This is a genomic window from Sinomonas sp. ASV486 (assembly GCF_030908215.1).
Classification (GTDB): Bacteria; Actinomycetota; Actinomycetes; order Actinomycetales; family Micrococcaceae; genus Sinomonas; species Sinomonas puerhi.
This window is the reverse complement of sequence record NZ_JAVFJK010000002.1, coordinates 392,744-436,047: the sequence shown is the minus strand read 5'-3', so window position 1 is coordinate 436,047 and position 43,304 is coordinate 392,744. Positions and strand designations below refer to the sequence as shown.

The following is a 43,304-nucleotide window of genomic DNA, read 5'->3' as shown; positions in this document are numbered from 1 at the left end:
GAAACGGAACCATGCTACGCGTCCACCATACGGTCCCCAGACAACAAACCCCAGGGAAACCACAGCACAACACCCACAACCGAACAACGACTCACGGAACACCGTGACCACACACTTCCCCACCCCCGCCACGGAAAAGGCCGGGGGCGCGCGGAGCAAGGGTTACGGCGGCCACAGCGTGGGGGAAACGCCCGGACCCATCCCGAACCCGGAAGCTAAGACCCACAGCGCCGATGGTACTGCACCCGCCAGGGTGTGGGAGAGTAGGACACCGCCGGACAACCATTCACAGTGAGGCCCCGACAACAACGTCGGGGCCACACTGCATTTAAGCGGCAAAGAGATTTAAGCGGCAAAGAGCTTGTGAACAGCGGCAAAGAGAAGCCCCGAAGCGCGCAATTGGGGGGGTACGCGCTCCGGGGCGGTTCGGGGCCCCCGGAATCCGGATCGTGCCGGGGGGTTCAATGATCTGTCAACAAAATCGTCAGCCCCAGTGGACTTAGCCAGAAGGCTACAGGCCCGTGAGCCCCTTTGCCCAGCATCGGGCCAGACTTTTCGAGTGTTGCGGACGGGCGTTGCGGAGACGGACAGCCCGCGTTCCCCGGTGGCCACCGCGCTCCCTTGTCGCCGCGACGGCGTCGGTGCTCGAATGGGACGCATGAATTCACCCCGCTACCTTCTCGCCGTCGGCACCAAGAAGGGACTGTGGCTCGCCACGAGCGAAGACCGCAGGACCTGGACGGTGGGAGCGCCTCAGTTCCTCATGCAGGAGATTCCCTCGATCGCGATTGATACGCGAGGCGGCAGGACTCGCCTGCTGGTAGGCGTCCGTTCAGAGCACTTCGGTCCCACGGTGGTCCACTCCGATGATCTCGGTACCACGTGGACCGAGCCCGCGCAGGGCTCGGTTGTCTTCCCCGAGGCCGCGGACGCCGCCGTCGAACGTATCTGGCAGATCCGGCCGGATACCGAGGAGCGGCCCGGCGTCGTATGGGTCGGCGCAGAGCCGATCTCCGTGTGGAAGTCCACCGACGGCGGCGGGTCGTTCGAGCTGAACCGCGCCCTGTGGGAGCACCCGGACAAAGATCGATGGGGCGCGGGTGCCGGCGGCGCCGCCGTGCATACGATCGTTCCCGATCCCCGGGACGAGAACCTCGTCCATCTCGCCATGAGCGCCGGAGGGGTCTACCGCAGCACCGACGCGGGCGCGAGCTGGACGGCCCGCAACCGCGGGATCTCGGCCTATTTCCTCCCTGACCCGGAGCCCGAGGTGGGCCAGTGCGTGCACAAGATCGCCGCTGATGTCGACGGCCGCCTCTACGCCCAGAACCACCGGGGCGTCTACCGCAGTGACGACAGCGGGGACACCTGGGTGTCGATCGCGGACGGGCTGCCGGCAGACTTCGGCTTCGTCATGCTGACCCACCCGCGACGGAGCGGCACGGCGTGGGTCGTCCCCCTGGTCTCGGACTGGGAGCGCATCGCGCCGGAGGGCCGGCTCGCTGTCCATCGGACCGACGACGCCGGCGCCACCTGGCGCCGCCTCGACGCCGGGTTGGCCGAGCATGACTGGAACGCGGTGCTGCGGGACGCCGCCGACGTGGACACCGAAGACCCCGTTGGCGTCTACTTCGGCACACGCGGCGGCTCGGTGTACGCGAGTGCCGACGAGGGCGGGACCTTCCAGGAGGTGCTCGGCCATCTGCCGGACGTCCTCTGCGTGCGGGCGGCGGTCATCGCGCACGACGCCGCTCCGGAGGGTTAAGCGTGACCGTCACCGTCGTCGTGCCATCCGTCCTTGCGGAAGCGAGTGGCGGGAAGACAGAGTTCGAGCTCCCCGACGATGCGGTGACGTGCGCGCGCGACGCGCTCGACGCCGTCGCCCGTCAGTTCCCCGTGCTGGGACGCCGGCTGAGGGACGAGCGCGGTGCGCTCCGTCGTCACGTCAATCTGTACGTGGGCGGAGAGGACGTGCGGCGGGGGGATGGGCTCGAGACGCGGGTGGCCCCCGGCGCGGAGGTCCTGGTCATCCAGTCGATCGCGGGCGGATAGCCCGGAGGCCCCCATATGTGAGGGCTCGGGACCTTTGACCTCGGCCCCTGCCGCCTCTTGAGTGAGACTGATAGTGTCACATTTTCGCGCAGGCGCTCGTCGTCGACCGCACCACCCAGGCCGCCTGAGCCGGGATTCCCGGACGCAACGTTGATGCAACGTTGCCCGGATTGGGTCTGAGCATCGGCGCGTACACTTGTGAGCCACGGCACACATGAAGGGGTGGATGAGCGTGCGCGCAGACCAGCCGCACTCCGCGGGCGCGGGAGGCGTGGACCCTGGGGAGCCCGGGGGCGGAGCCGCGCGCGCCGTGGTCGCCGACTCCTGGCGGCGCTCCCTTGCCGTCCACGAACGCCGGGAGGATGCCGTGGTGACGAGCATCCTCGACGACGATGCGCTCTCCTCGTACCGCACCGAGCACCCGCTCGCGTCCGTCATGCCGGTCATCAGCGAGCTGCTGATCGAGCCGGCCCGTGATTCGGGCATCCTCGTCGCCGTGGGGGACGCGAGCTCCCGACTCCTGTGGATCGGCGGTGACCCGGGCGTGCGGCGCCGTGCAGAAGGCATGGCCTTCCTCGAAGGGGCAGACTGGTCCGAGGCGAGCGTGGGCACGTCGGCCCCCGGCACGGCGCTCGCGACGGGCAGCGCCGTTCAGATTCGCGGGCCCGAACACTTCAGCCCCCTCGTCGAGGCGTTCTCCTGTACCGCGATGCCCATCCGCGACCCGCGCTCGGACCAGGCCATCGGCGTCGTCGACATCACGGGCGGCGAGCAGGCTGTGGGAGTGCATGCCCTGCCGTGGCTCAAGGCGGCCGTGGCCGCGGTCGAGGAGCGGCTCCGCGGTCTGGCCACCGTGCGGCCGCCGACCCTCGAACGGGCCTCCGCGCAGACGATCGGCGCCGTCCTGACCGTCACCGGCCGGGATCAGGGCGTGCTGCGCTGGGCTGGCCGCGAGCTGAGCCTGAGCGCGCGCCATTCCGAGATCCTCGTGCTCTTGGCCGGCCACCCGCGGGGACTCACCGCCGAGGAGCTCACCGAGCGCCTGTATGCCCAGCCTGTCCCGCCCGTGACCCTGAGGGCCGAGCTCGTGCGCCTCCGGAAGGTCCTCGAGGCTTCCGGTACCGGCGTCACGCTGCTCTCGCGGCCGTACCGGGTGGACGGGCTCGAGGTCGATTCGATGACCGCTCTCGCGCTCCTCGAACGCGGTTCCCATCGGCAGGCCCTCGGCGCCTACGGCGGGCAGCTGCTGCCGCGCTCCGAGGCACCCGCGATCACGGAGCTGCGCGACGAGCTTTCGGCGACGCTGAGGGAAGCGGTGGTGGGCAGCGCCGCCGTCGACGTCGTGCTCCACTACCTCCGCCTGCCGGAGGCAGCGGACGACGCCGAGGCGTGGCGTACCGCTCTTCGCCTCCTGCCGCCGCGCTCGCCCAAGCGGGCCGCGGTCGTGGCGCATCTGGAGCGCCTCGCGGGCTAGAAGGACCTTCAAAAGTGTCGGTGGACCGGCGTAGGCTCGCGAGGGTCAGCAAGGATCACGACGTCCGGATCACCAACCATCCGCCTCACCACCATCCGCATCACCACGTAAGGGAGCGATCATGCCTGCCACTCTCAATCCGTACCTGAGCTTCAAGGACAACGCCCGCGATGCGATGACGTTCTACCAGTCTGTCCTCGGCGGCAACCTCACCATCTCGACGTTCGACGAGCTGCATGCGGCCCAGGATCCGTCAGAGGGGCAGCTCGTGATGCATTCGCAGCTCGAGACGCCGAGCGGCTTCACGCTCATGGGCTCTGATACTCCGTCGCGCATGGAGTACCAGCCCGGCAGCAATTTCTCGATCTCGCTCAGCGGGGGACCGGACACCGAGGAAGAGCTCCGCGGCTACTGGGACGGGCTCTCGGACGGCGCAGTCATCTCGATGCCGCTCGAGAAGGCCATCTGGGGCGCAACCTTCGGCATGCTCACCGACAAGTTCGGCATCGCGTGGCTCGTGAACATCGCGGGGGAGCCCATGCCCGGAGCCCCGGAGGCCTGACCGCGACGAGCGAGACCGTCGCCAGGGTTCACCGCGTGGATGCACCGCGTCGCTGACACGGGAAGCATCCCGGCGGTGAGGAGTCGCGGCGCCGCGCGCCCGATCTGGGGCTCCTTGGCGAGCGACGATCCCGACAAGCCGGTCGAGGGAGTACCCCAAGGTCACCCGAGGTCCGGGCCGAGGGTCAGACGCTGGCGCGAATTGGCGAGGTGGGTGCGCACGGCGGCCGCGGCTCCGGCGGGATCGCCGCGCTCGATCGCGGCGTAGATCGACTCATGCTCGTAGGTGACCCGATCGAAATGCGCGTCGCGTTCGGGTCCCTCGGCCGCGCGCAGGCGTGTCTGCGGCATCGCGATGATCGTCGGGCCCAGCGAAGTGAGCAGCTCCGCGTAGTAGCGGTTGCTCGCGGCGGCCGCGATGGCCGTGTGGAATCGGAAGTCGGCGTCGACTGCGCCGCTCGGCTTGGCCCGGCTCGCACGGAACACGTCGAGGGCGCGGGCGATCTCGTCGAGCTGTGCGGGGGTGCGCCGCTGGGCGGCGAGACTCGCGGCCTCGACCTCGACCGCGATGCGGAAGTCGAGCAGCTCGAGCCGCTCGGGCACGGTGCGGACCGAGCCGGCCTCGATCGAGAAGGCCTCTTCGCTCGGTCGGGTGAGGACGAAGGTTCCCCGCCCGCGGTACGTCTCGACGAGCCCCGCCGCCTGGAGGCGGGAGAGCGCCTCCCGCACCACCGTCCGGCTCACGGCGAACTGCTCCATGAGCTCGCCCTCGGACGGGAGCTTGTCTCCCGGGGCGAACCCGCCGTCCACGATCCGGCCGGTCAGGCGATCGACGACGCCGTCCGTGAGGCTTGCACCGAAGGGGCGCCGTGGGGAGTCGGGGGACATGGGTGGTCTCCTGAGGGGATGGGTGGACGGCGGTTCGCGCCCGGTGCGCTGTTCCGAGGCTACTTGACGCCGAACTCGACGGTGTCTGTGGTCCAGGCGCGGGCCTGATCGCTGAGCGTGAAGCCGAGGCCGGGCCGGGAGGGGACAATCATGCGGCCAGCGCGTGTTTCGAGGCGCTCGTTGAACAGCGGATTGAGCCACTCGAAGTGCTCGACCCATGGCTCCCTTGGGTAGGCGGCGGCGAGATGCAGGTGGATCTCCATCGCGAAGTGCGGTGCGAGCTGGAGTCCGGCCTGGTCTGCCAGGGCTGCGAGGCGGAGGAACGGTGTGATGCCACCGATCCGGGGAGCATCCGGCTGGATGATGTCCACTGAGTGATGCTCGATGAGGGCGAGGTGCTCGGCGACGCTCGAGAGCATCTCACCGGTGGCGATCGGCGTGTCCAACGAGGCTGCGAGCTGGGCGTGGCCGGCGGCGTCATAGGCATCCAGCGGCTCCTCGATCCAGGTGAGGTCGAATTCCTCGAACGCGCGCCCCATGCGGATGGCCGCCGCCCTGTCCCACTGCTGGTTGGCGTCGACCATGAGCGGAACGCCCGGGCCGAGGTGCTCGCGCACGGCGGTCACTCGGGCCAGGTCAACCCGGTGGTCCGGATGGCCTACCTTGATCTTGATCCCGCCGATCCCCTCGGCGAGGGACCGGGTGGCTCGCTCCTTGACCTCCTCGATCGGCGCCTGGAGGAAGCCCCCTGACGTGTTGTACGTCCGCACGGAGTCGCGGTAGCCGCCGAGGAGCTTGGCAAGGGGGAGGCCTGCACGCTTCGCCTTGAGGTCATACAGGGCGATGTCGAGAGCAGCGATCGCCTGAGTCGCGACGCCGCTGCGGCCCACCGAGGCGCCGGCCCACAGGAGCTTCTCGTAGATGCGTCCGATGTCGTTGGGATCTTCACCGACGAGGTTCTCGGCGATCTCCCTGGCATGGGCATACTGGGCGGTCCCGCCTGCACGCTTCGAGTAGCTGAAACCGATGCCACTGTGCCCCTGCTCCGTGATCATCTCAGCGAACAGGAACACGATCTCGGTCATGGGCTTCTGCCTGCCGGTGAGCACCTTGGCGTCGCTGATCGGGGTGGCCAGCGGGAGCGTCAGTGAGGACAGCCTGACGTGCCGGATCGCATCAAGGGTCGCCTCCCCTCCCGAGAGGGCAGCGAGGGGGTTGGCGAATCCGGGGGAGTCTGCGGCGGTAAGGGTCATGGTTTGCGCTCCTTCGCGACGGTGGGATGTCCTGAGGTCCACATCGTACAAGCCCTAAACTTGTCATACAAGAATTCTTCCTCATACTCTTTCGGTATCGGCAGATGCTCAAATCGACTTGGACTCCCGCCTTGCGGGCTCCCTAGTCTGTCGGGACGAGACCGCGCTGTTCATCGGAGAACGGCATGAGCAAAGGAAGCACCCGTGCCAGAGACCACCGTCGAAACCCAGGGAGGGCCCGCGGCGCCGCGGACCCGCCGGGTGAAGTCCCATACCCGATTCCTTGTCCTCGGGCTCATTTTCATCATCACCGTGATCAATTACGCCGACCGCAGCAACATGTCCATTGCCGGGGCGGATATGACCAAATCCCTGGGAATTACCCCGGTTCAACTCGGATTCATCTTCTCTGCTTTCAGCTGGGCATATGTGGTCGGCCAGCTGCCGGGCGGCTATCTGCTCGACCGGTTCGGGGCGAAGCGGATGTACGGCTGGAGCCTCGTGCTCTGGTCTGCGGCAACGCTCGTGGTCGGGTTCGTGGGCCTCGTGTCGACGCCGGTGCTCGTCACGGTGGGTGTCCTGTTCGCGCTGCGGCTGGTCCTCGGCATCGTCGAGGCGCCGGCGTTCCCCGCCAACGCGCGGATCACGACGATGTGGTTCCCCACCCGCGAACGCGGGCAGGCGACGGCGGTGTTCAACTCAGCCCAGTACCTCGCGACCGCGATGTTCGCACCCATCATGGGCTGGATGACGTTCCAGTTCGGCTGGCGCTGGGGCTTCTTCGCGCTCGGCATCGCGGGCGTGGTCCTGGGGCTCGTCTGGTTCCGCTGGATGGAGGTGCCCTCCAAGCACCGACGGGTCTCGCCCTCGGAGATCGAGGCCATCCGCGAGGGTGGCGGGCTCGTTGACCTCGACGAGAAGAAGAGCCTCGCAGCGAGCCGGTCGACGCTCACACGCCATCAGTTCGGGCAGCTCTTCACGAGCCGCATGTTCTGGGGACTCTATGTGGCCCAGTATGCCGTCAACGCCCTGACGTACTTCTTCACCACCTGGTTCCCGATCTATCTGGTGAGCGCCCGGCACCTCAATATCCTCCAAGCCGGCTTCATCGCAGCGATTCCCGCGCTCGCGGGCTTCCTCGGGGGCATGCTCGGCGGGTTCGTCTCCGATCTCATGCTCCGCCGAGGCGTCTCGCTCACGGCCGCGCGCAAGATCCCGTCGGTGGTCGGCATGCTCCTCGCGATGCTCATCTGCGTCTGTCCGTTCACCGACAGCACGCCACTCATCGTTGCGCTCATGACGCTCGCCTTCTTCGGAAAGGGCGTCGCCGCGCTCGGCTGGGCGTTCGCGACCGACATGGCGCCGAAGGAAGCCAACAGTGTTTCGGGCTCAATCATGAATGCGATCGGCAACATCGCGGGCATCGTGACCCCGATCGTCATCGGCTTCGCGATCTCTGCGACCGGCTCGTTCGACATCGCGCTCTGGTTCGTCGGGGCCCACGGTGCCGTGGCCCTCGTGGGCTACGCGATCATGGGCCGCGTGAAGCGGCTCGAGTTCTCCGCCCGTCCAGCGTGATGCGCCGTGCCCGGCTTGCGGACCAGAGCCGATGGACCTCGCCAGCCTGATCCGGCCGGATGCACACTGGGTGCATGCCTGAGAACGCCTCTGCTGACAGTTGGAGCCACGCTCTGGACGATCTGGTCGCCCTGATCGACCACCCCCTCCCGGTTCCGTCCCCTTGGATTGAGGACGGCTCACGTGAGGAGGTCGACGACGCCCGTGCGGTCGCCGTCGCCTGGGGGTGGCTCATGCGCACCAAACGGTCCGCCCAGGCGGTCCTCGGCCTCGATCGGCTCGGGTTCGGCGTCGAGGCGGCCCCGCTGGCCTGCTCGGTCATGGAGCATGCAGTCCGTCTGCTGTGGGCCGCGCGGCATGCGAGGCGGGAGGCCGTTGCGGTGCTGCTGTCCGCGGACGCGGAACAGGCAGCCGGGGGAGGCAGCCCGGCCGGAGCGCCGTGGGCCCTGATCGAGAGCGAGCTACGGAAGCTCGGCGAACTGCACGACGACGACGCTCTGGTAGGCCCGGGCGAGCGCGCGGGCGGTGACCTCAACCGCCTGCGCTGGGTCGCGCTCGGGCTCCCCGACGGCGAGGCCGGACTGTACGGCCTCTGGGAGAAGGCGCTCAGGGAATCCCACCCCACGCTCGAGAGCGCGGCGCCGTATCTCGAGCAGTCTGCAGACCGCCATGGCTGGCTCCTGCGCCTGCTGCCCCAGACGCGGGAGTCCGTGTTCGACGCGCAGATAGCGGCCCTGCTCCTGGCCGCCTTCGAGGCGTACGTGCGCCTTGCCGGACTCGAGGAGCGGTTCGGCCCCCGGATCGACGCCTTGGGCGCACGCATGATGTCCCTTCGCGCGTAACGCCGCTCCACGCCGCGAGCGTGGTCCGGGACAGCGAGACGCAGGCCACATAGACTCGGGCTCAGGCGGCCAGAAGTGTGCCGCGGAGCGGAGGCATGCGCGTGAGGGTGGGCATCCCGAGGGAGCGGCTCGTGGGGGAGAAGCGCGTGGCCGCGACCCCTGAGTCGGTCCGGCAGCTTGCGGGGCTCGGCCTCGACGTCGCCATCGAGTCCGGGGCCGGCGCCTCGGCCGGGCATGCCGACGCCGAGTACGCCGAGGCGGGTGCCGAGGTCGTCGCAGCCCTGGACCTGACGGGCATCGATCTCCTCGCCCACGTGAGGCCCCTCCATCCCGTGACGGCTGCGGGGCTGCCATCGGGCGCCATGACCGTTGGCCTCGCCTCGCCGTCGACCGAGCTGCCCACCGTTCGCGCCCTGACGGACGCACGGATCACGGCCTTTGCGCTCGAGCTCGTGCCCCGCATCTCACGCGCGCAGTCGATGGACGCCCTCACGTCCCAGGCGCTCGTGACGGGGTACCGGTGCGTGCTCGAGGCGGCGATCCGCTTCCCCCGCTTCTTCCCCCTGTACATGACGGCCGCAGGCACGATCCCCCCGGCCAAGGTGCTCGTGCTCGGGGCCGGGGTGGCGGGCCTGCAGGCCATCGGCACCGCCAAGCGCCTCGGCGCGCGGGTCTCGGCCAACGACATCCGCCCGGCATCCGCGGACGAGGTCGCCTCGATGGGCGGCACGTTCATCCGGCTCGACCTCGAGGGCGCCGAGGCCTCCGGCGGCTATGCGAGGGAGCTCACCGCGGACAGGGGGGCGCTCCAGCGCGAGCTGCTTGCCCCGCACGTCGCGGACGCGGACGTGCTCATCACCACGGCTGCCGTGCCGGGTCGCCGGGCGCCGCTCCTCGTCACGCGGGGGATGGTCGCGGGGATGAAGTCCGGCTCGGTGGTCGTGGACATGGCGGCGGAATCGGGCGGCAACGTCGAGGGCTCGCTCCCCGGCGAGGACGTCGCGGTGGCGACGGCCGACGGCGCCGGCGAGGTCACCGTCGTCGGGCTCAAGGACGCCGCGTCGGCGATGGCCGCGGACGCGTCGCGCCTGTACGCGAAGAACGTCGCGAATTTCATTGCGCTGCTCGTTCCGCGGGCAGACGGAGAGGTGCTCCCGGACTTCGACGACGAGGTGGTTGCCGGGGCGTGCCTCACGCACGACGGCGAGGTGTGGCACGCGCCGACGGCTGAAGCGCTCGCGGCGCTCGCCACCGCACGGGCTGTGCCCCGGGAGAGCGAAGACACCGAGGACACCGAGGAAGGAGTGGGCTGATGGGCGGCGTGGAGGTGCTCACGATCCTCGTGTTTGCGGTGTTCGTGGGCTTCGAAGTGGTCTCGAAGGTGTCCAGCATCCTGCACACGCCGCTCATGTCCGGCGCGAACGCGATCCACGGGATCATCCTCGTGGGCGCGATCGTGGTGGCGGGCCAGGCGGAGGACGGATGGGTGCTCGCGGTGGCGCTGCTCGCCGTCGTGCTCGCGACCGCGAACCTCGTGGGCGGGTTCGTCGTGACGGATCGCATGCTCGAGATGTTCAGGGGACGCAGGCCTGCCGCGAGCGGAACAGCAGCCCGCGGCGAGGGCGGGGAGGGCACCAAGTGACCGCCTCGGCCGTCATCGACCCGACTTGGACGGCACTGCTCTATCTCGTCGCCGCCGTGTGCTTCATCCTCGCGCTCAAGGGACTGTCCTCGCCCAAGCACGCCCGCCGCGGGAATGCGGTCGGGGCCCTCGGCGCCGTCGTCGCGCTCGTGACCGTGTTCCTCTCGAGCCGACTCGAGAACATCCCCTGGATCCTCGGGGCGATCGCGGTGGGTGCGGCGATCGCGGCGCCCGTGGCGCGGCGGGTCAAGATGACGCAGATGCCGCAGCTCGTCGCGCTGTTCAACGGCGTGGGCGGCGGTGCGGCCGCGCTCGTGGCGCTGCTCGAGCTGCCGCACGCGGGCGGTCCGGACGGCGGCTGGATGCGGCTCGCGATCGTCTTCACCCTGCTGATCGGCGCCGTCTCGTTCGCAGGCTCGGCGGTGACCTTCGCGAAGCTCCAGGAGCTCATGACCACGCGGCCGGTCACGTTCCTCGGCCTGCCGGTGCTCATGGGGGCCGTGCTCCTGGCCGCACTCATCGCGGCGGGGGCGGTGGTGGCCCTGCCCCTCTCGGGCACGTCGGCCACGCTCGCCGTCGTGCTCCTTGCACTCGGCCTCGTGGCCGGCGTCCTGCTCGTGCTGCCCGTGGGCGGCGCGGACGTGCCGATCGTCATCTCGCTGCTCAACGCATTCACCGGCATCGCCGTTGCGGCGAGTGGGCTGGTGCTCGGCAATGTCCTGCTCGTGGTCGCGGGCACGCTCGTGGGCGCGTCCGGCACGATCCTCACCCGGCTCATGGCCGCGGCGATGGGCCGCAGCGTCACCCACATCATGTTCGGCGCCTTCCAGGGAGGCTCGACGGCGGGCTCCACCTCGGTCTCGGACCGTCCCGTGCGCTCGTCGAACGCCGAGGATGTGGCCGTGCTCCTCGGATACGCGCAGAAGGTCATCATCGTGCCCGGGTACGGGCTCGCCGTCGCCCAGGGCCAGCACACCGCCGCCGAGCTGGCGCAGGCGCTCGAGGCGCGCGGGATCGACGTCGAGTTCGCGATCCACCCCGTGGCCGGACGCATGCCGGGGCATATGAACGTTCTCCTCGCGGAAGCGAACGTCCCGTACGAGTCGCTCAAGGAGATGAGCGAGATCAACGGCGAGTTCAGGCAGACCGACGTCGCGCTCGTGGTGGGCGCGAACGATGTCGTGAATCCCGCCGCGAAGTCCACGCCCGGCTCGCCGATCTACGGCATGCCGATCCTCGAGGTCGGGGATGCGCGGCAGGTCGTGTTCCTCAAACGGTCCATGCGGCCGGGGTTCGCGGGCATCGAGAACGAGCTCCTCTACGAGCCGCAGACCACGCTGCTGTTCGGCGATGCGAAGGATTCGCTCGCCAAGGTCCTCACCGCGGTCAAGGCCCTCTGAGTCCGAAACGCCGCATCAGGGCACGCCGTCGCGACGATGACGGCGGCGTGCCCTGATGCGGCGTCTGTCTCAGGCGCGGCGCCGCGGAACGAGCGGGACGCAAGTGGCGCAGGCCTCGGCGTTCTCCGGGTCCGCGAGGGCGTCCCGTTCGAGCCTGAGGCGCCCGGAGAGTGCCGTGGCCATGAGGGCGACGGCGGCGATGCCCACCACGGGCTGGACGACGAACCGGATGGTGTCGAGGGACAGGCCCGCGAGCATCTGCACGATCGTGCTCTGCTGCCCGTGGGTCGTGGCGAGCAGGAGGCCCATCATGCCGAACAGCGGACCCCGGAGATCGCACATGGTCGCCTCCGCCCCGATCGGGGCGCTGACGAAGCTGCCGATGAGCAGCCCCATCGCCGCGGAGCCGGCGAGGACGAGCAGACCCGTCCAGAGCGCACCCGGGAGGGCCGCGCCGTCGAATGCTCCGTTGGCAAGGACGAGAGCGGCCGCCGTGAGGACGGCCACCGTCGCCGCGATACCCCGGCGGGTACGCGTCCATGTCCGCAGGACGGACCAGCGGCCGCCGAGGGGCGCCGCTGTCTGGTCCGAGAGCGTCAGGATGGGCTCGGGGGCGAAGACGGACGACGCCGCCTCCGCACCCCGAGCGCCCTGCACGCCGCTTGGCGAACGCGTCTCAGCCACCGTCAGCGGAAGGAGAGCAGCTTGTTGATGACGCTCGCGCTCGAGCCCGAACCCGCGTCGTGGCCGGGGCAGCGGCGGTCCTCGGGGACGTTCGCGAAGACCTGGTCAACGTGCTGGCCGCAGCCAGTCCAGGTCACCTTGCCGCACGTCGAGCACGTGATGGGGCTGCACATAGGATTCTCCTTGCCGTGGAAGTTCTGGATACCCCTAGGGGTATTTCCACTGTAAGGCATCGCCAATCCCCGGGGCAAGCCCGCGCACGACGGCGGGGGCGCACCCGCCGTCGTGCGCCCGGATCAGATGGCCTTGCCCGGGTTCAGGATGCCCGCGGGGTCGAGGGCACCCTTGATCGCCCGCTGGAGCGTGCGGGAGGTCTCTCCGAGCTCCTCGCCCACCCATTCACGCTTGAGCACGCCCACACCGTGCTCGCCCGTGAGGGTCCCGCCGAGCCTGCGGGCCAGGTGGAACATGTCGCCGAGGGCGGCCTTGGCCGGGCCCGAGGTGATGGACTCCGCCGGGTCGACCACGATCATCGGGTGCAGGTTGCCGTCCGCCGCGTGCGCGACGCTGAAGATCCTCGTCCCGGTCCGGGCTGCAATCTCCTCGAGCCCCGCGAAAGCCTCGGCGAGACGGTTCCGCGGCACGGCGATGTCCCCGATGGAGACGCGCCCGAGCTTCTCGAGCGAGGGGATAGCGTCGCGCCGCGCCTTGACGAGCGCTTCGGCCTCCGCCGCATCGGCGGCCCGGTGGAGGGACGACGCATAGGGGCCGATGGCCTCGGCGATCGCGTCGAGTTCGAGGTGGGCCCCGTAGCCGTCTGTCTGGGCGAGGAGGAAGGCTCCGCCGAGTGCGCGGTGCCCAGTGCCCTCGGCCCGGTCCACGGCGTCCAGCGTCGGGCCGTCCATGAGCTCGAGGATCGAGGGCTGGATCCTCGCCGCCGTGATCGCCGACGCTGCCCTGCCCGCCGCCTCGACGTCGGGGAAGTAGGCCGCGAGGGTCTCGGTGCGCACCGGACGCGGCCGCAGCCGCAGCGTCGCCTCGACCACCACGCCGAGGGTCCCTTCGGAGCCGATGAAGAGCGCGTTGAGGTCGTAGCCAGTGACGCCCTTGATGGTGGAGCGGCCGGTGCGGAGGATGCGTCCGTCGGCGAGGACTACCCGCAGGCCGAGCACCGACTCGCGCGTCACGCCGTACTTGGCGCACCACATGCCGCCCGCGTTCGTCGCGATGTTGCCGCCGATCGAGCAGATCGCCGTGCTCGCCGGGTCCGGCGCGTAGAAGAGGCCGAACTCGGCCGCCGCCGCGTTGACCTCGGCGTTGAGGACGCCCGGCTCGACCACCGCGACCATCTCCACGGGATCGATGCTCAGGATGCGGTTCATGCGCGAGACGTCCAGCACGACCTCGCCGGCTTCGGCGCTCGCGCCGCCCGCGAGCCCCGTGCCTGCGCCCCTGGGCACCACCGGCAGCTGGTGCGCGTGGGCCAGCTCGAGGGCCTGGACCACGTCGTCGACGGACTCGGCGTGGACGACGGCGTCCGGCAGGGTGGGCGGCTCGTAGCCGGAACGGTCGGTGGCCGCGGCAGCCCGCGCGGCGGGGTCGAAGCTGGCTCGGGGGTGCGCGGCGAACGCGCGGGTGTCAGTGCGCATGGCTTCTTCGGTGGCCTCGATGTTGAGCGTCATGGATGCCTTCTCGGGTGTTGTGGTGATCGTAGGGGACGACGGCGCGGCCGGTCACGGAACCATCCAGGACAGGACGCCGGTCTGGAGGAGCACGAGGGCAGTGAGGACCACGAGGAGGCCGAGGCTCCAGCCGAGGAGGCGCCGGAACAGCGTGCTCTCGGACCCGTCGAGGCCCACGGCCGCCGCGGCGACGGCGAGGTTCTGGAGCGAGAGCATCTTCCCCAGCACGCCCGCCGAGGAGTTGGTCGCGGCCATGAGGACCGGGGAGAGCCCGGTGTGCGCCGCGGCGGTGACCTGGAGCTGTCCGAACAGGGAATTGGACGAGGTGTCCGAGCCGGTCAGGGCCACGCCGATCCAGCCGAGCAGGGGGGAGAGGAGCGCGAAGATGCCGCCAGCGGAGGCGAGGGCGATGCCGAGCGTTCCGGTCTGCCCGGACAGGTTCATGACGAACGAGAGTGCCAGGACGGCGCTGACCGTGAGGATGGTCCAGCGCAGCACCTTGAGGGTGTCTCCGTAGATCCGCACGGCGCGTCCGAACGGGATCCGGTAGACCGCGAGCGTGATCAGACCGGAGATGAGCAGCAGGGTCCCGGTGGCCTTGAGGTGGTCGAACCGCATGATCTGCGAGCCGGCCTGCTTGCCGCTCGGGTCCACCACGTCGAGGGCAGGCCAGCGGAAGGAGAAGCCCCCCACCGCGGTGAGCCACGCCTTGACCACGGGAACCTGGGACAGGGAGAAGACGGCGATGATCACGAGGTACGGGGCGACCGCCATCCAGATCTCGCGAGTGCCGGGACGTCCGACGGCGGTGCTGCCGTCTCCCGGCCGCGACTCGCCCGAGGCGCCGCTCGCCGCCGAGGAGGAACCGCCGTCGTGCGCCGAGGCCGCTCCCTGCTGGGCGTGCACGCTCTCGACGAGAGGCTCGGTCGCGTGGGTGTCGAGAGGAGCCGCCGGCTGCCAGACGCGCAGCAGGAGCAGGACGGCCGCGATGGCGACGATGCTCGCGAGGACGTCCGTGAGCTCGACGGTGAAGAAGTTCGAGGTCAGGAACTGGACGATGGCGAACACCACGCCGCCGACGACGGCCGCGGGCCAGGTCTGCCGGACGCCGCGCTTGCCGTCGACGATGAACACGAGGAGGAGCGGCACGATGAGGGCGAGGAACGGGGTCTGCCGGCCCGCCATCGCCGAGACCGTGGCGAGCGGGATGCCAGTGACGCCGCTGAGCGCGATGACCGGGGAGGCCATCGCGCCGAAGGCGACCGGCGCCGTGTTCGCGAGGAGGGCCACCATGGCCGACTTGAGAGGCTTCATGCCCGCCGCGACGAGCATGGCGGCGGTGATGGCGACGGGTGCGCCGAAGCCGGCAAGGGCCTCGAGGAGCGCGCCGAAGCAGAACGCGATGAGAATGGCGAGGATCCGCAGGTCGGCCGAGATGGAGCGGATGGTGTCACCGAGGACGCCGAACCAGCGGGTCGCCACCGTGAGCTTGTAGACCCAGAGTGCATTGATGAGGATCCACAGGATAGGGAAGACGCCGTAGAAGGCGCCCTCGGCAGTGGCCGAGAGGGCCTGGCCCGGCGGCATCTGCCAGACCAGGATGGCCAGGGCGATCGAGAGGACGAGGCTCGCGACGGCGGCCTTCCACGCCTTGGTGCGGAAGATGCCGAGCATCACGAAGAGCAGGAGAAGGGGAAGGGCCGCAAGAAGTGCCGAGAGGGCGAGCGGCCCGTTCAGGGGGTCGACGATCTGGTGGAAGGTACTCACAGAGACTCCTTTGTCTGTGTCCGCGCCATAACAGCGGAACTTTGTTTCCGTGATCCGAGAGGTGCCGTCGCCGAGTTTAGATGTGAGCTGCACCACTGGTCAATGGTCGGTCCACAGTGGTCAGGCCACTTTCGCCAGCGGCGGCCGATGGGTGTCCGTGTCGCGGGCGGCCGTTGACAGATCGTCGCAGTGCTGGCTACCTTTCTTGTTGAATGAGATACGTTTTCCGCATTACGAAACTCCGCATTTACGAAAAATGCCTCATGGCGAGGAGTCATCATGGCCGAGCGAACTGATATCCACGGGCTGCACGTCGCGGGGGCGCTCCACGCCTTCGTCCGCGACGATGCCCTTCCCGGGACCGGCATCGAGGAGGATGCCTTCTGGGCCGGCGCCGCGGCGCTCATCGAGGACTTCTCCCCGCGGGTGCGCGAGCTGCTCGACGTCCGCGACCGGATCCAGGCGCAGATCGACGAGTTCCACCGCTCCACGGGCGCGGGCGGCGTGGACCAGGACGCCTACGAGGCCTTCCTCCGCTCGATCGGCTACCTCGTGGACGAGCCCGAGGACTTCAGCATCTCGACCGACCGCGTGGACCCCGAGATCGCCACCATCTCGGGCCCGCAGCTCGTGGTGCCGCTCCTCAACGCGCGTTTCGCCGCCAATGCTGCCAACGCCCGCTGGGGCTCGCTCTATGACGCCTTCTACGGCACCGACGTGATCGATGAGGCCGAGGGCCGGGAGCGGACCGCGGGGTACAACCCCGTGCGCGGCCAGGCCGTCGTGGCCCGGGCCCGGCAGGTCCTCGACGAGAGCGTGCCCCTGGCCCGCGGCTCCCACGCACAGGTGACGGCGTACCGGATCGAGGCCGGCACGCTCGTGGCAGAGACGGCCGACGGCGCGACGGGCCTCGCCGACCCCGAGCAGCTCGCGGGCTTCCGCGGGGACGGAGCGGCCCCCGAGGCCATCCTGCTGACGCACCACGGCCTGCACCTCGAGATCCAGATCGACCGAGGGCACCCCATCGGATCCGGCGACCCCGCGGGCGTCAAGGACGTGGTGCTCGAGGCCGCGCTCACCACCATCATGGACCTCGAGGACTCGGTGGCCGCCGTGGACGCCGAGGACAAGGTGTCCGGCTACCGCAACTGGCTCCAGCTCATGCAGGGCACGCTCACGGCAGAGGTCAGCAAGGGCGGCCGCACCTACAGCCGCAGCCTCAACGCCGACCGCGTCTACACCGCGCCCGACGGGACCGACCTGACGCTGCCCGGCCGGTCGCTCCTGCTCATCCGCCAGGTGGGCCACCTCATGACCAGTGATGCGGTGCTCGACGCCGCCGGGAACCCCGTCCCCGAGGAGATCCTCGATGCGCTGTTCACCGGGCTCGGCTCGGTGCACGACCTGCGCGGGGCGCACGCCGGCGGGAACTCCCGCGCCGGGTCCGTGTACATCGTCAAGCCCAAGATGCACGGGCCGCAGGAGGTGGCCGTGGCCTGCGCCCTCCTCGCCGGTGCCGAATCGGTGCTCGGCCTCGAGCCGCTCACCCTCAAGATCGGCATCATGGACGAGGAGCGCCGCACCTCGGCGAACCTCAAGGCGTGCATCTGGGAGGCCCGCGAGCGGGTCGTGTTCATCAACACGGGCTTCCTCGACCGCACCGGCGATGAGATCCATACCTCGATGCTCGCCGGGCCCATGGTCCGCAAGGCGGACATGCGCTCCACCAGCTGGATCAAGGCCTACGAGGAATCGAACGTGGACATCGGGCTCGAGTGCGGTTTCCGCGGCCGCGCCCAGATCGGCAAGGGCATGTGGGCTGCCCCGGACAACCTCGCTGACATGCTCGAGCAGAAGATCGCGCACCCGCTCGCCGGGGCCAACTGCGCGTGGGTCCCCTCCCCGACCGCTGCGACCCTGCACGCCATCCACTACCACCAGGTCGACGTGGACGCGCGGCAGGCCGAACTGGGCGCGGGCCGGCGGTCCACGCTCCGCCAGCTCCTCACCCTTCCGCTCGGCGATCCGGCCCAGTGGGACGACGAGGCCCGGCGCAACGAGCTGGACAACAACATCCAGAGCACGCTCGGCTATGTGGTGCGCTGGGTGAGCGCCGGCGTGGGCTGCTCCAAGGTCCCCGACATCGAGGGCACCCCCCTCATGGAGGACCGCGCCACCTGCCGCATCAGCTCCCAACACGTCTCCAACTGGCTCCTGCACGGCATCATCACCAGGGAGCAGGTGGAGGACGCGCTGCGGCGCATGGCTGCCGTGGTCGACGAGCAGAATGCCTCGGACCCGACCTACGTGCCCATGGCGCCCTCGTTCGACTCCGAGGCCTTCCTCGCGGCGCGCGACCTCGTGCTCGACGGCGCCAGCCAGCCCTCCGGCTACACCGAGCCGATCCTGCACCGCCACCGCGCGGCACAGAAGCAGGCCGACGTCCTGGTCCGGAGCGCCTCGTGAGCATCGGACTCGCCACGGCCCGCAGCGTGGTCGACGAGGCGCTCGCCGTGGGACGGCAGCACGGCTTCAAGCCGTTGACCGTCGTGGTGCTCGATGCCGGCGGCCACGTGGTGGCCGCGGCGCGGGAGGACGGCGCCTCGAACAACCGCTTCGAGATCGCGCACGGCAAGGCGTACGGGGCCCTCGCCCTGGGCATGGGGTCGCGGGCTCTCATGGAGCGGGCCGAGCAGCAGGCCTACTTCATCAGCGCTGCGGCCGCGGCCCTGGGCGGACGTCTCATCCCGGTGCCGGGCGGAGTGATCGTCCGCGGCGACGACGGTGCGGTCGAGGGTGCGGTCGGCATCAGCGGCGACACCTCGGACAATGACGAGACCGCCGCAGCCAAGGCCATCCAGGCCGCTGGCCTGACCGCGCAGGTCGCCTGAGGGCTGGCCTGAGGGGCCTGTTCCGTGGGCGTACGACGGCAGGCTTCGAGGGCGCGGGGGTGGGAGACTACCGCAGAGGTCTTCGGCGCCGGCTGTGCAGACGCCGAAGACCTTGCGGTTTCCTCGGCTGTCTCGGGCATGGAGTAGGTCAGCTTGCCTCCGCGGCGCCGGGGCCGAACCAACGGCCCAGCGCCTCGCGCAGCCCCACCTCTGGGGACCCGGCGGATCCGGCCCATGCGACGTAGCCGTCCGGCCGGATCAGCACTGCCTCCGGGGCCGGAACCGGACCGAGGACCGGAAGCTGCCACGCGCCGTCGTGCGCCAGGGTGTGCGTCGCCGCGACAACCCGCACCTGCTCTGCCCGCGGCGCGGAATCGAAGGCAGTGCCGAAGCCCAACAGCACCGGCCGGGCCTCGTGGAGCAGCTCGAACACCCGCCGCGGCCCGGCCGCAGTGGCCAGATCGAGATCCGGCATCCTGCGGCCCACGAGCGGGTGCCCGGGGCTGGAGCCGGCGGGGCCGAGGTCGTACTGGATGTCGAGGCCGGAGATCATCCCGGCGAACCGTCGGCGTGGCTCGTCCATGCCGAGGAGCTCGGCCATGGTTCCCCGGAGGGCGTCCATTCGAGCGTCGCGCCGTGTGAGCGCGGTCTGGGCCATGGTGTTCTGCAGCACCCGGGCCGCAACCGGGTGGCGCTCCGTGTGGTACGTGTCCAGCAGGGTCTCTGGTGAGACCCCCTTGACCACCTGCGCGAGCTTCCAGCCCAGGTTCACGGCATCCTGCACCCCGGTGCCAAGGCCCTGCCCGCCCACTGGGTAGTGGATGTGCGCGGCGTCGCCCGCGAGCAGGACGCGGCCAGCCCGGTAGGCCTCGGCCTGCCGCGTCATGTCGGTGAACCGCGAGATCCACGAGGGGCTGTGCACGCCGAAGTCGTTGCCCCAGTGCGCAACGAGCGCGCGCCGCACGTCATCGAGGGTCGGCTCGCCCCGCGCCGTCCCTCCCCCATTTCCCTCGTACCTCTCGGTCACGACGACCCGCACCTTGCTCCCGTCGCCGATCGGCCCGACGGCCTGCGTGCCCTCCTCGGTGTAGCGCAGGCTCGGCTCGGGCCGCTCGTCGACCTCCACCTCGGCGATGAGCGAGCTCACCGACGGGTCCCAGCCGGGGAACCCGATGCCGGCCGCCCTGCGCACGAGGCTGCGGCCGCCGTCGCACCCGACGAGGTAATCCGCCTCGAGCGTCGGGCCGTCGGAGAGGCGCACGACGACGCCGCCCGCCTCCTGCGTGAAGCCCGTCACCTCGCGCCCGCGCTGGATCGGGACGCCCAGCTCGTCGAGGACCCAGCCGGCCAGGATGCGTTCGATGTCCCCCTGGCGCAGTGCGAGGCTGTACGGGTGGCGGGAGGGGAAGTCGCTCATGTCCAGCGGGATCCCGGCGAAGCCTGTGATCTGCATGGTCTTCCCCGCCGCGAGGAACTGTTCTGCGACGCCGCGCTGGTCCCAGACCTCGAGCGTGCGGGAGTGCACGCCGCCAGCCCGAGCCCCTTCGACCTCCTGGTCCGCGCGCCTCTCGACGATCACCGCGTCCGTCCCCGCCAGCGCGAGCTCGGCCGCGAGCATGAGCCCCGTCGGCCCGCCGCCCGCGATCACCACCTGATGGCTCTCCACAGTCTCCACAGCCAGCAATGTCAGCACGGGCGAGGCCCTTGCCGGAAGCCCCTGCCCCGCCGATAGTCTGGAAGGAGAAGGGCCAGGGCACAGTGCACGACGGCGGGCGGGCACCCCTTTGGTTCTGACTGTCGATCAGGCGAGGACTGCCTGAGCGACCCGGCCGCTCTGGGCCGGCGCGGGGCGGAATCCCTTGACGATCAGGTACACGGCCAGGCTGACCTCCCACGCGAAGATCGGCACGACGGCCGCCGCGGCCCAAGCCGGCGCCTGCGGCGTGAGGGTGAGCACCTGCCATGCGTTCAGGGCGAAGACGAGCGGGGCGCCTACGAAGCCGAGGACTGGGATCACGCGGGGCACGAGCCGGGAGCGGAACAGGACCGCGGCGAGCACCACGGTGTTCGCCGGGCAGATGAGGCCGGGGCCCACGATGAACGTCCAGTTGTGCACGGCCGCGAGGGCCTGGACGAGCCCGGCGCTCCCGGCCGCCTCGGGTGCCTGGGCGAGTGCGACGGCCGCGATGAGCGGCGTGACGCCGACGGCGATGACGGCCGCCTCGAGTGTGCGCAGTGCCGCGTAGCCGAGGGCCATCCCCTCACCGAGCCGCCTGATCACAGGGAAGAAGGCCACGCCAGTCCCCACGATCGCGAGGGAGAGGATCACCTCGAGCAGCGCCCCGAGGAGCGCGCCGCCGCTCGCGCCGGGGCCGGAGAGGTGCGCGGTGTAGTCGGTGCTCGTCAGGATCGGGCCGTAGAGCACCATGCCCACGACCGACGTGACGTGCGTGATGAGGAAGGACGTGCCGATGACGATTGCCGTGCGCCGTGTCGAGGCCATGGTAATCCCGTTCCTGAGGTTGAGATTCTGAGTGAGGTGTACGGCGTACACCTTCTATATCTCAACGGTAGGTGTACGCTGTACACTTGTCAATTGGCAGAAGGAAGACTGGGATCTGGTCATGGCAGATGACTCAGGGCACAGGGAACCGCTCAACCGAGAGCGTGTGCTGCTCGCAGCCGTCGCCCTCGCAGACGACGCCGGGCTCGAGGCGATCAGCATGCGGAAACTCGCCCAGGCCCTCGGTGTCGTTCCGATGGCGCTCTACAAGCACGTCGCCAGCAAGGACGAGCTCCTCAACGGAATCGTCGATTCCGTGATCGGCGAGATCGAGCTGCCGCAGGATGGTCCGGACTGGCTTGCGAACGTGCGCCGACGGACCCTCTCCGCCCGCGACGTCATGCTCCGGCATCCGTGGGCGCGCCGCGTCCTGGAGGCCCAATCCGCGCCCACCCCGGTGGTCCTCGCCTACACGGACTCGACGATCCGCATGTTCCTCGCCGGGGGTCTGTCGGCGGACCTCGTCCACCACGTCATGCACACGCTCGGCAGCCGGATCTTCGGTTTCACCCAGGAGCTCCACGAGACGAGCCCCGCGCAGGCCGAGGAGCTTTCGCCCGAGGTGGCGCAGTACATGATGGCGACGTACCCGGGCATCGTGGCCGTCGCGATGAGCCGCCCCCACGATCCGGGGACGGTGGTGGGATCGGGCTGCGACGACCGGTTCGAGTTCGAGTTCGGCATCGACCTCCTGCTCGCCGGCGTTGAGCGACTCCACCGGCAGGGCTGGCGCTCGGCGGACCACGACCGCGACGCCGCCTCGGTGATCTGATTCAACGGTGACGCACGACGGCGGGTGGGCACCCGCCGTCGTGCGTCACCGTGCCCGCGGGGTGCTTCGCCCGGCACTACGCGGCCACGTGGTCATTCCCGCGCATCCGGACCGCGACGACAATGCCGGACAGTGCCGTGAGAGCCCCCACTGCGGCGATCGCGGCCGGCAGGCCGTAGAGGTCGGCGAGAATTCCGGAGAGGAGCGCGCCCACCGCGAAGCCTCCGTCGCGCCACAGGCGGTAGATGCCCACCGAGCGGGCGCGCCAGGTCGGGTGCGCGACGTCGCCGATGGCGGCGAGCAGGGTCGGGTAGACCATTGCCGTGCCCAGCCCGAGCAGGACGGCGGCGGCGAGCCAGATCCCGAAACCGTGACCGGCGGCGACCATCCCGAGGCCCACGGCCTGCACCACCATGCCGGCGGCGATGAGCCACTTGCGCCCGTACTTGTCCGACGCGGCGCCAGTCACGAGCTGCCCCGCGCCCCACACCGCCGGGTAGACGGCGGCGAGGATGCCGATCTGCCCGAGGCTCAGCCCGGCCGAGGCGAACAGGACGGGGAAGAGTCCCCACGCGAGACCGTCGTTGAGGTTGTTGACGAGGCCCGCCTGGCTCACGGCCGAGAGCGAACGGTCCTTGAAGCTCGTGAGCGCGAAGACCTGTCCGTTGGTGAGGTTCCCATGGGCGGCATCGTGTGAGGAGACGTGCTGGGCGGCCTCGACCTTGGCGTGGTGGTGCGTCTCGCGGACTCTCAGGACCGAGAGCCCGAGGCCCAGGGCGATGTACGCTGCGCCAACGAGGAACGGGCCCGGCCGCAGGCCGTACTCGGCCGCGATGTAGCCGGTCGCGAGGGCAGTGAGCGCGACGCCGAGGTACCCGGCCGCTTCGTTGAAGCCCATTGCGAGGCCGCGCTGCTTCGGGCCGACGAGGTCCATCTTCATGACCACGGTGGTGGACCACGTGAGGCCCTGGCTGATGCCGAGGAGCACGTTCGCTGCCACGATCCAACCCCAGGTCGGGCCGAAGATGAGCATGAGCGGCACGGGGATCGCGACGATCCAGCCCGCCACGAGCACGGGCTTGCGCCCGAAGCGGTCCGAGAGGGTGCCCGCAAAGTAGTTCATCGCGGCCTTGGACAGGCCGAACGCGAGGATGTACGTCAGCGCGCTCGTGTAGAGGCCGAGGTTGAACGTGTGCGTCGCGAGCAGCGGCAGGACCGTGCGCTCCTGTCCGAGCGTTCCGCCGACGAGAGCGTTGACAGCGACGAGGAGCATGAACTGCGAGAGGTTCTGCCTGAGGCCCAGGGCCGGTGCTGTGGGGGTCTTCACGAGTGGTTCTCCAAAGAAACATGGAATAGACTGAATCCAGTATTACATGGATTTTTGGAGAAGCGCAGATCTTTGAAGAAGCGCAGATCTTTGGAGAAACAAGGAGGAGCAGGTGGGCGCAGGAACGCAGACCGGCAGGCGCGCCGACAAGGCAGCTCTGTTCGAGGAGTTCGCGCGCGTGGGCAAGGCCCTCGCCAACGGCAAGAGGCTCGAGCTCCTGGACCTGCTGACGCAGGGGGAGCGGAGCGTCGAGGCGCTCGCTGACGCGGCGGGGCTCGGGCTTTCGACGGCGTCCGCGCATCTCCAGGCGCTACGGCAGGCGGGGCTTGTGGTCACCCGCCGCGAGGGCACGAAGATCTTCTACGGGGTCGCCGGGCCGGACGTGCTGCGGCTGTACGCGCTGCTGCGCGGCGTCGCACAGGAGCGGGTGGCCGACGTCGAGCCCCGCCGGGTCGCGTACCTGAGGCTCGCAGGCCCACGGGCCACCGAGGAGGGGCTCACGCGCGAGCAGCTCGCCGAGCGGGCCTCCGCGGGGGAGGTCACGGTCCTGGATGTCCGGCCGTCCGATGAGTACAGCGCGGGCCACGTGCCGGGAGCCGTCTCGATCCCGCTCGGGGAGCTCGAGACACGCCTCGCCGAGCTACCCACCGGTGCCGACATCGTGGCCTACTGCCGCGGCGCCTACTGCGTGATGGCGTACGACGCCGTCGACGTCCTGCGCTCCCATGGCCGCGCCGCGCGCCGGCTCGAGGACGGGATGCTCGAGTGGCGGCTGGCGGGGCGGGACATCGAGGTGGGCCCGGCGGCCTGAGGCTGCCTCCGCCCGTTGCGCGCCGCCCGTTCAGGCGGGACGATGGTGCGCGGAGGGAGGAACCCACGAAGGGACGATCCGCTATGCCCGTCGACTTCAGCCGCCTCCAGTCACGCAGCCGCGGCCGCGTGGTCCTTCCGGACAGCCCCGACTATGACGGGGTGCGCCAGGTCTGGAATGCCTCGATCCAACGACATCCCGCGGCGATCCTTCAATGCGCCGGTGCCGCCGACGTCCGTGAGGGTGTCCGCTTCGCCGCAGAGCAGGGCCTCACGCTCGCAGTGCGGGCAGGCGGGCACAACGTGGCAGGCCTCGGCACGTGCGACGACGGGTTGGTCCTCGACCTCCGGGCGCTCCAAGGCGTCCGCATCGATCCTGCGGCCAAGAGGGCCCGAGTCCAGGCGGGTGTCACGTGGGGCGTGTTCGACCACGAGGCCCAGGCGTTCGGCCTCGCCACCCCGGGCGGGGTCATGTCCACGACGGGCATCGCGGGATTCACTCTCGGGGGCGGGTTCGGCTGGATATCGCGGCGCCACGGGACGGCGTCGGACAACCTCCGCTCGGTGGACATCGTGACCGCATCGGGGGATGCGAGGACGGTCGACGCCGAGTCGGACCCGGAGCTCTTCTGGGGCCTGCGCGGTGGAGGCGGGAACTTCGGCGTGGCGACGTCCTTCGAGTACGCGCTGCACGACGTCGGCCCCGAGGTCGTCGCCGGCCCGCTCATCTATCCGATGGACCAGGCACACGATGTCCTGTCCGGATGGGCCGCGGCGATCGGAGGCCTGCGCGACGAGGCGATGTCGGTCGCAGTCCTGCGCACCGCGCCGCCCGATCCGCCGTTCCCCGAGCACCTGTGGGGCCAGCCGGTCCTGTCGCTGAGCCTCATGTGGATCGGCGCGCCCCAGGACGCCGAGTCCGCCCTCGCGCCCCTGCGCTCGCTGGGCCGCCCCGCCGTGGACGCGTTCGGACCGAAACCCTACACCGCGTTCCAGAAGGCCCAGGACCGGTACTGGAGCCCGGGCGCCGAGAACTACTGGAAGGCCGACTACCTCACGGGCCTCGACGACGCCGCCGTCGGCACCCTCGTCGAGGCCGGGAAGTCGTTCTCGTCGCCAGCATCGGACATCAAGATCGTAGGCTTCGGAGGCGTCCTCGCCCGCACACCGGAGGACTTCAGCGCCTACGGCAACAGGAGCGCCGCAGCCCTGGTCAACATCAACACCCGCTGGACCGCGAGCACGCCCACCGTCGACCACGTCGGCTGGACCCGCGACCTCTGGGATCAGCTCCACCGCCTCGCGACGGGCGTTTACGTCAACTTCCTCGGCCAGGAGGGTGCGAACCGCGTGTTCGAGGCCTACGGGGCGGAGAAGTTCCGCCGCCTCACGGCGCTCAAGGCCACGTGGGACCCGGAGAACTTCTTCCACGTCAACCAGAACATCCCGCCCCGGCCGTGAGCCGCGCCGGTTGTCCTTCGCGGGGAGGACTCAGCCGTAGATCGCCGAATACAGCTCCTCGATCTCGGACGCGCTCGGCACCACTGGGTTGTTGGCCGGAGAGCCCGAAGCCAGGGCCTGCTGTGCCATGACCGGCACCGCCCGCTCCCAGTCGTCGCGGCTGATGCCGCGCGACTTCGGCGTGGGTACGGCGAGGTCCTCGTTGAGCGCCTTGAGTTCGGCGACGAGCGCCAGGGCGGCGGCAGCATCGCCGTCGACCTCGCCTGCCACGCCGAGCGCCCGGGCGCAGTCCGCATAACGTGCCTCGGCGCCGGAGACGGAGAACTCGGTGACGGCGGGGAAGAGCATCGCGTTGGCGAGGCCATGGGCCACATGGAAGTGGGCACCGATCGGCCGGCTCATGCCGTGGACGAGTGCCACACTCGAGTTGGAGAAGGCGATGCCGGCCTGCGTGGCCGCGAGCATCATCGCCTCGCGGGCCTGCCGGTTCGACCCGTCCTTGTACACCTCGCGGAGGTTTGCCCCGATGGCGGTCATCGCGGACAGTGCGAAGCCGTCGGAGAACGGGTTGGCCCGGCGGCTCACGTAGGCCTCGATCGCGTGCGTGAGCGCGTCGACGCCGGTGTCCGCGCTCAGGCGCCCGGGCATCGAGAGTGTCAGCTCGTAGTCGACGATCGCCGCGATCGGAAGGAACGATGGTCCCGTGCAGAGCATCTTCTCGTCGGTCTCGGAATCGCTGATGATCGTGAACTGGGTGGCCTCGGAGCCGGTGCCCGCCGTCGTCGGCACGGCGAGGACCGGGAGGGCCGGGCCCGTGTTGTTCCGGGGCGCCTTGTAGTTGCGCATCGGGCCGTCGTTGAGGGCCAGGAAGCCCAGCGCTTTGGCCGTGTCGATGGAACTGCCGCCGCCGAAGCCGACCAGGAGGTCTGCGCCATGCTCCCTCACGGCGGCGAGGCCCGATTCGAGCGAATCCGTGGTCGGATCGGGGACGCTCTCGGCGTACAGCGCGGTCTCGAGTCCCGCGCCGCGGAGGGACTCCAAGGCGGCGTCGACCGTCCCGGACTCCTTCATGAACGGGTCGGTGACGACGAGGGGCCTAGCGGCCCCCAGGTCCTGGACAGTCTCGCCGAGCTCCCGGATTGCGCCCGCGCCGACCTTCATGATCCTCGGGAGCGAAATGTGAAACGTCATGACGGTGCCTCTCCCTCGAGCAGCTGCTTGAGCGAACGCCAGATCCGCTCCTCCTGCTTTCGCCCCACGGCCCCGAACACGGGACCGAGCAGCCGCATCGCGCCCTTCGGCTCAAGGTTCCAGGACCAGCTCATCAAGGTGCCGCCCGCAGCGGGAGCGAACGTGAGCGCCCCGGTGATGCGCGCCGTCGTCATGCGGGTGACGCTTCCCAGCCTTGCCGGGCGCGAGAACTCCGTCACCTCGATCTCCATGGACAGCGGACGCCCTCGGGACACGACGGTAGCGCGCCAGCGCGTGCCGACGCCGATCGGCCCGTCGGTGAGCTTCTGGACGGTCGTCATCTCGGGGTTGTAGCGCGGCTCGTTGCGCTCGTCGGCCACGAAGTCGAACACGTCCTCGGGCGCGCGTGCGATCGTGACGGAGCCGGAGAAATGCGCCATCAGGCGAGCGGGATCCGCAGAGCTTCCCCCACGTAGATGACGTTGGGGTCGAACAGGATGTCCCGGTTGGCCGTGAAGATGAGCCCATATTTGCTGCCGTCGCCGTAGAACTGGTCCGCAAGCCCCGAGAGTGTGTCGCCCGGGACCACGGTGTGCAGCGTGAAGCCGGAGTACGTCCCGCCCATGAGCGTCCGCCCGAACGTGACCGGCACCGTCACCGAAACGGCGTTCTCGGGCAGCCCGCTCGGGTTGGTCCCCTGGACGGTCACGGTGCCCTCAGGCGTTGTGGGCGAGCCGAGGCCGAAGGCGTTGTGGAACAGCGAGAACCCGTTGCCCCCGCCCATGAGGTTGGACTCGGCGACGACGTGGCCCGCGGCGTCGCGCACGACCACGGATCCGTACACGCCCTCGAAGGCGGAGCCGAGCCCGGCCACCACCACTTGGGCGCTGAGGATGTCGAAGGGGAGCGGGGTGCGGAGGCTGATCTGCGGCAGGATCGACATGGCTACAGTCTGGTTGACGGGCACCGGACAAAGGAAGGGCCCATCGGCAGGCACCGTATGCTCCTACCTCGCCTCACGCCGGTGCCGAGCCCATGGACGAGCCGCCTACTCGTTGACCAGCACCGGCACGCCGACGGCGGCAGAGACGGCCTTGCCGGCGGCTTCGGCCGGGAGTGCGATGGTGAACTCCTCGATCTCGCTCGGCGGGCCCGCGTGCTGGTGCCCGGCATCGGCGTCGGTATGGTGCTCGAACCGCCCAGTGCTGACGAGCTGGCCGCCGGCGTCGTAGAAGCCTGCAATGACGACGAGCTCGAGCAGGTCGCTCACGTCCGAAGTGATCCGGACGGCGCCCGCGACGCTCTGGCCGTCGAAGACGAGGCCGTCGATCTCGAAGCGGTTGTCGAAGGGGCCTGCGGCGCGGACGGCCTGTCCGGGCTGTGGGCTGGTGTCCTTGAGCGAGGGGAGGTCCGGCTCGCCGGCGGGGGCCGTGAGCCCGGGTAGTTGAGTCTGGACGGACACCGGCTGCGGCGCCGGTTCGCTGGGCTGGGCAGGGGCGGATGAGCACCCGGCGAGGAGAGCGGCGGCCACGAAGGCGGGGGCGAGGAGGGGCTTCACGATGGTCCTTGGGCTGGAGAAGGGGGACAGGGGGCGGCCCGAGCCGCCCCCTGTCGGGGAGATCAGGAGATCAGGAGATCAGCGGATCAGGAGATCAGCGGAGCCGAAGGGCGTCCGCGACGATGCCGAAGAGGTCGGTGTTGTCCACCGTGCCCTGCAGCTTCTCGGAGCCCGCGCCGTAGGAGTAGACCGGAACGTCGGCGCCCGTGTGGTTGCCGGAGAGGTAGGTCAGCCACAGGCTGGCCTCCTTCGAACCGTCCTTGACGCCGGCCGGATCGTCAGCGCTGCGGAACGTCGCCGGGGCGAAGTTGTGCGGGTCGGCCGCACCGGCGCCGTTGACGATGCCGGTCGAGCGGGTCGCGTCCTTCGTGTTGCCGCCCGCGCGGCTCGGCGTGGAGTTGTTGGCGGTGTTGCCGCTGTCCACGTTCACCGGCGGGTTGGCGGCCTCGGCGTTCGTGAAGCTGCCCTTCTCGATGATGTTGAATCCGGCGCACTCGTGGTCCGCCGTGACCACGACGAGCGTGTGCCCGTCCTTCTTGGCGAAGTCGAGGGCCGCGGCGACCGCGTCGTCGAACGCCTTGATCTCCTCGAGCGTCTGAGCGGCGTCGTTCGCGTGCGAGCGCTTGTCGATGAGCGCGCCCTCGACCTGGAGGTAGAAGCCGTTGCCCTTCCCGCCGTCCTTGCCGAGCAGCTCGATGGACTTCGTGGTCATCTCTGCGAGCGTGGGCTCCTTGGCCTCGGCCGACGACGGGTTGTCCTGCTTCGACTTCTCGACCGTGAGGTTGCCCTTGTTGAAGAGCCCGAAGACCTTGCCGCCCTGGGCGTTCGCGAGGTCGGCCTTCGTCGCGACCGTCTGGTCCTTCGGGGAGCCGAGGACGTCGTAGCCCTGATCGCGCAGTGCCTTCTCGTCCGTGGTGTCGAAGCGGCTCAGGCCGCCGCCGAGGATCACGTCAGCCGTGCCGTTGCGGGCGATCTGCTTGGCGATCGGGGTGACGCGCAGGTCACTCGTGGGCAGTTCACCGCCGGTCACGGCCGTATCCTGGCAGGACTTCGCTGAGTAGACCGGACCCTGGCAGCCGCGCGCGAGGGCGTGGCTCATCTGGCCGGCGGGGGTCGCATCCGTGATCTCCGCGGTGCTGACGTTGCCCGTGCGGTAGCCGGCCTGCTTGGCCATCTCCATGACGGTCGGAACCGACGTGCCCTTGGCGTCCACACCAAGCGCCGCGTTGTACGTCTTGACACCCGAGGACCACGCGGTCGCGGCGGAGGCCGAGTCTGTGACGTAGTTCGGGGCGAAGTCCGCCTGTCCCGGCTGGCCGGACTTCTTCTCGACCGCGTAGGTGCTCACGAAGCCGTGCGACGGCAGGGTCTCCATGACCAGGCGGCCGTTGGCTCCGTAGAACCGCTCGCGCCCTGCGGTGACATGGGTACGGCCCATGCCGTCGCCGAGCAGGTAGATGACATTCTTGATGCGGCCGTCGTTCCCGGCCGGAGCGGCAGAGGCAGGCTCGGCCGTGCCGGCCCCAACCGACGTGGCGATGATCGCCCCGACCGCGCAGGCCGAAGCGAGCGCAGCAATCGTGCGCTTCATGGTTCCCTCCAAGGTGCTTGGACCGGCGCCGGAATGGCGCCGCGAAGCGACTCTAGTGAGCGGGGGAAACCAATGGCTTGTACCTTGAAGAACTTAAAACAACATGGAAGTTAACTGAGTGCAACCTGAGAATCCATGACTGTGAGCCGCGCCACATCGTTGCAACGCGTCCGCAACCCCCACACTCCTACGCTCGGTGCAACACCGGTTCCACGATGACAGAGCCGGCCCAGAGCCGGAGCCATTGGCCCCAGGCCAGACACCACAGAGACAAAGGAGTTTCGCCATGACCGTCTACGCGTTCCCGGGCACCGAGGGCAGCAAGGTCACCTTCAAGGACCGGTACGAGAACTTCATCGGCGGCGAGTGGGTCGCCCCGGTGGCCGGGGAGTACTTCGAGAATGTCACCCCCGTCACCGGCAAGGTGTTCTGCGAGGTGGCCCGCTCTCAGGCCGCGGACATCGAGCTCGCCCTCGACGCCGCGCACAAGGCCGCCCCGGGCTGGGGCAAGACCTCCGTCGCCGAGCGCGCTCTCATCCTCCACCGCATCGCGGACCGCATCGAGGAGAACCTCGAGCTGCTCGCCGTCGCCGAGACCTGGGACAACGGCAAGCCCGTCCGCGAGACGCTCGCCGCAGACCTCCCGCTCGCCGTCGACCACTTCCGCTACTACGCCGGCGCGATCCGCGCCCAGGAGGGCTCGCTCTCCCAGATCGACGAGAACACGACGGCGTACCACTTCCACGAGCCGCTGGGCGTGGTCGGCCAGATCATCCCGTGGAACTTCCCGCTCCTCATGGCCACGTGGAAGCTCGCCCCCGCGCTCGCGGCCGGAAACGCCGTCGTGCTCAAGCCCGCCGAGCAGACCCCGGCGAGCATCCTCGTCCTGGCCGAGCTCATCTCCGACCTCCTCCCGGCGGGCGTGCTCAACGTCGTGAACGGCTTCGGCGTTGAGGCCGGCAAGCCGCTCGCCTCGTCCCCGCGGATCCGCAAGATCGCCTTCACCGGCGAGACCACCACGGGCCGGCTCATCATGCAGTACGCGTCCCAGAATCTCATTCCCGTCACCCTCGAGCTCGGCGGGAAGAGCCCGAACATCTTCTTCGACGACATCGCCGCGAAGGACGACGCCTACTACGACAAGGCGCAGGAGGGCTTCACGCTCTTCGCGCTCAACCAGGGCGAGGTCTGCACGTGCCCGTCCCGTGCCCTGATCCAGGAGGGCATCTACGAGAAGTTCCTCGGCGACGTCGTGGAGCGGACCAAGAAGATCGTCCAGGGCAACCCGCTCGACACGGACACGATGATCGGCGCGCAGGCCTCCAACGACCAGCTCGAGAAGATCCTCTCCTACATCGAGATCGGCAAGGCCGAGGGCGCCAAGGTCCTCACCGGCGGCAAGCGCGCGGTCCTCGAGGGCGAGCTCGCGGGCGGCTACTACGTGGAGCCCACCGTGTTCGAGGGCAACAACAAGATGCGCGTCTTCCAGGAGGAGATCTTCGGCCCCGTCGTCTCGGTTGCGAAGTTCTCCGACTACGAGGAAGCGCTCGAGATCGCCAACGACACCCTCTACGGACTCGGCGCCGGCGTCTGGTCCCGCGACGGCAACACCGCCTACCGCGCCGGCCGCGACATCCAGGCCGGTCGCGTGTGGGTGAACAACTACCACGCCTACCCCGCGCACGCCGCGTTCGGCGGGTACAAGTCCTCCGGCATCGGTCGCGAGACCCACCTCATGATGCTCGAGCACTACCAGCAGACCAAGAACCTGCTCGTCTCCTACGCCGAGTCGAAGCTCGGCTTCTTCTAGACCCGGCCCTTCTGAACCGCACACCCGCGATGGTGCAGGCGCACGACGGCGCGACCCCCCGCCGTCGTGCGCCGTACCTGCCGCAGTACTCAACCGGCGGGGTTTCTCCGCTGACCCACCACACCATGCAAAGGAGCATGACCATGAGCAGCACCTTCAAGGCCGCCGTTGTCCACACCTTCGGGGACGAACTCACCGTCGACGAGCTCGAGATCCCCACGCCCGGCCCCGGCCAGGCGCTCGTGAAGCTCATCTCGAGCGGCGTCTGCCACACCGACCTCCACGCCGCGCAGGGCGACTGGCCCGTCAAGCCCAAGCTCCCGCTCGTCCCCGGGCACGAGGGCGTCGGCACCGTCGTCGCGCTCGGCGAGGGCGTGACGGACGTTGCCATCGGTGAGGTGATCGGCAACGCGTGGCTGTGGAGCACGTGCGGCACCTGCGAGTACTGCCGCACCGGGTGGGAGACCCTGTGCGAGTCGCAGCAGAACGGTGGCTACGGCGTGGACGGCTCGTTCGGCGAGTACATGCTCGTCGACACGAAGTTCGCGGCACGCGTCCCCGAGGGCGCGGACCCGTACGAGGTCGCGCCGGTCCTGTGCGCCGGCGTCACGGTCTACAAGGGCCTCAAGCAGACCGAGGTCCGCCCCGGCGAGTGGGTTGTCATCTCGGGCATCGGCGGCCTCGGGCACATCGCGGTGCAGTACGCCGTCGCGATGGGCATGCGCGTCGCGGCCGTCGACGTCGCGGACGAGAAGCTCGCGCTCGCGAAGAAGCACGGAGCCGAGGTGACCGTCAACGCGTTCGCCGAGGACCCGGCCGAGGCCATCCAGAAGGCAACGGGCGGCGCCCACGGCGTGCTCGTGACCGCTGTGCACCCGGCCGCGTTCGGCCAGGCCATCGGCATGACCCGCCGGGGCGGGACCATCGTGTTCAACGGCCTGCCCCCGGGCGACTTCCCGGCCCCGATCTTCGACATCGTGCTCAAGGGCCTGACGATCCGTGGCTCCATTGTCGGGACGCGCCAGGACCTCGAGGAAGCGCTCGACTTCTACGCGCGCGGCCTCATCCACCCGACGTTCCACACGCGCGATCTCGAGGAGATCAACCAGGTCTTCGACGAGATGCACCACGCCAAGATCGACGGCCGCGTGGTCATCAAGTACTGATCGCCATGGATGCCGAGCGTGCGGTTGCGCACAACGCAGCACTCGCGGCGAGGCCGGTGCGCCCGGGGGAGGACTTCTCCCGGGTCGCGCTGACCGAGCCGGCCTTGACGCTCCTCGACTCGCTGTGGGAGCGGCACGGACCCCTCATGTTCCACCAGTCCGGCGGGTGCTGCGACGGGTCGGCGCCCATGTGCTACCCCGCCGGCGAGCTCCTCACGGGCGATGCCGACGTCCAGCTCGGCGTCTTCGACCTCCCCGGACGCGGGGAGATCGGGTTCTGGATGTCGAAGGAGCAGTTCAACTACTGGTCCCACACCCATCTGACCGTGGATGTGGTGGTGGGCCGGGGGAGCGGCTTCTCCCTCGAGGCTCCGGAGGGGAAGCGGTTCCTCATCAGGAGCGAGATCCTGGACATCCCGTAGGGGCCGCGGGTTCTCCTGCTCGGATCAGTATGGCTCGGCGGCGTGTCGCATCGGCGACACGCCGCCGATGCTCGTCCGGCAGGGGTCGATGGGATCAGGAACTGACGCGCGTGACGCATTCCGGCTGGGCGGGGCGCTGTGTCGGGAATACCCCGGGGTGCTTGACGCTTCAATCAGAGAGTCCGTAATGTTGATTGAAGATTCAAGCATTGGAGATGCCATGACCGCCACCGCCCTGCGGGTCCCCGCCGCCGCCCCGGCGGCCATCCGCACCCAAGTCCGGGTGCCGCTGCAGTTCCCCGACGGATACCGGACCACAGCGGACGTCTTCACGTTCCGCGGTCTCGCCGATGGCAAGGAACACCTCCTGCTCGGCCTGGGCGACTGGCGCGCGGCCCTGACTAGAGCCGCCAACGGCTCGGATTCGGCGAACGCCGCCGCGCCGCTCGTCCGCCCGCACAGCGAATGCCTCACGGGAGACGTCTTCGGCTCCCAGCGCTGCGACTGCGGCCCCCAGCTGCGCGAGGCCGCCGAGCGCATCACTGACGCCGGCGGGTTCCTGCTCTACCTCCGCCAGGAGGGCCGGGGGATCGGCCTCTATGCGAAGCTCGATGCCTACGCGCTGCAGGACCAGGGCCTCGACACCTACGAGGCGAACACGGCCCTCGGCCACGGCGAGGACGAGCGCGACTACACCGCGGCCGCCCAGATGCTGCGCGCCGTCGGCGTCGAGAGCATCCGGCTCCTGAGCAACAACCCGGACAAGGCCGCCCAGCTCGAGGGCCTCGGCATCCGGGTCGCCGAGCGCATTCCCACGGGCGTGCACCTCTCCGAGGCCAACGTCCGCTACCTCACGGCCAAGCGGGACCACACGGCCCACAGCATCGACCTCGACGCAGCGCTCGCCATGGCGGTGAGCGCGTGACGGAGGTGCTGTCCGCCGCGGAGGCCGCGACCGGCGTCGTGCGCTATACCGAATCCGAGGCGATGAGCCGGGCGCTGCGGCTCGCCGCAACCCCGGGCGTGCCGCTGGGTCCGAATCCGCGCGTGGGCTGCGTGCTCCTCGCGCACGACGGCGAGGTGGTCGCCGAGGGCTTCCATCGCGGCGCCGGGACGGCCCACGCAGAGGCCGACGCCCTTTCCCGCGCCGGGGAGGCGGCCCGTGGCACGACGGCGATCGTGACCCTCGAGCCGTGCAACCACACCGGGCGCACCGGGCCGTGCGCCCAGGCACTCATCAAGGCCGGCGTGAGCCGCGTGGTCTACGCGCTCTCGGACCCGAATCCGCTGGCCCAGGGTGGGGCAGAGACGCTGCGCGCGGTGGGCATCGAGGTGGAGGGCGGCCTGCTCGAGGCCGAAGCCCGCGAGGTCAACCGGACGTGGCTCGGGGGGATCGCCGTCCAGGCGTCGTAGGACCTGCGGCTAGGGGTCAGTGCGCCGGTCAGCGCGCCTCCACGACGGCCCTAGTGGGGCGTTCGTCGAGGATGGGGAGCCGGACGAGATCCTCCGGGTAGCAGACCAAGGCGGTGTTGGTCGAGAGGTGCTGGCGCATCACCTCGAGGCCCGTCCGCTTGTCCCGCGCCGTCCGGTGGATGGAATTGTGGCGATAGACGCTGCCGTCGTGCCGGAAGAAACAGGAATCCTGTTCGTGGATGTGGTACTTCAGGGGGAGTGCCGACTCCGTGCGGAGCTCGCCGGAAAGGTAGTCGTCGCCGACTGACACGCGCAGCTGGAACGCCTGCGAGGTCGGATTCCGGAATCGGTAGTCCAGATAGTTGTACACAATCGACGTTCCTGTGCCGAACGGGATCTGGCGATTGAAATCCGGGAAGAGGTCAAGCCCGGAATGGTGGTGGTGCTCCACGATTTCCAAGGGCGTGTGCAGCACCATCCAGTGGATGAGGTTGGTGAATTGGCACATGCCGCCGCCGATCCCGCTCGCAGCCTGGTCATGGTCGATGGTCAGGCCTTCCCGGTAGCCTCGCCGGGCGCTCACCGGCCCGACGAGCTTCCAGAACGAGAAGACCTCTCCGGGGCGGATCAGCACGCCGTCGACTTTGGGTGCCGCGATGGACAGGCTCACCGCCTTGTTGTCCTGCAATTCGGGATTGACATTGCCCAGACGCCGCCGGATGAGGGAATTGTGCCGATAGACCACCACGGGAAGATCGGCCTGATCGCGGGTCTTCGCCAAGTGCAGGGAAGGCCGAAGGTCACTCACATTCCTCAGGAATCTGCCTTTGGCAACCGAAATCCGATACGTGATGGGGTGAATCTCGCCGAAGAGCCTGCGCGCCATGGGTCCACCTCGGAGCAGCGTTGATGATGGCCTCAGCATAGGGGCCGCGTCCGCGGTAGCAGCCGGCGACGCGCGTAGGCGCCGTCCGCCCGGGACTCCGAAGGTGGACTCCGAAGGCGGCCCCCTGCATCGGCAGCGCCTTAGCCGGTGTAGTGGCCGGCGGTCCAGTCCGTGGACATCGTCGTCTGGATCGCGGACAGTGTGGCCCGTCCGGCGCACAGCGCCGAGAAGGCGTCCTGCTCGGTCTGGTCCTTGTCGTTGTGCACGAAGGCGGACGTGGAGTGCTTCGCGGACGCGAAGATGTTCGGCTCGGGCCAGAGGTTCCGGATGTCGGACGCGCCCCCGTCGGCCAGGGGGACGAGGTGGTCGAGTTCGTAGTCGCCAACCTGTTCGGCGGGGATACCGTACGCGGCCATGATCTTCGTCTTCGCCTTGTCCGTGATCCCGGCCGGCGGGCGCACGCTTGTCGTGTAGCCGCCGCTGCGGCAGACCGTCTGGGGGAGGTTGGCTTGGGTCACCGCCGTGTCGATGGCGCCCGGCGTGCAGGACGGGTCCGGGAGCGGCTCGTGCGCATCGGTCCAGCGTACGTGGCACGTCCCCGCGGCGGGCATGGGCCCTTCGATCCCGCTCGCGTCCGTCCACCCGTGGCCCGCGGCCACGACTGGGCCCGAATCACCGGCCGACGACCGCACGCGGCCGGCCGTGGATGCCGACGATGGTGGGGCCGACGACGGTGAGGCCGACGACGATCGGCCGCCGCAGGCATCGAGGGCGACGAACAGGACGGCGGCAGCGGCGAGCCAGAGGACGGCAACGATCAGGCGCTTGGGACGATTCATAGCGCTCCACCGTAGGCATGCGGCGGGACCGAGAGCGGGAAGCTGACCTCCGTGTCGCACTTGGACCCCCGAACAGAACGGATCTGGCTCCTCAACGGGAGTGCCGTTGAGGAGCCAGATCCGTGTGCTTGAGGGAGCAGACCCTACTTCGAACCGCCCACCTTGTTTCCGAGCTCGTGGATCGGGGTCTTGTACGTCTCACGGGCCCAGATGGCGCCGATGAGGGCCAGGACCGTCGAGCCGGCCACGATCCAGGCCGCCGGGCCCCAGTTTGCGGCCACGCCGCCCACGAGGGCGGTGCCGATCAGCGGGGTGAAGCCGGCGCACAGGATGCCGATCTGCAGGCCGAACGCCATGCCCGAGTAGCGGACGCGGACGTTGAACAGCTCGGCGAACCAGGCCGGGTAGATCGCGTTGGACATCGCGTAGGTGCCCGCAGTGATGAGGGTCGAGACCACGAAGACGAGCGGGATGTTCGCCGTCGAAATCGCGGAGAAGTAGATGAAGATGAGGATGCCGGAGCCGATGATGCCCGCGATGAAGATCGGCTTGCGGCCGAACTTGTCGGCGAACCGTGCGCTGAGCGGCTGCGTCGCGATGGCGATGACGTTGCCGAGGATGCTCACCCACAGCATCGTCGGTGCCGGGATGCCCACGGAGACGGCGTACGCCAGGCCGAACGACTGCATGAACGTGTTCGTGACCGTCTCGAAGGACATGAGGGCAACCTGGACGAACTGCGCCGGGTGGGTCTTGAACATCTCGATGAAGGGGAGCTTCACGAGGTCGTGGTGCTGGGCCTTCTCCTCGAAGACGATGGGCTCCTCGAGCGTGCGGCGCACGAGGTACGCGACGATGAGGACAACGATCGAGGACCAGAACGGGATGCGCCAGCCCCAGGCGAACCTGTCGGCTTCGGACATGGCCGCGACGGGGAGGAACACGAGCGAGGCGAGCACGATGCCGGTGGAGATGCCGCTCATTGAGAACGAGGGGAAGAACGCGCGGCGCCCCACAGGGGACTCCTCCATCGTCAGCGCGGAGGCACCCGCGGTCTCGGCGCCGGCGGAGAGGCCCTGGAGCAGGCGGAGCACCACGAGCAGAACCGGCGCGAGGTAGCCGACCGCGCGGAAGTCCGGCAGTGCGCCGATGAGGAACGTCGAGGCGCCCATGAGCACGAGCGTCAGGACGAGCGTGTTCTTGCGGCCGATCCGGTCGCCGAGGTGGCCGAAGAAGATCGCGCCGAACGGCCGCGCGACGTAGGCGACGCCGAAGGTCGCGAAGGAGGAGATCTGCGCTACGACGGGGTCACCCGCCGGGAAGAAGATCTTCGAGAACACGAGCGACGCCGCCGTGGCGTACACGAAGAAGTCGTAGTACTCGAGGGCGCCGCCGAGGAACGCCGCGAGCGCGGCCTTCTTGGCGCGCCGGAGCCTGTTCGCCTGCTCGGCGGGTGTCGTGAGGTCCGTATCGGCAGTGGCTGGGTTGCCGGAGAGCTTCGTCATGGAGCTCGCCTTTCGTGTGTGGATCGGATGCGGGGGAGGAGGTGGGAAGCGCGTGTGGCGCGTCAGTCCAGCTGGGCCGGCGCTGGCCCGGTGCTGTTGCGCACCACGAGGTCGCCGGAGAGGTGCACGGTGCTCACGGGCCGGTCGGGGTCGCCGATCCGTTCCGTGAGCATGCGGAGGGCGACGGCGCCGCCCCGCTCGTACGGTGTGCTCACCGTGGTGAGGGTGGGCCGGGAGGCGGAGGCGAGCCAGATGTCGTCGAAGCCGATGACACTGATGTCCTTGCCCACGGTCATCCCACGGTCGATGAGCCGGTTCATGCACCCGAAGGCCATGAGGTCGTTGTGCGCGATCACTGCCGTGACAGGCTCGGCGAGGACGAGGTCCCCGCCGCGCACGCCGGCCGTGTAGGTGGGCTCGGCGTGGGTGAGCACGCGGAGGGTGACGCCGAGGTGATCGGCGGCCTCCTCCGCAGCCGCGAGTCGGACCCGCGACGAGTAGTTGTCCTCGCGGCTTGCGAGGTACCCGACGGCCCGGTGCCCGAGCGCCGCAAGGTGCTCGACCGCCTGGCGCGCGCCCTCGGGCGCCGAGAGGACCACCGAGGGGAGGCCCTCGGCAACGTGGTTGATGAGGACAACGGGGGCGACGGCGTCGAGTGCACGGAGGCGCTCGGCGTCGAGCCTCGGCGCGAACACCAGGGCGCCGTCCACCCGACCGATGATCCGCTCGAGCTCCTCGGCGTCCGCTTCGGGATCGTCCTCGCCGTCGATGACGAGGAGCGAGAGCGACTGCCGCTGGCAGGCCGCCTGGACGGCCTTGACGAGCGGCGGGTAGTAGGGGTTCGCGATGTCCGGGATGAACAGCGCGATGGTTCCGGTGGTCTCGGCCTTCGCAGGGACCGCGGTGTACCCCAGCTGCTCTGCGACGACGAGGACGCGCTCGCGGGTCTCGGCGTTGACTGAGTCGGGGCGCGTGAACGAGCGGGACACGGTGGACTTCGACACGCCGGCGGCCTGCGCGATGTCGGCGATCGTGGCCATGTGAACCTCCTCGTTCGGATCATTCCTGTGGTCGGCATCACAGCCCGACCACTCAAGATTGACATCGTTTCTGCAACACGTCAAGCCGTTGCAGAAACAGATTCTCCGAGAGTTAACCCTCAGGTCGGCGGCGGGTCGCGATTCTCCAAGGCTCCTTCCAAGGTGGGGCAGTACTTATAGGCGTGGTGCTCCGGGCCCGGGGCCAACCTGAGAGGAAGAACATGCGAAGCTTCAGCGTGCTTAACCGCCGCGCCGGCGCCGTCGTGGCGGCCGTGACCGCGGCCGTGGCGCTCACCGGCACCGTTGCGGTCGCCGCGACGGCGAGCCCGTCGGCCAGCAACGCCGGCTCGAACGCGGCCAGCGGCCCCGACCACGTCTTCGTGATCATGATGGAGAACCACGGTCGCGACCAGATCATCGGCAACACCGCCGACGCGCCCTACATCACCTCGCTGGCCGAGCGCTACAACACGGACTCGAACTACCACGGCGTGACCCACCCCAGCCTCACGAACTACCTGGCCGCCATCTCCGGTGACTTCCAGGGCATCTGGGACGACTGCAAGGCCGGGACCACGGTGAAGTGCGCCCCGGAGGAGTTCATCCCCGGCCCTGGAGAGGACCAGCTTGGCGCGTTCCTCACCCCGGCGCAGGTTGCCAGCTCCACGGCCACGCCGCACATGTTCTCGGGCCGCACCATCGTCGACCAGCTCGAGGAGAGCGGGAAGACGTGGAAGGCCTACATGGAGAACCTGCCGCAGGCCGGATCCAACGTCGAGTTCGCCCCGGTCGTCCAGGGGAAGACCGTCAAGCTGTACGCGCAGAAGCACAACCCGTTCATGTACTTCTCGGACATCGTGAACTCGCCGGAACGCCTGCAGAAGATCGTTCCGCTGGAGCACAACCTTGCCAACGACCTCAAGACGGGCAACGTCCCGGACTTCGTCTGGGTCAGCCCCAACCAGTGCCACGATATGCATGGCATCTCCCCGTCAAGCGCGGCGCTCATCGGTGAGCCGCAGTGCGGCTACCCGGCGTCGGGCCTCGACCACGGTGCCATCCAGATGGGTGACGCCTACGTCAAGCAGCAGGTCTCCCAGATCATGGACTCCGAGACCTGGAAGACCACCAAGTCGAGCATTGTGCTCGTCTGGGACGAGAACGACTACTCCGGTTCGTCCGGCGGCCCGGGCAGCCCGGTGGGCGTGAGCACCCCCGGCGGCACCACCCCGGCCGTCCTCGGCGGAGGCGACGCCCCGTTCATCGTGATCAACTCGGCCGAGGGTCCGCACAAGACCTCAGGCAAGCTGGCCGACCACTACACGATGCTCTCGACGATCGAGCACATGTGGCACCTCGGCTGCCTGGCGAACACTTGCTCGCCGACCACCTCCGGCACTTTCGAGGAGCTCTTCCGTCCCTGATCAAGGGGCATCGCCTTCTCCAGCCAAGAAGGGGACCCGCGCACGCCGTGCGCGGGTCCCCTTCTTCGTGTCCGCCTTCATGCCTACGGCCGCCTGTGCCGCGAATCCGGTCCCCGGCGCACCGGTGGCCGGGCTGTAACCCATCGCTAGGCTCGCCTCGAGCGCGGCGCGCGCGACGGCGGGGCCGAGCCGCTCGACGTCGGCCTCCGAGACGCGCTGGAGCGGGAACCCCACCCCGAGCACCGCCGCGAACTCGTCCGAGTAGTCGTAGACGGGTGCGCTGATGGAGCCCACGTCCGCATTGCGCTCGCCGAACGCCGCGAAGTACCCCTGCGAGCGCGCAACGTCGATCTGCCGGTCCAGCTCGTCCCAGCTGTCCGGAGTAGTGGCCGTGAACTTCGTGAGCTCGGCGCCGTCGAGCGCGGACCGAGCGCCAGGGTCGAACGCGAGGAAGACCTTGCCCGGCGCACCCGCGTGGATGGGCATCACCTGCCCCACATGGAACGGGCGCATGACGACGTGCCGGGTCTCCGCGACCGCCACCACGGTGCGGTGGGCGCCGTCGCGGATGTACAGGCACGCCGACTCGCCGGTCTCGTCGCGCAGCGCCTGGAGGATGGGCCGGACGGTCCGCACGATGTCGAGGCCGATCGTTCCCGGAGTGGCCCACCGCACGAGCTGGATCCCGACGCGGTACCTGTCGCCGTCCCGGTCGAGGAAGCCCTCCCGGACCATGTTCTGGACCAGCCGCTGGCAGGTGCTCGCGGGAAGGCCCGTGCTGCGGATGATCTGCTGGAGCGTGGGCTCGGGGTCCTCCACCGTGAAGCACGAGAGGATCGCCGCGACTTTCACGAGCACGAGCAGGGGCGCTGTCGCGGTGCCTGTCTCCCTTGCCATGGCTGGCCGTCCCTTCTCGAATCCGTCGACGCGAAGCGTTGACATCGTGCCTTCAAGAACCAGATTATGGGTGCGCAAACCACAATACGGGTTCTGAACGACCACGACGAGGGGGAACCTCCCCCGGCCTGGCCTCCGGCACCCGTCATCATGCCAATGGAGGACTGATGAGTGTTCAGGCAGTAACCCGAGAACAGGCCGTCCGCCGCGCAACCTACGCGAGCGTGGTCGGGACGACCATCGAGTGGTACGACTTCTTCCTCTACGGCACGGCAGCCGCCCTCGTCTTTCCGCAGCTCTTCTTCCCGGGACAGGACAACTTCGCCGGGGTCATCGCCGCCTTCGGAACCCAGTTCGTGGGGTTCGTGGCGCGCCCCGTCGGCGCCGCGATCTTCGGGCACTACGGCGACCGGATCGGGCGCAAGACGACGCTCATGGTCACTCTGTTCCTCATGGCCTTCGGCACGGTGCTGATCGGCGTCCTGCCGACGTACCAGGCCATCGGCGTCTGGGCGCCGATCCTCCTGACCGTGCTGCGCGTCATCCAGGGCGTCGGCGTTGGTGGCGAGTGGGGTGGCTCTGTGCTGATCGCCATGGAATGGGGCCAGCAGCACCGCCGCGGGCTCTCGGCCAGCTGGCCGCAGATGGGGGTGCCCCTCGGTCTCGTGCTCTCGACCGGCCTCGTCCGGCTCACCTCGGGCGTGACCGGGGCCGACTTCATCACCTACGGCTGGCGCATCCCGTTCCTTATCAGCATCGTCCTCGTCGGCGTCGGCCTGTTCGTGCGGATGCGCGTGGTCGAGAGCCCGGAGTTCGAGGCCGTGCGCAAGGCCGACAAGGTTGTCAATGTTCCGCTCATGGAGGCCTTCCGCCGCCAGCCCAAGGAGATCCTCCTCTCGGCCCTCGTGCGGGCCTCGGAGCAGGCGCCGTTCTACATCTTCATCACGTTCGTCATCACCTATGTGACCAAGCAGCTGAAGACGAGCAGCGATGCAATCCTCGTCGACACCCTCATAGCAGCCGGGCTCGGGCTCATCAGCATTCCGGTCTTCGGCATGCTTTCCGACCGCTTCGGGCGGAAACTCGTCTACGGCATCGGGATCGTGGCCACGGCACTCTACGCGTTCCCGTACTTCGGGCTGCTCAATACCCGCGACTCTCTGCTCATTGGCGTCGCGGTGGTGGTGAGCCTCATCTTCCACGACGTCCAGTACGGACCCCAGGCGGCACTCATCGCCGAGAGCTTCGACCCGGACATCCGGTACACGGGCGCCGGCATGGGCTACCAGCTCGCGAGCGTGATCGCGGGTGGGCCCGCGCCGCTCATCGCGGCCGCGCTGCTGCAGGGGACCGGAGGATCGGCGGCCATCTCCATCTACATCATCATCTGCGCGGCAGTCAGTATGGGCGCGCTGCTGCTCCTTCCGAACAGGAGCACGGCGGCCCCTGCGGCCGCGGCGTCCCAGAGCCAAGCGAAGCGCGCATGACGCTGCGCGGCTCGAGCCTTCGTCCAGACGCTGGGCAGCGGGCGCAGGGGGTCATCGCGGCTGGCCCCCTGCGCGACCTCACCGTCCTGGACTTGAGCCGTATCCTCTCCGGCCCCTTCGCGACCATGACCCTTGCGGACCTCGGCGCGGACGTCATCAAGATCGAGCGTCCCGGCGAGGGGGACGACACGAGGCAGTGGGGGCCGCCCTTCCAGGGTGACGAGGCGGCCTACTACCTGTCTGTGAATCGGAACAAGCGGAGCCTCGCGGTGGACTTCAGGTCCCCCGAAGGCATCGAAGCAGTGCGCCGGCTCGCGCGCGGGGCCGATGTGGTCGTCGAGAACTTCCGCCCCGGCACGGCCGAGCGCCTCGGGCTGGGCTACGAGCAGCTGTCCGCAGACAACCCGGGGCTCATCTACGCGTCCATC

General features: G+C 69.3%; 41 protein-coding genes and 1 rRNA gene (1 of these 42 cut by a window edge). 23 read left to right on the top strand and 19 right to left on the bottom strand.

The annotated features are described in order from the left end of the window. The first annotated feature begins 163 nt into the window (after positions 1-163). From rrf to RBS60_RS04770, 5 genes are all read left to right on the top strand, one after another. Positions 164-280 (top strand): 5S ribosomal RNA (rrf, locus tag RBS60_RS04790). Between the two features lie 369 nt (positions 281-649). Next, positions 650-1,765 carry an exo-alpha-sialidase gene (locus tag RBS60_RS04785; RefSeq protein ID WP_307956381.1) on the top strand — a complete coding sequence of 372 codons (1,116 nt, stop codon included), beginning with the start codon at positions 650-652 and terminating at the stop codon, positions 1,763-1,765. Positions 1,766-1,767: 2 nt separating this feature from the next. Further along, entirely contained in the window at positions 1,768-2,052 is a 285-nt protein-coding gene (locus RBS60_RS04780; RefSeq protein WP_307956380.1) for a MoaD/ThiS family protein, read from the top strand. Between the two features lie 226 nt (positions 2,053-2,278). Beyond that, entirely contained in the window at positions 2,279-3,526 is a 1,248-nt protein-coding gene (locus RBS60_RS04775; RefSeq protein WP_307956379.1) for a transcriptional regulator, read from the top strand. Between the two features lie 121 nt (positions 3,527-3,647). Next, positions 3,648-4,088, top strand: a complete 441-nt coding sequence (locus tag RBS60_RS04770) for a VOC family protein (RefSeq protein ID WP_307956378.1) — start codon at positions 3,648-3,650, stop codon at positions 4,086-4,088. Positions 4,089-4,249: 161 nt separating this feature from the next. On the opposite strand, the gene RBS60_RS04765 is transcribed toward RBS60_RS04770, so the two are convergent. Beyond that, a complete protein-coding gene (locus RBS60_RS04765) occupies positions 4,250-4,975 on the bottom strand; it encodes a FadR/GntR family transcriptional regulator (protein ID WP_307956377.1) in 726 nt (241 codons plus the stop codon). Positions 4,976-5,034: 59 nt separating this feature from the next. Then, positions 5,035-6,228, bottom strand: a complete 1,194-nt coding sequence (locus RBS60_RS04760) for an L-talarate/galactarate dehydratase (protein WP_307956376.1) — start codon at positions 6,226-6,228, stop codon at positions 5,035-5,037. Positions 6,229-6,432: 204 nt separating this feature from the next. On the opposite strand from RBS60_RS04760, the gene RBS60_RS04755 reads away from it, so the two are divergent. From RBS60_RS04755 to RBS60_RS04735, 5 genes are all read left to right on the top strand, one after another. Next, a complete protein-coding gene (locus RBS60_RS04755) occupies positions 6,433-7,806 on the top strand; it encodes an MFS transporter (protein ID WP_307956375.1) in 1,374 nt (457 codons plus the stop codon). Positions 7,807-7,880: 74 nt separating this feature from the next. Then, a complete protein-coding gene (locus RBS60_RS04750; protein WP_307956374.1) occupies positions 7,881-8,648 on the top strand; it encodes a hypothetical protein in 768 nt (255 codons plus the stop codon). Between the two features lie 101 nt (positions 8,649-8,749). Then, on the top strand, positions 8,750-9,961 hold the full coding sequence (locus tag RBS60_RS04745) for a Re/Si-specific NAD(P)(+) transhydrogenase subunit alpha (protein WP_307956400.1): 1,212 nt from the start codon (positions 8,750-8,752) through the stop codon (positions 9,959-9,961). Next, complete coding sequence (locus RBS60_RS04740) at positions 9,961-10,290, top strand: NAD(P) transhydrogenase subunit alpha (RefSeq protein WP_307956373.1); 330 nt, start codon at positions 9,961-9,963, stop codon at positions 10,288-10,290. Before RBS60_RS04745 ends, RBS60_RS04740 begins: the two co-directional genes overlap by 1 nt. Further along, a complete protein-coding gene (locus RBS60_RS04735) occupies positions 10,287-11,690 on the top strand; it encodes an NAD(P)(+) transhydrogenase (Re/Si-specific) subunit beta (RefSeq protein WP_307956372.1) in 1,404 nt (467 codons plus the stop codon). The genes RBS60_RS04740 and RBS60_RS04735 overlap by 4 nt, the downstream gene beginning before the upstream one ends. A 69-nt stretch (positions 11,691-11,759) precedes the next feature. Here the strand turns inward: RBS60_RS04735 and RBS60_RS04730 are convergent, their stop codons facing one another. The 4 genes from RBS60_RS04730 to RBS60_RS04715 form a co-directional block, all read right to left on the bottom strand. Further along, complete coding sequence (locus RBS60_RS04730) at positions 11,760-12,374, bottom strand: hypothetical protein (RefSeq protein ID WP_307956371.1); 615 nt, start codon at positions 12,372-12,374, stop codon at positions 11,760-11,762. Positions 12,375-12,376: 2 nt separating this feature from the next. Continuing rightward, a complete protein-coding gene (locus RBS60_RS04725) occupies positions 12,377-12,547 on the bottom strand; it encodes a hypothetical protein (protein WP_307956370.1) in 171 nt (56 codons plus the stop codon). 123 nt (positions 12,548-12,670) lie between these two features. Beyond that, entirely contained in the window at positions 12,671-14,056 is a 1,386-nt protein-coding gene (locus tag RBS60_RS04720) for an FAD-linked oxidase C-terminal domain-containing protein (RefSeq protein ID WP_307956369.1), read from the bottom strand. 51 nt (positions 14,057-14,107) lie between these two features. Then, positions 14,108-15,823, bottom strand: a complete 1,716-nt coding sequence (locus RBS60_RS04715) for an L-lactate permease (protein WP_307956368.1) — start codon at positions 15,821-15,823, stop codon at positions 14,108-14,110. A gap of 279 nt (positions 15,824-16,102) precedes the next feature. Here RBS60_RS04715 and RBS60_RS04710 point away from each other — a divergent pair, with 279 nt between their 5' ends. Both RBS60_RS04710 and RBS60_RS04705 read left to right on the top strand, forming a co-directional pair. After that, positions 16,103-18,289, top strand: coding sequence for a malate synthase G (locus RBS60_RS04710; protein WP_307956367.1), 2,187 nt, complete (start codon positions 16,103-16,105; stop codon positions 18,287-18,289). Then, positions 18,286-18,714, top strand: coding sequence for a heme-binding protein (locus RBS60_RS04705; RefSeq protein ID WP_307956366.1), 429 nt, complete (start codon positions 18,286-18,288; stop codon positions 18,712-18,714). Before RBS60_RS04710 ends, RBS60_RS04705 begins: the two co-directional genes overlap by 4 nt. Positions 18,715-18,862: 148 nt before the next feature. Here RBS60_RS04705 and RBS60_RS04700 read toward each other — a convergent pair whose 3' ends face one another. Then, positions 18,863-20,389, bottom strand: a complete 1,527-nt coding sequence (locus tag RBS60_RS04700; protein WP_307956365.1) for an FAD-dependent monooxygenase — start codon at positions 20,387-20,389, stop codon at positions 18,863-18,865. Positions 20,390-20,515: 126 nt separating this feature from the next. After that, a complete protein-coding gene (locus tag RBS60_RS04695) occupies positions 20,516-21,217 on the bottom strand; it encodes a DUF4386 domain-containing protein (protein WP_307956364.1) in 702 nt (233 codons plus the stop codon). 121 nt (positions 21,218-21,338) lie between these two features. Between RBS60_RS04695 and RBS60_RS04690 the strand changes: the two genes are divergently transcribed. Further along, positions 21,339-22,049 carry a TetR/AcrR family transcriptional regulator gene (locus tag RBS60_RS04690; RefSeq protein WP_307956363.1) on the top strand — a complete coding sequence of 237 codons (711 nt, stop codon included), beginning with the start codon at positions 21,339-21,341 and terminating at the stop codon, positions 22,047-22,049. 76 nt (positions 22,050-22,125) lie between these two features. Here the strand turns inward: RBS60_RS04690 and RBS60_RS04685 are convergent, their stop codons facing one another. Beyond that, the gene (locus tag RBS60_RS04685) at positions 22,126-23,322 is read right to left on the bottom strand and encodes an MFS transporter (protein WP_307956399.1); all 1,197 of its coding nucleotides are present in this window, start codon (positions 23,320-23,322) and stop codon (positions 22,126-22,128) included. A 166-nt stretch (positions 23,323-23,488) separates the two neighbouring features. Here RBS60_RS04685 and RBS60_RS04680 point away from each other — a divergent pair, with 166 nt between their 5' ends. Together RBS60_RS04680 and RBS60_RS04675 are read left to right on the top strand one after the other, a co-directional pair. After that, complete coding sequence (locus tag RBS60_RS04680) at positions 23,489-24,187, top strand: metalloregulator ArsR/SmtB family transcription factor (protein WP_307956362.1); 699 nt, start codon at positions 23,489-23,491, stop codon at positions 24,185-24,187. A gap of 83 nt (positions 24,188-24,270) precedes the next feature. Continuing rightward, complete coding sequence (locus tag RBS60_RS04675) at positions 24,271-25,647, top strand: FAD-binding oxidoreductase (protein ID WP_307956361.1); 1,377 nt, start codon at positions 24,271-24,273, stop codon at positions 25,645-25,647. A gap of 30 nt (positions 25,648-25,677) precedes the next feature. On the opposite strand, the gene RBS60_RS04670 is transcribed toward RBS60_RS04675, so the two are convergent. The 5 genes from RBS60_RS04670 to RBS60_RS04650 all read right to left on the bottom strand — a co-directional run bounded on the left by RBS60_RS04670 (position 25,678) and on the right by RBS60_RS04650 (position 29,987). Next, positions 25,678-26,838 carry an iron-containing alcohol dehydrogenase gene (locus RBS60_RS04670; protein WP_307956360.1) on the bottom strand — a complete coding sequence of 387 codons (1,161 nt, stop codon included), beginning with the start codon at positions 26,836-26,838 and terminating at the stop codon, positions 25,678-25,680. Next, a complete protein-coding gene (locus tag RBS60_RS04665; protein ID WP_307956359.1) occupies positions 26,835-27,278 on the bottom strand; it encodes an SRPBCC family protein in 444 nt (147 codons plus the stop codon). The genes RBS60_RS04670 and RBS60_RS04665 overlap by 4 nt, the downstream gene beginning before the upstream one ends. Continuing rightward, on the bottom strand, positions 27,278-27,781 hold the full coding sequence (locus tag RBS60_RS04660; RefSeq protein ID WP_307956358.1) for a Gmad2 immunoglobulin-like domain-containing protein: 504 nt from the start codon (positions 27,779-27,781) through the stop codon (positions 27,278-27,280). The genes RBS60_RS04665 and RBS60_RS04660 overlap by 1 nt, the downstream gene beginning before the upstream one ends. Positions 27,782-27,886: 105 nt before the next feature. After that, positions 27,887-28,396, bottom strand: a complete 510-nt coding sequence (locus tag RBS60_RS04655) for a hypothetical protein (RefSeq protein ID WP_307956357.1) — start codon at positions 28,394-28,396, stop codon at positions 27,887-27,889. A 94-nt stretch (positions 28,397-28,490) separates the two neighbouring features. Next, positions 28,491-29,987, bottom strand: a complete 1,497-nt coding sequence (locus RBS60_RS04650) for an alkaline phosphatase (protein WP_307956356.1) — start codon at positions 29,985-29,987, stop codon at positions 28,491-28,493. Positions 29,988-30,273: 286 nt separating this feature from the next. Between RBS60_RS04650 and adh the strand changes: the two genes are divergently transcribed. The 5 genes from adh to ribD all read left to right on the top strand — a co-directional run bounded on the left by adh (position 30,274) and on the right by ribD (position 34,798). After that, positions 30,274-31,797, top strand: a complete 1,524-nt coding sequence (adh, locus tag RBS60_RS04645; protein ID WP_307956355.1) for an aldehyde dehydrogenase — start codon at positions 30,274-30,276, stop codon at positions 31,795-31,797. Positions 31,798-31,940: 143 nt separating this feature from the next. Further along, positions 31,941-32,963: an alcohol dehydrogenase AdhP gene (gene adhP, locus RBS60_RS04640; protein ID WP_307956354.1), complete on the top strand. Its 1,023-nt coding sequence runs from the start codon at positions 31,941-31,943 to the stop codon at positions 32,961-32,963. 5 nt (positions 32,964-32,968) lie between these two features. Next, positions 32,969-33,385, top strand: a complete 417-nt coding sequence (locus RBS60_RS04635) for a DUF779 domain-containing protein (protein ID WP_307956353.1) — start codon at positions 32,969-32,971, stop codon at positions 33,383-33,385. A 220-nt stretch (positions 33,386-33,605) separates the two neighbouring features. After that, positions 33,606-34,310, top strand: coding sequence for a GTP cyclohydrolase II (gene ribA / locus RBS60_RS04630; RefSeq protein ID WP_307956352.1), 705 nt, complete (start codon positions 33,606-33,608; stop codon positions 34,308-34,310). Beyond that, on the top strand, positions 34,307-34,798 hold the full coding sequence (gene ribD / locus RBS60_RS04625; protein ID WP_374049215.1) for a bifunctional diaminohydroxyphosphoribosylaminopyrimidine deaminase/5-amino-6-(5-phosphoribosylamino)uracil reductase RibD: 492 nt from the start codon (positions 34,307-34,309) through the stop codon (positions 34,796-34,798). Before ribA ends, ribD begins: the two co-directional genes overlap by 4 nt. Before the next feature lie 28 nt (positions 34,799-34,826). Here ribD and RBS60_RS04620 read toward each other — a convergent pair whose 3' ends face one another. From RBS60_RS04620 to RBS60_RS04605, 4 genes are all read right to left on the bottom strand, one after another. Continuing rightward, positions 34,827-35,684: a VanW family protein gene (locus RBS60_RS04620; protein ID WP_307956351.1), complete on the bottom strand. Its 858-nt coding sequence runs from the start codon at positions 35,682-35,684 to the stop codon at positions 34,827-34,829. 140 nt (positions 35,685-35,824) lie between these two features. Continuing rightward, complete coding sequence (locus RBS60_RS04615) at positions 35,825-36,523, bottom strand: hypothetical protein (RefSeq protein WP_307956350.1); 699 nt, start codon at positions 36,521-36,523, stop codon at positions 35,825-35,827. A 143-nt stretch (positions 36,524-36,666) separates the two neighbouring features. Continuing rightward, a complete protein-coding gene (locus RBS60_RS04610; RefSeq protein ID WP_307956349.1) occupies positions 36,667-38,028 on the bottom strand; it encodes an MFS transporter in 1,362 nt (453 codons plus the stop codon). A gap of 62 nt (positions 38,029-38,090) precedes the next feature. Next, entirely contained in the window at positions 38,091-39,068 is a 978-nt protein-coding gene (locus RBS60_RS04605; RefSeq protein ID WP_307956348.1) for a LacI family DNA-binding transcriptional regulator, read from the bottom strand. A gap of 221 nt (positions 39,069-39,289) precedes the next feature. Between RBS60_RS04605 and RBS60_RS04600 the strand changes: the two genes are divergently transcribed. Continuing rightward, positions 39,290-40,492, top strand: coding sequence for an alkaline phosphatase family protein (locus RBS60_RS04600; protein ID WP_307956347.1), 1,203 nt, complete (start codon positions 39,290-39,292; stop codon positions 40,490-40,492). On the opposite strand, the gene RBS60_RS04595 is transcribed toward RBS60_RS04600, so the two are convergent. After that, complete coding sequence (locus tag RBS60_RS04595; protein ID WP_307956346.1) at positions 40,493-41,389, bottom strand: IclR family transcriptional regulator; 897 nt, start codon at positions 41,387-41,389, stop codon at positions 40,493-40,495. Positions 41,390-41,556: 167 nt separating this feature from the next. Between RBS60_RS04595 and RBS60_RS04590 the strand changes: the two genes are divergently transcribed. Beyond that, positions 41,557-42,876, top strand: coding sequence for an MFS transporter (locus RBS60_RS04590; protein ID WP_307956345.1), 1,320 nt, complete (start codon positions 41,557-41,559; stop codon positions 42,874-42,876). Further along, a protein-coding gene (locus RBS60_RS04585) for a CaiB/BaiF CoA-transferase family protein (protein ID WP_307956344.1) crosses the window boundary here: on the top strand, positions 42,873-43,304 show its start. Its footprint extends 819 nt past the window's final position; 432 of the gene's 1,251 nt are visible here — the first part of the coding sequence; it begins with the start codon at positions 42,873-42,875; its stop codon lies off the right edge, out of view. Before RBS60_RS04590 ends, RBS60_RS04585 begins: the two co-directional genes overlap by 4 nt.

Excerpts from the sequence above, each read along its gene's own strand:
- RBS60_RS04665 (WP_307956359.1), bottom strand. The coding sequence starts at position 27,278 with ATGGCGCATTTCTCCGGCTCCGTCACGATCGCACGCGCGCCCGAGGAC.
- RBS60_RS04770 (WP_307956378.1), top strand. The coding sequence starts at position 3,648 with ATGCCTGCCACTCTCAATCCGTACCTGAGCTTCAAGGACAACGCCCGC.
- RBS60_RS04610 (WP_307956349.1), bottom strand. The coding sequence starts at position 38,028 with ATGACGAAGCTCTCCGGCAACCCAGCCACTGCCGATACGGACCTCACG.
- RBS60_RS04720 (WP_307956369.1), bottom strand. The coding sequence starts at position 14,056 with ATGACGCTCAACATCGAGGCCACCGAAGAAGCCATGCGCACTGACACC.
- adh (WP_307956355.1), top strand. The coding sequence starts at position 30,274 with ATGACCGTCTACGCGTTCCCGGGCACCGAGGGCAGCAAGGTCACCTTC.
- RBS60_RS04615 (WP_307956350.1), bottom strand. The coding sequence starts at position 36,523 with ATGAATCGTCCCAAGCGCCTGATCGTTGCCGTCCTCTGGCTCGCCGCT.
- RBS60_RS04600 (WP_307956347.1), top strand. The coding sequence starts at position 39,290 with ATGCGAAGCTTCAGCGTGCTTAACCGCCGCGCCGGCGCCGTCGTGGCG.
- RBS60_RS04620 (WP_307956351.1), bottom strand. The coding sequence starts at position 35,684 with ATGGCGCGCAGGCTCTTCGGCGAGATTCACCCCATCACGTATCGGATT.
- RBS60_RS04670 (WP_307956360.1), bottom strand. The coding sequence starts at position 26,838 with ATGACGTTTCACATTTCGCTCCCGAGGATCATGAAGGTCGGCGCGGGC.
- RBS60_RS04590 (WP_307956345.1), top strand. The coding sequence starts at position 41,557 with ATGAGTGTTCAGGCAGTAACCCGAGAACAGGCCGTCCGCCGCGCAACC.
- RBS60_RS04690 (WP_307956363.1), top strand. The coding sequence starts at position 21,339 with ATGGCAGATGACTCAGGGCACAGGGAACCGCTCAACCGAGAGCGTGTG.
- RBS60_RS04775 (WP_307956379.1), top strand. The coding sequence starts at position 2,279 with ATGAGCGTGCGCGCAGACCAGCCGCACTCCGCGGGCGCGGGAGGCGTG.
- RBS60_RS04635 (WP_307956353.1), top strand. The coding sequence starts at position 32,969 with ATGGATGCCGAGCGTGCGGTTGCGCACAACGCAGCACTCGCGGCGAGG.
- RBS60_RS04650 (WP_307956356.1), bottom strand. The coding sequence starts at position 29,987 with ATGAAGCGCACGATTGCTGCGCTCGCTTCGGCCTGCGCGGTCGGGGCG.
- RBS60_RS04595 (WP_307956346.1), bottom strand. The coding sequence starts at position 41,389 with ATGGCAAGGGAGACAGGCACCGCGACAGCGCCCCTGCTCGTGCTCGTG.
- adhP (WP_307956354.1), top strand. The coding sequence starts at position 31,941 with ATGAGCAGCACCTTCAAGGCCGCCGTTGTCCACACCTTCGGGGACGAA.
- RBS60_RS04760 (WP_307956376.1), bottom strand. The coding sequence starts at position 6,228 with ATGACCCTTACCGCCGCAGACTCCCCCGGATTCGCCAACCCCCTCGCT.
- RBS60_RS04685 (WP_307956399.1), bottom strand. The coding sequence starts at position 23,322 with ATGCTCCTCGTCGCTGTCAACGCTCTCGTCGGCGGAACGCTCGGACAG.
- RBS60_RS04765 (WP_307956377.1), bottom strand. The coding sequence starts at position 4,975 with ATGTCCCCCGACTCCCCACGGCGCCCCTTCGGTGCAAGCCTCACGGAC.
- RBS60_RS04750 (WP_307956374.1), top strand. The coding sequence starts at position 7,881 with ATGCCTGAGAACGCCTCTGCTGACAGTTGGAGCCACGCTCTGGACGAT.
- RBS60_RS04785 (WP_307956381.1), top strand. The coding sequence starts at position 650 with ATGGGACGCATGAATTCACCCCGCTACCTTCTCGCCGTCGGCACCAAG.
- RBS60_RS04660 (WP_307956358.1), bottom strand. The coding sequence starts at position 27,781 with ATGTCGATCCTGCCGCAGATCAGCCTCCGCACCCCGCTCCCCTTCGAC.
- RBS60_RS04710 (WP_307956367.1), top strand. The coding sequence starts at position 16,103 with ATGGCCGAGCGAACTGATATCCACGGGCTGCACGTCGCGGGGGCGCTC.
- ribA (WP_307956352.1), top strand. The coding sequence starts at position 33,606 with ATGACCGCCACCGCCCTGCGGGTCCCCGCCGCCGCCCCGGCGGCCATC.
- RBS60_RS04740 (WP_307956373.1), top strand. The coding sequence starts at position 9,961 with ATGGGCGGCGTGGAGGTGCTCACGATCCTCGTGTTTGCGGTGTTCGTG.
- RBS60_RS04725 (WP_307956370.1), bottom strand. The coding sequence starts at position 12,547 with ATGTGCAGCCCCATCACGTGCTCGACGTGCGGCAAGGTGACCTGGACT.
- RBS60_RS04675 (WP_307956361.1), top strand. The coding sequence starts at position 24,271 with ATGCCCGTCGACTTCAGCCGCCTCCAGTCACGCAGCCGCGGCCGCGTG.
- RBS60_RS04695 (WP_307956364.1), bottom strand. The coding sequence starts at position 21,217 with ATGGCCTCGACACGGCGCACGGCAATCGTCATCGGCACGTCCTTCCTC.
- RBS60_RS04605 (WP_307956348.1), bottom strand. The coding sequence starts at position 39,068 with ATGGCCACGATCGCCGACATCGCGCAGGCCGCCGGCGTGTCGAAGTCC.